Below are 53,920 nucleotides of genomic sequence, written 5' to 3' on the forward strand. Positions count from 1 at the left end.
TGACAGGAGCGCGGCATGAGCATGAGTTTTTCGGGCCAGGTAGCACTGGTCACCGGGGGCGGGGCAGGCATCGGCCGGGCAACGGCGCTGGCCTTTGCCTGCGAGGGCCTGAAGGTGGTGGTCGCCGACCTTGATGCAGTGGGTGGCGAGGCCACGGTCGGGCAGATTCGGGCCGCTGGCGGCGAGGCGTTGTTCATCGCTTGCGATGTGACCTGTGACGACCAGGTCCGCCAACTGCACGAGCACCTGATCGCCGCCTATGGCCGCCTGGACTATGCCTTCAACAATGCGGGTATCGAGATCGAGCAGGGCAAGATGGCCGATGGCAGCGAGGCGCAGTTCGACGCCATCATGGGCGTTAACGTCAAGGGTGTGTGGCTGTGCATGAAATATCAGCTGCCGCTGCTGCTGGCCCAGGGTGGCGGCGCTATCGTCAATACCGCCTCGGTGGCGGGGTTGGGCGCGGCGCCTAAGATGAGCATCTACAGCGCGTCCAAGCATGCCGTGATCGGGTTGACCAAGTCGGCCGCCATCGAATATGCCCGCAAAGGCATCAGGGTCAATGCCGTGTGCCCGGCCGTGATTGATACGGACATGTTCCGCCGGGCCTATGAAGCCGACCCCCGCAAAGCCGAATTCGCGGCCGCCATGCACCCGGTAGGACGCATCGGCACCGTGGCCGAAATCGCCAGCGCGGTGTTGTACCTGTGCAGCGATGGTGCGGCGTTTACCACTGGGCATTGTCTGACGGTGGATGGAGGGGCTACGGCGATTTGAATGGGTGAGGTTGTGGTGGATGAAGCCCAAAGGCTGTCAGGATCTGAGCACTCGTTCTGAACAGGCATTATCACGCTGACATCCTGGGGCCGCTGCGCGGCCCATCGCGGCACAAGGACCGCTCCCACAAAAGCGAAATCTACAGGCCACCGAGCCCCGTGTGCGGCCTTGCGCCGCGCTGGACGCACTCATGCAATTACCCAATCTACCAGCCCCCGCGTCCCCCCCCCGGGTGGGAGCGGCCTTGCGCCGCGATGGGCCGCGCAGCGGCCCCAAGTTCTCCGCCCCGAGCCGCAAATCTTGACCCCCTCGCGCACCTCCAGCCTGCCACTGTCATCCCCCTCCACCAACCACCGTCGTTGCCAGACAACATCCCGCCACTCATCCCTCCCTTTCACACGTAAGACGACTCCTACAAACCCATTACCGACACCCTCATAGCTATTTGACACTATTCTGACGTCAGGCCCTTGTTCAGGGGTTGGCAACGTTGCCACCCTTGGCTATCGGGATAACCTGACACCCACAAGGGGAATCGGCATGGGCGCGAGCAAGCACGGTGTGTTGGCCAACCTGGGCATGGCCCGCAAACTCGCGCTGGGTTTCACCCTGGTGTTGCTGCTGACCCTGGCGGTGGCTGCCATCGGCATCGCGGCGTTGCACAGTGTCGGGCAGCGCTTTGACAGCCTGCGCGAGCTGGCACAATTCAACACCGACCTGTTGCGCTTGCGCCAGCACGAACAGGCGTTCGCACTGCGCTCCGACATCAAACAAGCCGAAGCCTTGCGCGCCGGGTTGCAAGGGTTGCTCGAGCGCGCCCGTGCACTGCCGGCCCTGGCCGCAGCCGAACCTGAGCTGGCCGCCTATGGCCAGGCATTCGAAGCATTCGTCGGCGCGGTGCAGGCTAAGGAACTGGCGCTCGACACCGCCAGCTGGTCGGTCTCAAGCGTTGCCAACAACCTCGACGTGCTGCAGTCCGGCCTGACTGATGACGGGGTGTATACCCTCAAGCAATCGCAAGGCCAGCAGGGCGGTGAGTTCCTGGAACAGTCCGCGCAGGTGGCGCAGGTCTCGCGGTTGATGCTCCAGGCCATGGATGAAGCCCGGGTACGCCTTGAGAAAAGCCGCAAGGGCGAAGACGATGTCAGCCAGGCGCGCATCGCGCAAACGGTCGAGGCTGCCAGCCTGGTGGGCCAGTTGCAGGCGGCGGTCACCGACAGTGGCTATCAGAGCGTACTCAACGAGGTAGCGGGGCACATTGGCAGCTTCTCCGAAAAACTCAATGAATACACCGACCAACTGGCCAGCGAACAAGGGCTCAAGGCACAGTTGCAGGCCTCGGCCGAGCACGTCACCAGCCGCGTCGATCAGGCCTACCTCAGTGAAGAGCACATGCTGCAAGGTGACCTGCAGCGCAACACGGTGGCCATCGCCATCGCCACCGCGCTGGCCTTGCTGGTGGGCGTGCTGGCCGCCTGGCTGATCACCCGCGCCGTGGTTGGCCCGCTCAAGCACGTGATTGCCCGTGCACAACGCATTGCCGACGGCGAACTGGCCTTCGAACCCGTCGCCCCGCGCCGCGATGAAGTAGGGCAACTGACGCAGGCCATGCAGCAGATGGCCGCAGGCCTGTCAGGCATCGTCAGCGGTTTGCAACAAGGCATCGAGCAATTGGCCGGCAACGCCCAGGCGCTGTCGGCCGTGACCGAGCAGACCAACCGCGAAGTCGGCAGCCAGAAGGAAGAGACCGAGCAAGTGGCTACGGCGATGCAACAGATGACGGCCACCGTGCACGATGTGGCGCGCAACGCCGAGGAGGCCGCGCAAGCGGCGCAGGCTGCCGACGAGAAGGTCGACTCAGGCCAGCATGTGGTGCGCCAGAGCATGCAGCGCATCGAGCAGTTGGCCGTCGCGGCCGAAACCGCCAGCGCGAGCATTGAAAGCCTCAGCTCTGAGATCCATACCATTGGCGATGTGCTCGAAGTCATCAAGAGCGTGGCCGAGCAAACCAACCTGCTGGCCCTCAACGCGGCCATCGAAGCGGCCCGTGCCGGCGAGCAGGGACGCGGCTTTGCGGTAGTGGCCGATGAGGTGCGTGCACTGGCCAGGCGCACGCGCCAGTCCACCGAGCAGATCGAAACCCTGGTGGCCAGCCTGCGCGGCAATGCGCAGCAGTCCGTCGCGCAGATTCGCGGCAGCACCGAGCTGGTGCGCCTGGCCGTGGCCGATGCCCTGCACACCGAAAGCGCACTGGGCAGTATTGCCGCCGCAGTGTCGTTGATTCAGCAGATGAACCAGCAAATCGCTGCCGCCGCCGAACAGCAAAGCTCGGTCGCTGAAGAAATCAGCCGCAGCGTCACCCAGATTCGTGGCAGTGCCGACCAGGCCGCACTGGCCATGCAGGACAGCGCCCGGTCCAGCGTCGAGCTGGCGCAGTTGGGCACCGACCTCAAGGGCATGGTCGGCCATTTCAGGCTGTGATCGGGCCAGCCTGGCAGGGCGCCGCCAGCGCGGCGCCTGCCATCGGCGGTTGTCTTACGCTTTGCGTGGGTTGAGGATCAGCAGGGCCAGTACACCGGCCACAATGCCCCAGAAGGCCGAACCGATGGAGAACAGCGTCAGCCCCGAGGCCGTGACCATGAAAGTGATGACGGCCGCTTCCCGCTCGCGCGCTTCACTCATGGCTACCGTCAGGCCATTCATGATCGAACCAAACAGGGCCAGGGCCGCGATCGACAGCACCAGTTCCTTGGGCAAGGCCGCAAACAGCGCTGCCAGCGTCGCCCCGAACACGCCGGCAACTCCGTAGAACACGCCGCACCATACGGCCGCGGTGTAGCGCTTGCTTGGGTCTTCATGGGCATGCGGCCCGGTGCAGATGGCCGCGCTGATGGCAGCCAGGTTCACCCCGTGCGAGCCAAACGGGGCCAGCAGCAACGAAGCCAGGCCGGTGGCTGAAATCAATGGAGAGGCCGGCACCTGGTAGCCGTCAGCCCGCAGCACAGCAATGCCCGGCATGTTCTGCGAGGTCATTGCCACCACAAACAGCGGAATGCCGATGCTGATGGTGGCTGCCAGCGAAAAGTGCGGCGTGGTCCACACCGGCGTTGCCATTTCCAGTGCGAAGCCACTGAAGTCCAGCAGCCCCAGGGCGCCGGACAATGCCGTGCCCACCAGCAGCGCGGCCAGCACGCAGTAGCGCGGCGACAGGCGCTTGACCAGCAGATAGCTGAAGAACATGCCCAGCACCAGCAAGGTACGGTGCTGGGCGGCAACGAAGATCTCGCTGCCGATCTTGAACAGAATGCCGGCCAGCAGCGCCGATGCCAGCGAGGCAGGAATACGCTTGACCAGGCGCTCGAAGCTGCCGGTCAGCCCACAGACCAGCACCAGCGCTGCACAGGTGATGTAGGCGCCAATGGCCTCCCCGTAGCTCACCCCGCCCAGACTGGTGATCAGCAGCGCCGCGCCGGGCGTGGACCAGGCCACCGTCACGGGCGTGCGGTAGCGCAGGGACAGGCCGATGCTGCAGACCGCCATGCCGATCGACAGCGCCCAGATCCACGAGGATATCTGCGCAGTGGTCAGGCCAGCCGCTTGCCCGGCCTGAAACATCAGCACCAGCGAGGAGGTGTAGCCGGTGAGCATGGCGATGAAGCCTGCGACCACCGCCGAGGGCGAGGTATCTGCCAGGGGGCGAAGGCGAGCGGAGGTGGCATCGGTCATGAAAAAATCCTTGTAAGGGTATACGCCGTGGTTACCAGACTAACGCCAGGCGAGGTGACAGCAGCGATACAGCGATCATTGCTTTTAACCGTACAGTCGTTAACTATCAGGCGCTCTGATATGACGGCATTGCAGGGGTAGGGGTGATGTACAAGGTTTACGGCGATTATCAATCGGGTAACTGCTACAAGGTCAAGTTGATGCTCAGCCTGTTGGGGCGGCCTTATGAGTGGCACCCGGTGGACATCCTCAAGGGCGAGACCGAGACGCCCGAGTTCCTGGCCATGAACCCCAACGGCAAGGTGCCGGTGTTGCAGCTCGAGGACGGCAGTTACCTGTGGGAATCCAATGCCATCCTCAACTACCTGGCCGACGGCAGCGAGTTCCTGCCCGCCGAGCCGCGCCTGCGCACCCAGGTGCTGCAGTGGCAGTTCTTCGAGCAATACAGCCATGAGCCGTATATCGCCGTGGCCCGCTTCATTCAGTTCTACCTGGGGCTACCGGATGATCGCGTCGAGGAGTACCGCAAGTTGCACAAGGGCGGCTACAAGGCGCTGCGTGTGATGGAGCGGCAGTTGCTGGTGACCCCGTATCTGGTGGGTGACCAGTATTCCATTGCCGATGTGGCGTTGTATGCCTACACCCATGTGGCGCAGCAAGGCGGTTTCGACCTGACGGATTACCCGGCCGTGCGCGCCTGGCTGGAGCGGGTGAGCAGCCATCCGCGGCATGTGCCGATGGTAGCGTGAACCACGAGGTCCGGGTAGGAGCGGCCTTGCGCCGCGATGGGGCGCGTAGCGGCCCCCGGCAATATGAGTTGCGGAGCTGAAATCCTGGGGCTGCTACGCAGCCCATCGCGGCACAAGGCCGCTCCTACCCGGACCTCGCTGGCTTGCGGGTGCCAAGGCAGCACCCGCCACTGTGGCTCAATGCTTACCAAACCGCTCATCCAGGTAAGCAATGATGGCCTTGGACTCATACATCCAGGTCACCTTGCCCGCTTCCTCGATGCGCAGGCATGGCACTTTGATCCGGCCACCGCCTTGCTCCAGGGCCTGACGGTGCACAGGGTCGTTCTTGGCGTCGCGCAACGCCACCGGCACGTTCAGGCGGTGCAAGGTGCGGCGGGTCTTGACGCAGAATGGGCAGGCATGGAACTGGTAGAGCGCCAGGCCCTTGGCCGCCTCGTCCACGCCGGCCTGGGCCGCCGGGTCGCGCTTGCGCTTGGCCGGGCGGCTGACCCAGTCGCCGAATACGATAAGCTGGCCGAGGCCAACCCGCAGGGCTTTGACGATCATCTACAAACTCCTGAAATGAAAAAGGCCGACCGGCAGGGGTCGGCCTGGGTGACGCAGCCGGTTACTTGATCAGGCTGAGGAACTCGCTGCGGGTGGCCGCGTTGGCACGGAACTCACCCAGCATCACCGACGTGATCATGCTCGAATTCTGTTTCTCCACACCGCGCATCATCATGCACATGTGCTTGGCCTCGATGACCACGGCAACGCCGGCGGCACCGGTGACCTGCTGTACGGCATCGGCGATCTGGCGGCTGAGGTTTTCCTGGATCTGCAGGCGACGGGCGTACATGTCGACGATACGCGCCACTTTCGACAGGCCCAGCACCTTGCCCTTGGGCAGGTAGGCCACATGGGCCTTGCCGATGAAGGGCAGCATGTGATGCTCGCACATCGAATACAGCTCGATGTCCCGGACCAGCACCATTTCGCTGTTGTCGGAACTGAACAACGCGTTGTTGGTCACTTCTTCCAGTGTTTGCTCATAACCGCGGCAAAGATACTTCATCGCCTTTGCAGCCCGCTTGGGCGTGTCGAGCAGGCCCTCACGGGAGACGTCCTCGCCAATCTGGCTGAGGATCTCGGTGTAGTTCTGTTCCAGGGACATGGATCTACCTGTGGGAAAAATCGCAAAAACGAAGGTTACGGCGGCAAGGGCGGCGCTGCAAGCGCGGCGTTACTCGTCGCGGCCTTCGAGCATGGTTCGCTTGAGCATCACATAGACGGCGCCGGTGCCCCCGTGGCGGGCACTGCAGGAGGCAAAGCCGAGCACTTGCGGGTGCTGGCGCAGCCAGGTGTTGACGTGGCTCTTGATCATGGGGCGCTTGCCATCCAGGCGTGCCGCCTTGCCGTGGGTGACCCGCACGCAGCGTACTTCCAGGCGGGTCGCTTCGGCGATGAAATCCCAAAGTGTCTCGCGCGCCTTTTCCACGGTCATGCCGTGCAGGTCCAGGCTGCCTTCGAACGGTATCTGCCCAAGCTTGAGCTTGCGCAGCTGGGTTTCCTGAACGCCGTCCCGGCGCCACATCAATTCGTCTTCGGCGCCCACGTCGATGACGAACTGGTCGGACATGCCATCGATGACCAATGCCTTGTCGCTGGACACGGTCGCCGACTGGCGCAGGCCGGCCAGCTTCTGGCGATCGGCCTTGGGCTTGCCGACCTCGGCACGGTCGTGCGTGATCGGCTTGACGCCGCGCACTTCGGCCTTGAACAGGGAAAAATCGTCGTCTTGCATGATGCCTCCACGTGGGCGGCGTAGTTTACGCGAGTGCGCGGCGGTGTGCAGCCATGGTGGTCGGGTGGAGTGGGCAGGCTGGCGATGGGCGACCCCAGGCAATAAGGTGCAATGCTGTCCACCTGTAGGAGCGGCCTCGTGCCGCGATGGGGCGCGCAGCGGCCCCGGCGATCTAGGCTGCTACGCTGAAACCCTGGGGCCGCTGCGCGCCCCATCGCGGCACGAGGCCGCTCCTACAGGGGGCAGCTCAGTTTGCAGGAACCTCACTCATGCTTTTTCATCAAGTGAGGCGACATGTTCAGCTCCCGAGCCCGGCGCAGGCGGATGCGGCTCAGACGCCAGAAGCGTACGCCGAGCCATAGCATCAACAGCCCCACCACCGTCAAGGTGGCGGCAAGCGGCTTGTTGGCGTTGAGTTCGGCCAGGGCAGGGTAGTTGCCCAACAGCCCGGCCACGCCGGCCATGGCCAGCAACACACCGAGGGTGGCCAGCAGCGCGGAAAGCGCAGCACCCAGGCGTGCGCCCCAGCTGCGCGGTTCGCGCGGGCGCAGGCGCTTGGCGTCGATACTGCCTTTGAGCTTCATCCTGCTCTCCTGTAGGGGTATGGGCCCTTCGACCCACAATCACACCTCCGGTTCCTGCCTGCCGCCACCCACCTGATCGAGTCAGATCAGGCTGGCCGTCGGCGCCACGCACGCGAAGTTGTCGGCCATCACGGCCATTTCACACCGGTGGATCTGCGCCGCTGGAATCACCTGGTCGTTGAAAGCCAGGTCACGGGTGGCCGACGCATCTTCCACCAGGGTGCACCGGTAACCATAGTCCTTGGCACGGCGCACGGTGGTGCTGACGCTGGAGTGGCTCATGAAGCCGCAGACGATCAGGTCGAGATGGCCGAGTGCCTGCAACGTCTCGTGCAGTTTGGTGTTCTTGAAGGCATTGGGCATGCGTTTTTCGATGACGGTCTCGCCTTCCAGCGGTTCGAGCCCCGGAATGAACTGACCTGCAGGGCCCTGGGGGTCGAAGCGCCCGCCAACGGTGCCCAGATGGCGAACATGGATGATCGGACGGCCGCTCTTGCGCGCGGCATCGAGCAACCTGGCGATGTTGGCCACGGCCTCATCCATGCCCGACAGCGCCAGGGGCCCGGTCAGGTACTCCTTCTGCGCATCAATGATGATCAGGCTGGCTTGGCTCAGCTTGGCCGGCGGGTAATCGCGGCCAGTGAGGCGGAACATCGTGGTTGGAACGGACATCAAGGGCTCCTTGGTACAGGGCTTTTGTGCGCCTATTCTCCCCTGCCTTGGCGACAATGGGAATGGTTGACAACGCAAGTGGCGTGGTTGCTGGCTTGTGGCTACCGTACAGGCGATTGCAGGGAACAAATCCGGGGCCTGGGCTGTTAGACTTTCGGCCAGTCTGAATTAGGAGTTTCCCGTGATCACATCCCGTCTGCGCACGCTGCGCGACTATATCCGTTGGGCGGTCAGCCGCTTCCATGAGCACGACCTGTTCTTCGGCCATGGTGCCGACAACGCCTGGGATGAAGCCCGGTTGCTGGTGCTGGGGGCGGTCCACCTGCCGTTTGAGGTGGCCGACAGCTACCTGGACTGCATGCTCGAGGATGCCGAGCGCGTACAGCTGCAGCACTTGCTCAAGCGCCGCATCGAAGAACGGGTGCCCACCGCCTACCTGCTGGGCGAGGCCTGGTTCTGTGGCATGTCGTTCATCGTCGATGAGCGCGTGCTGGTGCCGCGCTCTCCCATTGGCGAGCTCCTGGAAAAGCGCCTTGAGCCGTGGCTGGGCGCTGAGCCAGGCCGCATTCTGGACCTGTGCACCGGCTCCGGCTGCATCGGGATCGTCGCCGCCGACGTCTTCCCGCAGGCCGAGGTGGTGCTGGCCGACCTGTCGTTCGAAGCGCTCGAAGTAGCCAACCAGAACATCGAGCGCCATGGCCTCGATGGCCGGGTGTACACCGTGCAGGGCGACGGTTTCGAAGGGCTGCCGGGCCAGCGCTTCGACCTGATCCTGTCCAACCCGCCGTACGTGGACGCCGAAGACTTCGACGACATGCCGGCCGAATACCACCACGAACCGGAGCTGGGCTTGGCTTGCGGTGCTGATGGTCTGGACCTGGTACGGCGCATGCTGGCCGATGCGGCCGACCACCTGACCGAAAAGGGCTTGCTGATCGTGGAGGTGGGCAACAGCCAGGTTCACGTCGAGGCGCTGTACCCGGAAGTCGATTTCGCCTGGCTCGAATTCGAGCGCGGCGGGCATGGGGTATTCATGCTCACCGCCGAGCAGTGCCGTCAGCATCAGGCGTTGTTCAAAGGCCGCGTCTGAGGGCGCGTGGGCGTAACGGGTGTCAGGCGCCCGTGTCGCCCAACCCGTTTTCAAAACACCTGAGGCCCATGAAACGCCAGGCCCAGGGTTTCAGCGCGTGGCGATCCAGATCAGCAGCCCGGCTTGAAACAGTGCAAAGGCCACCAGGCAGGTGATGGTGAACCGCAAGCCGCTGTCTTCGCGCTGGTACTTGGCCACACGCTCATCACGCTCGCGCAAGCGGGCCTCGCCTTCCTGCAACTGCTGGTCTGCCTGCTGCAACAACTGCGCGGCATCGAGAAGGCCCAGGCGCTGCACGCGCTCGCTGTTCCAGCCTACCTCCAGCTGGTCTACCCGGGTCTCGGCCGTTCGGCCCTTGAGCACCTGCCCGTCTTCGTACTGCACCTCAAGGCCTGCCCCGCGCAGGCACTGGTCCCGGCGCAGGCGCGAGTCCTCCTCCAGCGCATCCTTGCTCGGCAGCGCAAAGGCCTCTACCCGGTAATTCGGCCATTTGCGCTGCAGCCACTGGGCGGCCTGGGCCAGCAGGAAGCGGCCCAGGCCGCGATTGACCGGCTCCAGTTGCAGGCCATGCTCATCCCCAAGGCGCACGCACCGCGCCTGGTGATCTACGCGTATGTCCACCTGGTTATGGCCCTTGTGCACCTTCTGGCCGGGCAACGCAATCTGCATGCGCAGCAGGCTGTGGGCCGGGTCGTGGCGCTCGGCATAGCCGAACTGCACGAAACGCAGGGGGCGGGCGCCGGTTACGCGGTCGCCAGGCAGCGGCGCCAGGCGCAGCAACTGGTGATGCTCGACGGCCAGGTCCGCCCAGGGCAGGGCGGGAGTGTTTTGAGGCTCTTCAGCCGGCTCTGTGGCAGCAGGTGGTGTGGTCATCAGGGCATGTCCTTGGCTATGCACGCTGTATCGGCCGCCGCTGCCCAGACCTGAGCCCGTCGATCAGGCCGGTGGCAACTGGCGAATGAACGCGACGATCTGCTCGCCCAGCTCCCGTGCCAACGGCAACTGCGGGTTCTGGTAGCTCTCACGCTGTTCGCTCATGTCCTTGGGGCTGATGCGCAGCATGTGGTTCATGCCCTCGATCAGCACCAGGTGGGCATCGGGTTTGGCGTCCTTGAGCTTCTGCGCATCGGCCACGTCCACCTGCACGTCGTTGCGCCCCTGCACGATCAGCGCCGGCATGGGCAGCCGCGCAAACGCGGCTGCCGGGTCCTGCCGGAACAAGGTGATCAGGTAGGGCTGCACGCTGGGGCGGAACACCTGTCGCAGCGGTGCGGGTACGTCCAGGCTGGTCTGGCCGGCTTCCAGGCGGTCAAGCAGGGCACTGCCACGGGCCAGCTGCGCAGGCGGCAGGCGCTCGGCAAGCTGCTCGCGCACCACTTCGGCCATGGGCCTGCCGCTGCCGGCCAGGCTGATCACCGCACTGGCCCCGGCCTGCTCGGCGGCCAGGCTGGCGATCAGCGCACCTTCGCTGTGGCCGATCAGGATCAACGGGCCGAAGCGGGGGTCGGCCTTGAGCTTATGGCCCCAGGCCACTACGTCGGCGACATAACGCTCCACGCTCAAGTCGCGCTCATCGGGCGTAGCCGGTTGGCTGGCGGCCACGCCGCGCTTGTCGTAGCGCACGCTGGCGATATTCGCATTGGCCAGCAGCAAGGCTAGGCGCTTCAAGTTGTCCACGCGCCCGCCAGCCGGGTTGTTGCCGTCGCGGTCAGTGGGCCCGGAGCCTGCGATGATCAGCACCACCGGCGGCGGGGTGTCCTGCTGGGGTAACAACAGGCTGCCGTGCAATACGCCCTGACCGGTGTCCAGGTCGATGGGGCGGTGCAGGACGGTGGGGGTGGCGGCATGGCAAAGGCTGGTCAACAGCAGGCAAAGCAGGGCAATGAAACGCGGCATCGTGCGCAACTACACAGGGGGAGATAGCACTTTGACCTACAGTGGCCGAGGAAGGTTCTAGGCCAGGCCCAAGGCCCCGCATCGCCCGGAACGACGCGGTCGCCAACCGGCCCGCACACGCGGGCAATCCACCTGTATACTGCCGCTTTCCTTCATTTCAGGCAGATCTCGCGGAGCGTCCATGTCCGGCAATACCTACGGCAAGCTGTTCACTGTCACCACCGCTGGCGAAAGCCATGGCCCGGCGTTGGTCGCCATTGTCGATGGGTGCCCGCCAGGCCTTGAGATCTCCCTTGCCGACCTGCAGCGCGACCTGGACCGGCGCAAGCCCGGCACCAGCCGCCATACCACCCAGCGCCAGGAACCCGATGAGGTGGAAATCCTCTCAGGCGTGTTCGAAGGGCGCACCACCGGTTGCTCCATTGGCCTGCTGATCCGCAACACCGACCAGAAGTCCAAGGACTACTCGGCCATCAAGGACCTGTTCCGCCCGGCCCACGCCGACTACACCTATCACCACAAATACGGCACCCGCGACTACCGTGGCGGCGGGCGTAGTTCGGCCCGCGAAACCGCCATGCGCGTGGCTGCCGGCGCCATCGCCAAGAAGTACCTGGCCACCCAGGGCATCACCGTGCGCGGCTACATGAGCCAGCTGGGCCCGATCCAGATCCCTTTCAAGACCTGGGACTCGGTAGAGCAGAACGCTTTCTTCAGCCCCGACCCAAGCAAGGTGCCGGAGCTTGAGGCGTACATGGATCAGCTGCGCCGGGATCAGGATTCGGTAGGCGCCAAGATCACCGTGGTGGCCGAAGGTGTCATGCCGGGCCTGGGCGAGCCGATTTTCGATCGCCTGGACGCCGAGCTGGCCCACGCGCTGATGAGCATCAATGCCGTGAAAGGCGTGGAAATCGGTGCAGGCTTTGCCAGCGTCGCGCAGCGCGGCACCGAGCACCGCGACGAGATGACCCCGCAGGGTTTTCTCAGCAACAACGCAGGCGGCATTCTGGGTGGTATCTCCTCGGGCCAGCCGATCGTTGCCCACCTGGCATTGAAGCCTACCTCGAGCATCACCGTGCCGGGCCGCTCGGTGGACGTTGACGGCAACCCTGTGGACGTCATCACCAAAGGCCGGCATGACCCCTGCGTAGGCATTCGCGCCACCCCGATCGCCGAGGCGATGATGGCCATTACGCTGATGGACCACCTGTTGCGCCACCGTGCCCAGAACGCCGAGGTGAAGGTGAACACGCCGGTGCTGGGCCAGCTCTGACTCATCTGGGCCTGTTTTCTCGCGGCGGTAGCTCGCGCAGCTGAGTCACCGCCGACAGGCCCTGCTTCCCAAGGCAACCCCATGCAGCCGATACCCTACTGGCGATTGTCCAGTTTCTACCTGTTCTATTTCGCCTTGCTGGGGTCCACGGCGCCGTTCCTGGCGCTGTACTTCGACCACCTGGGCTTTGCGCCCGCGCGCATCGGCGAACTGGTGGCCATTCCCATGCTGATGCGCTGCATAGCGCCCAATCTGTGGGGCTGGCTGGGGGACCGGACCGGGCAGCGCTTACTGATCGTGCGGCTTGGGGCGTTGTGCACGCTGGCCACCTTCAGCCTGATCTTCTTCGGCAAGAGCTACGCCTGGCTGGCGATGGTCATGGCCTTGCATGCGTTCTTCTGGCACGCGGTGCTGCCGCAGTTCGAGGTGATTACGCTGGCGCACCTGCATGGCCAGACGTCGCGCTACAGCCAGGTCCGGCTGTGGGGGTCGATTGGGTTCATCCTCACCGTGGTGGGGCTTGGGCGCCTGCTCGAATGGCTGAGCCTGGACATCTATCCCGTGGCCCTGGTCCTGGTCATGGCCGGTATCGTGGCCGCCAGCCTCTGGGTACCCAATGCCCAGCCCGTCGAGCACGGTGAGCGACACGGGGCCGGAGGTTTTCTCAAGCAGCTGCGAGCCCCTGGAGTCCTGGCGTTCTACGTCTGTGTGGCGCTGATGCAATTGAGCCATGGGCCGTACTACACCTTCCTCACCCTGCACCTGGAGCACCTGGGTTACAGCCGAACGGCCATTGGCCTGCTGTGGGCGCTCGGGGTGGTGGCGGAAGTGGTGATGTTCATGCTCATGAGTCGCCTGTTCGCACGGTTCAGCGTCCGCCGGGTGCTGCTCGCAAGCTTCGTGCTGGCCGCCGTGCGCTGGCTGTTGCTGGGCAATCTGGCAGCGCAGCCGGGCGTACTGGTGGGCGCGCAGTTGCTGCATGCGGCCACTTTCGGCTGCTTTCACGCGGCCAGCATCGCCTTCGTGCAGAGCAGTTTCGGCGCCAGGCAGCAGGGGCAGGGCCAGGCCCTGTACGCTGCGCTGTCGGGTACCGGTGGTGCCCTGGGCGCGTTGTACGCCGGCTATAGCTGGAACATGCTCGGCCCCGGGCTCACCTTTGGTATGGCCAGCGTCGCAGCACTGGCGGCAGCCGTTATCATGGCCTTTCATTCGCAACCCAACAGGACCTTACGATGAGCATCCTCTGCGTATTCGACCCTTCCACCCCGCAGTTGCCCAACAAGGTGCTGACCCATGCCGAAGACATCACGGCAGCACTGGCCGAGCATGGGGTGTCGCTCATGCAGGCCGAGCACGGGCTGCGGGTGCGTCCGGGCACCTTGCACGATGAGATGATGGATGCCTGCCAGGCCCATCTCGATCACATGATGACCACCCACGGTTGCCAGGCCCATGGGGTGATCAACCGTGACGGGGTCGAGGATCAAGGCCCGGACCTGCGCGATGAGCATGTGCTTGATACCGACGAAGTGATCGTCGTGGTGAGCGGACGCGTGCAGGTTGGCCTGCGCCTAGGCGCCGAGGTGTATTCGGTGATGTGCGAGAAGGGCGACCAGTTGCGCGTGCCTGCGGGGACGCGGCGCTGGCTTGAGCTGGGGGAGGCGCCGTTTTGCCTGGCGTTCAGGCTATTTGCAACTGAAGCGGGGAGTCAGCTGGCATTTACCGGCGACGCGAGTGCGCGGGCGTTTCTGGGGATAGACGAGTTGTGACCTTGCGCCCGAGGCATGTAATGCCCCTGTAGGAGCGGCCTCGTGCCGCGATGGGCCGCGCAGCGGCCCCAAGATTTCAGCTTCACAGCTCATATCGTTGGGGCCGCTGCGCGGCCCATCGCGGCACGAGGCCGCTCCCACCTTGAATTTGGTCGCTTTCGGGGGCAGTGCAGGAATCAGCGATAAGTCGGCAATGCAAAACGCTGCTGGCTCTGCAACATCGAGATCACTGGCAACTCGCTGGCTTGTTCGGCCAAGTCGCGGCGAATGGCGCTGATGGCCCAGGACAATTGCTCGGCGCTGTGCAGTTGGGTGTAGGTCAGTACACGGCGGGTAACCTTGCCGTCGGCCGCACGCAGAGTCAGCAAGATGCCGCCGTCAGGACGTGATTGAGTCGCTACTTGGTAAGCAGGGAACACCGAGACGAATTTTTCCTGGATAAGGTTCATGACTACTCCTGACAAGGTGTGTGGCAATCGATGTCTAGATAGATTGCAGCGACCGTGCCAGAAACAGCGTGTAGGAAAAATCCAGGTAAATCAGGGGCTTGGACTGCTTTTAGAGAATGCCTTCCGTGCAAGCTGCAAGGTCATGCATTTTGCACAGTGCATTTTGCACGGCAAGCCGATCAACGCTATGGGCTCGATAGAAACGGAACCTTTGACGCGCAGGAAGAGCCTGACAAACACTTGGGCAACGATTTCTACCAGGAGGTTCCTTATGTCCACCCAGACTGCGTCCGCTCAGCCTGCTCAAATGTCTTCCGATGAAACGGCTGCCTTTGCCGCACAAGTGTTCGACAAGGCCCGTCAAGGCGATGCCCAGATGCTGGAGCGCCTGCTGCAAAGCGGTCTGCCGGTGAACCTGCGTAATCACAAGGGCGACACCCTGCTGATGCTGGCCAGCTACCACGGCCACCATGACGCCGTTCAGGTGTTGCTCAACCACGGGGCCGATCCGCTCATTGCCAACGACAACGGCCAGCTCCCCATCGCCGGTGCCGCTTTCAAAGGGGACATGGCCATGATCCGCCTGTTGCTGGAAAACGGTGTACCGGTCGATGCCGCTGCCCAGGATGGACGCACGGCCCTGATGTTGGCCGCCATGTTCAACCGTGTAGAGATCCTTGAGTACCTGCTGGCCCAGGGTGCCAACCCTGCCTTGCAGGATGTGCGCGGTGCAAACGCACTGATGGCAGCCCAGACCATGGGCGCCGTGGACGCCACCGCACGCCTGCAAGCGCTGGCAGGCTAACCGGCAGGGGGCGTTTGCGGCTATCCTTGGCGACTTTGCCATCGCCACAGGCCCCCCTTCATGAAAACTCAGTTGCTCGAATTCATCCGCCTTATCAGCGCAGGCTGCCTGCGCGAAGAAGACATCGAGCGCATTGCCGACGAGGCTGCCCAGGCCTACGCCGACCCCGCCGCTTTCCTGGCCGCCAACCCCGACATCAACTACGACGACAGCTTTCCCATCCCGCTGGGCGAGTGGGTAGTACTCGGCAGCCTGCCTGACACCGTGGTATTCCAGGCCGGCACCTATCAGGAGCTGTTCCAGCAGATCAGCGACTCGTTCGACAAGAGCGTGCCGTTGACCCTCAAGCCCAAGCAGCTGGCACGCACCGAGCCGCTCGTGGCGCTCAACCGTATCCAGGTGCAGATGGGGGCGCTCAACAAGGAAGCCGGTGGCTACGTGCTGCTCGATTTCAGCCAATTGCTCGATGATGAGCTGCAGATGGTCATGGTTGGCCAGCATGACCTGGAACGGGTCCAGGCGCTGGCCGCTGAACTTGGCATCAAGGCCGAGCCCGCCCTGGAGGCCCTGAAGGTCGCCCTGCACGTCTGAGCGCTTCGCACAGGCCGGGTAACGGCGCTGTCAGCCCAATGCGGTGTCCAGGAACATCATCACCGCAAAACCGCCCATCAAGCCGAGCGTGGCGGAGGTCTGGTGGCCGTGACGGTGGGTTTCGGGAATGACCTCGTGGCTTACCACGAAGATCATCGCCCCCGCCGCCAGCCCCATGCTGATAGGGTAGGCCACGGCAAAGCCGGTGGAAATGCCCAGCCCGATGACCGCGCCCAAGGGCTCCATTACTCCTGAACCAATGGCCACCAGTGCGGCCTTCAGGTTGGACAGCCCGGTCGCCCGCAGCGCCAGCGCCACGGCCAGGCCCTCCGGGATGTCCTGAATGGCGATGGCGGTGGTCAGCGGCAGGCCGATGTTCATGTCGCCGTTGGTGAAGCTCACCCCAATGGCCATGCCCTCGGGCAAGTTGTGCAGGGTAATGGCCAGCACGAACAGCCAGACTCGGCTGAACCGTTCGGTTTCCGGCCCTACAACGCCGACGCGTTCATGTTCGTGCGGCGTGAAACGGTCCAGGCCCAGCATCAGCAGCACGCCCAGCCCCATGCCGACGACTACGATGAAGGCCGCACCCGGCCCACTGCCGGTGATCTCCCGCGCCGCGTCCAGACCCGGCAGGATCAGCGAAAACGAACTGGCTGCCAGCATCATGCCGGCAGCGAACCCCAGCATCACGTCCTGGTTACGGCTACTGACATCACGCAACACCACAGCCAGCACAGCACCCAGCGCGGTGGCGCCAAAGCCGGACAGGCCCCCGAGCGCGGCCAGGTGCAGGTTTTCGGAGTGATCGCCGTTGACCGCATTCCACAGGCTCGCACCCAGCAGAATCACGACGGCCAGCAGGCTCAGCGCAAGGCCTGCACCGACCCAGGGGTTATTGGCTATCTGTTGCCGCCACACGCTGAACGGCGAGGGCGGGGTGGCGCTGTGGCTGTGGGCAGGTGGCATGCAGAACCTCTGATCGGAATGACGATGCATCATAGGCAGTGACCTGCAGGCGGCGCCAAGGATTCCCTTCTATTGAACCGATAGGGGGCTATGCTATGCAGCAATACACTCATCAACTGGGGTACGCGGTATGGGATCGATATTCAACAGCCTGGTAGGTCTGATCATTCTTGCCCTGGATATCTGGGCCATCATCAACGTCTACAAGAGCGACCGCGAAGTGGGAGTCAAGGTGTTGTGGATTCTCCTGATTGCCCTGCTGCCGGTCGTGGGGCTGGTGATTTGGGCCATTGCCGGGCCGCGCGGTACAGGCCGGCTATGAACCCAGCACCAAGGTGCCTCCGTGGCGCCACAGGCGCATCCAGGCCGTGACAAAATTTTCACAATGAATTAAACAGAATCCGCACCCGCACAATGCTGCGCTGGTCTTGCGCCAGCGCCTTCTTCGCAAACCGCATTTCTAGGACCTTCCTGTTCATGGCCAACCCGGACGCCTTGAAGCAATGGCGCGCGCGAGCGCCGTTCTCGCCGACCCTCAAATCCCACCTGGCCTATACGCTGCTCAGCGCGCTGGTCATCATGCTGATGCTCAGCCTCGTGCGCCTTGCACTGCTGGTCTACAACAGCGACATGGTTGGCGACACGCCAGCGGCCACGGTCGCCGAAGGGTTCGTCAACGGCCTGCGCTTCGACCTTCGGGTGGTGGTGTACATCAGCATTCCGCTGCTGCTGGCGCTGCTCAGCCCTTGGGCCATGGCCCGGCGGGGCGTATTCCGTTTCTGGCTGACGCTCACCGCCAGCGTGGTGATGTTCCTGGGCCTGATGGAGCTGGACTTCTATCGCGAGTTCCACCAGCGCTTGAACGGCCTGGTGTTCCAGTACATCAAGGAAGACCCCAAGACCGTCATGAGCATGCTCTGGTACGGCTTCCCAGTGGTGCGCTACCTGCTGGCGTGGGTGTTCGGGACCTGGCTGCTCAGCCTACTGTTCAAGGGTGTCGACCGGCTGACCAGGGGCATCGGCACCCAGCCGGTGGCCGCTTGGTATTACCGCCTGGCGGTGTTCATGGTGATCCTGTTGGTGGCCGTGATCGCCGCCCGTGGCACCCTGCGTCAAGGCCCGCCCATGCGCTGGGGTGATGCGTTCACCACCGATTCGAACTTCGTTAACCAGTTGGGCCTCAACGGCACCCTGACCCTGATCGACGCCGCCAAGAGCCGCTTCGGCGAGGACCGCGCCAACATCTGGAAACCGGTGCTGGAGCAGAACCTGGCGACCCAGACCGTGCGCCAGCAACTGCTGACCCCCCATGACACCTTGGTCGATGCCGACGAAGCGGCCGTGCGCCGCGACTTCATGCCGCCGGCCGAGGGCACCCTGCCCATCAAGAATGTGGTGGTGATCCTGATGGAGAGCTTCGCGGGCCATTCGGTCGGCGCGCTGGGCAGCCCCAACAACATCACCCCTTACTTCGACAAGCTGGCCAAGGAAGGGCTGCTGTTCGATCGCTTCTTCTCCAACGGCACCCACACCCACCAGGGCATGTTCGCCACCATGGCGTGCTTCCCCAACCTGCCCGGCTTCGAGTACCTGATGCAGACGCCGGAGGGCGGTCACAAGCTGTCCGGGCTGCCGGCCTTGCTCAGCGCCCGCGACTACGACGACGTGTACGTCTACAACGGCGACTTCGCCTGGGACAACCAGTCCGGGTTCTTCGGCAACCAGGGCATGACCACCTTCATCGGCCGGCAGGACTTCGTCGACCCGGTGTTCTCCGACCCGACCTGGGGCGTGTCCGACCAGGACATGTTCGACCGCGGCAACCAGGAACTGGCCAAGCACGATGGCAGCAAGCCGATCTATGCCTTGCTCCAGACCCTGTCCAACCACACGCCGTACGCCCTGCCCAAGGACCTGCCGGTGGAGAAGGTCACCGGGCAAGGCCGCCTGGATGAACACCTGACGGCCATGCGCTACTCGGACTGGGCCTTGGGCCAGTTCTTCGAGAAGGCGCGCAAGGAGCCCTATTTCAAGGACACCTTGTTCGTGATCGTGGGGGACCATGGTTTCGGCAACCATCAACAGGTCACCGAACTGGACCTGGGACGGTTCAACGTACCGCTGCTGCTGATTGCCCCGGGCATCCAGGAGAAATTCGGTGCGGTCAACCACACCGTGGGCACCCAGGTCGATATCGTGCCGACCATCATGGGTCGCCTGGGCGGCCAGACGCGCCATCAGTGCTGGGGGCGCGACTTGCTCAACCTGCCTGAGGGCGACCCAGGCATCGGCATGATCAAGCCTTCGGGTAGCGAGCAGATCGTGGGGCTGGTACAGGGCGACCGTATCCTGATCGAGTCCAAGGACATGACCCCGCGCCTGTACCGCTATCAGTTGGGTCGCGAGTTCAAGGCCGAGCTCATCGAAAGCCCCGACCAGCCGCAGCTGCTCAAGCAGCTCGAAGCCTACATCCAGACGGCCACCAAGAGCTTGCTGGACAACACGGCAGGGGTGGTGCACGGCACGCCGAAGTAACCCTGTTTACACCCCGGCCTGAGCCGCTACCTGGCGGCTCAGGTCGACGAGTGTTCAACTTTCTGAACATTCCCCGAGGGCCAAGGTCATTTATTCAGGCATCGCATTAAGGTGTCGTTTGATTGAGAGGGCTCGTTCGATGAAAGAGTGGGAAGTCATCTTTGCCGACCAGAAAGGCGCACCGACCTCGATTGTGCTGCAGGCCGAACATCGCCCCAGCGAGGAAGACGCCGCCCGTGCCATCCGCACGCGGTTGTTCCCGGTCATGGATGAGCTGGACCTCAACGATTTTCAGGATCGCGCGGTGTCCCCCACGGCGCGCTGGCTGAAAGAACACAGCGGCGTCACCATCACCAGCATCGAAGAGGCGCCCTGATTCACGGTTTGCGTAGCGTCCGCCTGGGCACTACGCTGCATGAAGGTGCCCGCCGGCTGCGCAGGCGGCACCGTTCCCACCCGCGTCTTGTATCAGCTCGAACTGCCCGACGATTTGGGGCAGGTGCCCGTGCACGGAAAGTCTATCCACTGCGTTATTCAGGAGGACGATTCATGAGCAGCCAACACGACGATATCAGCAGCAACGTCCTGCGCCAGATGAAGGCAGGTGGCTTCGATTTCACCCAGATCCACCCCATCGAGTTCTATGCCGTTTTTCCGGATGAAGCCGCTGCGCGCCGCGCAGCCGGGGAGTTTCGTGGCGAGTCGCTCAACGCTCAGGTGACCGAACTCGACGACGGTGCCTGGCACCTGGAACTCAGTAAAATCATGTTCGCCACCCACGGTGGCATTGGCGACTTCGAGGAGGCCTTCGAACAGGTTGTCACGCCTTATGGCGGCGAAGTAGAGGGGTGGGGGGTCAAGCACGAGCGCCTCACGGCCTAGGCCATTGGGCCGCCCTGCGGCCCGATTTTCTCAGGATTTGCGCGTGGCCATGTGCCGCAGGTAGGCCAACAGCGCATCGAGTTCCTGATCACTCAGCACGCTTGGGGCAAAGCCCGGCATTTTCGCCTGGGGCCATTGCCGCAAGCGTTGTGGGTCCCGAATCAGCATGCGCAGGTAACCCGGCTGGAAATACTCGGTCGGGTTGTGCGGCACATTCAAATCAGGCCCTACCTGCGCATCCCCTGCACCGTTCAGACGGTGGCAGGCCAGGCAGTTCTGCTGGAACAATGCAAAGCCTTGTCGCACGGGGCTGCCGCCCGGCAGGTCGGGGTCCGGCAGCAACGCCGGGAAGCGCTGCTCGACAGACGCTAGCTTACGTATCGTGGAGATCTGAAAGGGCCATTGTTCGGGGCGAATGCCGCTTGCTTGCGGCGCCGTCCACACCAAATAAAACGGCCCTGCACTCGGTTTTCCCTTACCTAGGGGCGGCCAAGGGGCGGCTGGGTCTTCGACGGCTAGCCAGGCCTGCGCCGGGCCGGGTTGAAGCAGAGGGCCAGCGGGCATTTCTGCCGCAAAGCCATCGGCTGCAATGGCCTGCAGGTGGTCCTCAGGCTGCACACCGTTGAGCAGCGCCGCGAGGGGCACTGCGCGATAGCGCATGGGGCGCTTATAGGAAACGTCCTCACTAATGTCCACCGCCTTGGCTTGGGGATGTGCGAGCAACTGTTCGCTGCTCCACTGCTTTTGGCCAGTGCCAAGTTCAAGGTGCAGTTGGGCCGCCGAAAGCGGCAGGCACGACAGCAAGGCTGCCAAGGCAATGCATGGGCGCATGGGATACTCCGGCCATCAGGGCCAGCAGGTTACCGCTATGCCGCCTGCTACCGCCACCACCCGCCTTAGCCGAACAGGCGTGTCAGGTTTGGCACTATCAGCAACAGCGTGGTTGCGAAAAGAATGAGCCCAGCTTGGCGAAGTTTCGATTGTCTGAACATGGCGGACCGCCTTCTTGTTGTTATTCCTAAATACCCGTTGGCTTCCTTGTCACACGTCGGGTCGATCGCAATGGCCCCTACTGGCGCCGGCACGGCTTGCCTCATGAATGTGGACATACTGCAACAGTAGGGCGTACATCATTCAATATTGAGAACCCTTTGTTCTAACTACCTGCGGCCTATAACATTTCGTTTTAAAGCATTAAGCCATCGCGCTGATAGGCTTCACCTAGACAGGCTGGGTGTTTTTGTGCCGTTTCAGCCCAAAGCGCACCGTTCGTCTGCGCGACCCTCTTGCTTGTACGTGCCTTTCGCGTCACGCTCTATAGCTGTTTTCCATCCATGTCGTTCAGGACTATCCCTATGTCGTTACGCATCTGCATCCTTGAAACCGATGTTCTGCGACCGGAATTGACGGCGCAGTACGAAGGCTACGGCAGGATGTTCGAGCAGCTCTTCGCCCGTCAGCCGATCACAGCACAGTTCAGTGTCTATAACGTCATGAACGGTGAATATCCCGCAGATGACCTTAAGTTCGATGCTTACCTTGTGACGGGCAGCAAGGCCGATTCGTTCGGTTCCGATCCTTGGATCCAGACGCTCAAGGCTTATCTGCTCAAGCTGTATGACCGGGGTGAGAAGCTGCTGGGTGTGTGTTTCGGTCACCAGCTGCTGGCGTTGACCTTGGGCGGCAAAGCGGAGCGAGCGGAGCAGGGCTGGGGCGTTGGCGTACACCGTTATTCACTGGCAGCGCGTGCACCATGGATGCAACCTCAAGTATCGGAGCTGACCTTGCTGATCAGTCACCAGGACCAGGTGACCGAATTGCCCAAAGGCGCCACGGTCATTGCGTCCAGTGATTTCTGCCCCAATGCCGCGTATTGCATCGGCGATCAGGTGCTGTGTTTCCAAGGCCACCCGGAGTTCGTACACGACTACTCCCGGGCCTTGCTCGACGCACGCCAGGCGCATCTAGGCGATGAGGTCTACCAGCAGGCCGTCGCCAGCCTCGCCACCGAACATCAGGGTGACGTGGTAGGCGAATGGATGTTGCGTTTCATCCAGCAACCGGCTAGCAAGCACAACGCGGCCTGACAGGGCAGGGGTCGCCCGGTGACCCCTATCCTGGTTACAACCAGCCGGATTTCTTGAAGCTGGCGAACAGGCCTGTGCACCCGGCCGCGATCACTCCCAGGACCACGTAATAGCCGTAGTGCCAGCTCAGCTCGGGCATGTTCTGGAAGTTCATCCCGTAGATGCCGGCGATGGCAGTGGGGAAGGCCAGAATGGCCGCCCAGGCGGCGAACTTGCGCTGCACGATGCTCTGGCGAGACGCTTCGAGCAGCATGCCGATCTCGATGGTCTGGCTGGCAATGTCGCGAATCCCGGCCAGGTCTTCCATCTGCCGGGTCACGTGGATCTGGACGTCACGAAAGTACGGGCGCATGTTCTTGTCGATGAAGGGAAAGCTCAGGCGCTGCAGTTCTTCGCTCACTTCCACCATGGGCGCCACATAGCGGCGCAGGCGCAGCAGATCGCGCCGCAGGCTGTGCAGGCGACGGATGTCGGCTTCAAGCAGCGAACCGCCCAGCACGCTCTGCTCCAGCGCTTCGATCTCCCCGTGAATCGCCTCGCTGACTGGCTGGTAGTTTTCGGTAACGAAGTCCAGCAGCGCATACAACACGAAGTCCTCCCCGTGTTCGAGCAGCAACGGCCGTGCTTCGCAGCGCTCGCGCACCAGGGCATAGGATTTGGAATGGCCATTGCGACAGGTAATCACGTAGCCAGTGCCGGCGAAGATGTGGGTTTCGATGAACTCCAGCCGACCCTGCTGGCGCACTGGTGAATAGGTGACGATGAACAAGGCGTCGCCGAAGGTTTCCAGCTTCGGCCGGCTGTGCTTCTCCAGGGCGTCTTCGATGGCCAGTTCGTGCAGGTTGAACTGGCGCTGCAGGTTGGCCAGCGCTTCGGCGTCGGGCTCCTCCAGCCCGATCCACACGAAGTGGCCCGGTTTGCGTGCCCACTCGCTGCCTTCATCGATACTGATGTTGGTGACCTTCCTACCGGCGCTGTATACCGCCGCTGCCACGACTCGCCCCATGACTGCCCGCTTTCTTGTGGTTGAACACGCCTTACAGCTTGGGCTGTAGCGGGCGCGAGAGCAACGGGTCAGGACAGTTCGTTTTCCATCCGGTCGATGCACTGCTGCATTTGCGTGCGGCACTGCTCGATCAGCGCAGGCAGGTCTTGTTGCGTCATGCCGGTGGTGGCAATGGGGGGCAAGGAGCGCACGATCACCGTCCGGCGGCGCCAGCTGTTGAGGTCCAGCCGGTGTGCATAGCGGCTCACGCACACCGGTACGATGGGTACCCCGGCCTCGATGGCCATGTGAAATGCGCCTTTCTTGAACGCCAGTAGCTGTTCACCGGCGTTGCGTGTGCCTTCAGGGAATATCCAGATGGAGGTGTCGTTCTGCAGGACGCGGGTGGTCTTTTGCAGCGCCTTGCGGGCCTGATAGGCGTTCTTGCGGTCGACCAGCACGTTGCCGCCCAGCCAGAACAACTGCCCGAACAGCGGAATCCAGCCCAGGCTTTTCTTGCCGATGGCCACGGTGCGTTGCGGAACCACCTGGCCCAGGACGAACAGGTCGAAGTTGGATTGGTGGTTGGCGATGATGACGCAGCCAGGCGGCTGATCCCACAAAGGCCCCACCTGAGCCTGGACCTTCAGGCGCATCAGCCAGGTGGCCGGCACGCTGTAGAGCCGGGCGAACACGCGGCTGTTATCGGGGTTGAACGGGCGGCACAGGCCGATGATCAGCCCCACGGCGCCAACGGCGAGAAAATGCAGCGCCAGCAGGAACATGCGAAGAACGTAAAGCATGGTACGACTCACACCAGACAGTCGCCCGGCAGTGTACGACTGTGCACTGGCCGGGGCAAACCTTGGTGTAGGTTGGGTGGGCGATCTGTGCAGGTGATGGGGTCACCCCATGTGTTGCTGGTCTTGCTCGATAGCCTTGTCCAAGGCTTCGAGCAGGCCCTTGCGGACCTTGAGCTTGGTGTTCTTGTGGGCCAGCATGTTCAGCTGCTTGAGCGCTTGTGCTGCAGCCAAGGCGGTATCCATCAGTTGCTCGGCGGGCACGACCTTGTCCAGAAAGCCTGCATCCACCGCCCCTTGGGGATCGAACACTTCGGCGTTGATCACCGAGCGGTGGAAGGCCGAGCGGCGCAGGCGGTCACGGGCCAGTTCGATGCCCGCGTGGTGCATGGTCATGCCGATCTGCACTTCGTTCAGGCACACCTTGTATGGGCCCTCGACGCCAATGCGGTAGTCGGCCGACAGCAGCAGGAACGCCCCTTTGGCCACGGCGTTGCCCGGGCAGGCCACCACCACTGGAAACGGATGCGACAACAGACGGCGCGCCAGGGTGGAGCCTGCGGTGACCAACTCGATGGCTTCTTTGGGGCCGCGGGTCATGACTTTCAGGTCGTAGCCGCCCGACAGAATGCCTGGTTGCCCAGTAATGATCACCACCGCCCGGGCCTCGAGGGCGCGATCAAGTGCTGCATTGAACGCGTCGATGACCTCCGGCGAGATGGCATTGACCTTGCCATTGTTCAGGGTCAGGGTGGCGATGCCGTCTTCGGCATGGTAGGTGATCAGCTCGCTCATGGCAGAGTCCTTTTGTTGGCGTGGCGCTGACGTTACCCAGCGGCGCAGGCCAGGTAAAGCAGCAAGGCTGACCGGCCAGTCAGCCGCTGACGACGGCCGGATGCAAATGCATGAAAAAACTGAAAAAAATGCTTGCCAAAGGAAACGTCTTTCACTAAATTAGCGCACCTCGACAGGCCGTACGGCTTGAAGAGAAACGGTGAAGTGTCCGAGTGGTCGAAGGAGCACGCCTGGAAAGTGTGTATACGAGAAATCGTATCAAGGGTTCAAATCCCTTCTTCACCGCCACATTCTACGAAGAGCCCCTGTGCTGAAAAGCACGGGGGCTTTTTGTTTTTGGGATAGCTGTTGGGGTTGCCGGTGGTGTGTGAGGCACGGGCTGCAGCTTTGGAGCAGGTATTGCCGGGGCCGCGCTGCGGCCCATCGCGGCACAAGGCCGCTCCTACGCTGGATTCAATAGCCTTCGGGTGTGGTGCAGGGTCGTTAATACGCAGGTACAGCGTGAACTCAGGGGGCACGCGGTATCCCTGTAGGAGCGGCCTGGTGCCGCGATGGGCCGCGCCGCGGCCCCCGGCAATGCCTGCTGCGAAGCTAGTAATCCCACTCACCCCACTACAACTCAAAAACTCACCGAAGCCGATAACCGTGCCGTACGCGGCGCCCCCTGGAACAGGTAGTTATCCCCCAGATAATCCCCCACATCCCGCCAATAACGTTTGTCGAAGACGTTGTCCACTGTCAGCCGCAGGGCCGTGTCATACCCCCCGACGCGCGTCTGGTAGCGCCCGCCCAGGTCGAACACGGTATACCCGCCCACCGCCACGTTGCCTGCATGGTCGGCGTACTTGCGGGCGCTGTAGCGGACCCCGCCCAAGAGCGCCAGCCCTGGCACCGGCAGGCTGTACTGCGCCTGCAGGGCTACCCGGAACCTTGGCACGTTGATGGCCTGATGCCCCTCACGCTCAGCGATGCCGCTGCCCACCACCCGCGCACGAATGGCGGCCGCGCTGGCCTGCAATTGTAAGTTGGCTGTCACCCAACCGCTGGCCCCGAGTTCCAGCCCCGTGTTTTTCTGCTGGCCTTGCTGCACATAGGTGAAGACGCCGTCGCCGTCAGGGCGCGCGTACTGGTACGCCTGACGAATCTGGAACAACGCAGCGCTCACGCTCAGTGCCTCCCAGTCATGCTTGAGGCCCACTTCCAGCTGTCGCGAGAGGGTAGGGGCAAGGATTTGCGCAGCGTTTTGGGTAAACCAAGGTGCAGTGCCGCCCGCCGAAAGCCCTTTGGCATAACTGGCATAAAGGGTGGTGTCTGGCGCAGGTTTGTAGACCAGCGCTGCGTTGGGCAGCAGTTGATACTGGCGAGTGTGCCTCCCGGCAGTGCCGGTTTCGTCCCAGGTGCGTTCATCCAGACGCACTTCCCGGGCGCCCAGTATGGCTTGCCAGTGTTCATTGAACGTCACCCGGTCAGTGACGAAGAGCCCGTACTGGCGGCTGTCCAGGCGCCTTTCGCTGGCGCCGACGGGTTGATCTGAGGGGGGAAGGGCAGGCGCGGCTTCGCCCAGGGTGCCGGTGCCGAGCCACACGTTGTAGTACGGGCGCAGGTCCAGTGTACGGCGCTGGGCGCTGGTGCCCAGGGTCAACGCGTGGCCTAGGCCCAGCGCATCGAAGCGCCCATCGAGCGTGGCCAGGGCTTCGTCGATACGCCGGGTGTCGTCGGGGCTGCGAAAATCATAGATGTCGTAGTCGCCGGCACTGCTGAAAAAGGCGCCTTCGCCCGACCCCCAGGCAAAGGCACTGTAGTCGTCGATCACCGCCTGGCTGCGTGAGGCGCTGACGGTGCCTGTCCAGGCCTCGCTGAAGCGGTACTCCAGGCGCCCGCCCAGGTTCAGCGAATCGGTTTGCACAGGCTTGGCCCACTGCTGGTAGGCCAGGCGGTCCTTGGGGTCCACGTCGTGAGGCAGGCGCGTACCGCCCAGCAACTGATAACCCGGTACCGAGCGTTGCTGGCGGTGCTGGTAATCGGCATCCAATTGCAAGGTGGCGTCCGGGCTGATCTGCCAGTCAAACGCCAGCGCCGCGAAATCACGCTGGCCGTCGGCATGCGCGACATAGGAGCGGATGTCCTCATGCGCCAGGTTCACCCGCAGGCCAAACTGCTGCTGGTCGCCGAACCAGCCGCCGACGTCGGTGGCCAGGTAACGTTCGCCCTGCTCGTTGGTGGACACCGTGACCCGGCGCACGGGCTCGGCCCGCTTGGTCACATAGTTGACCAGGCCGCCTGGCGACGACACGCCGCTTTGCAGCCCCGACAGACCCTTGAGCAGTTCCACCTGCTGCTTGTTCTCCAGGGCCACGTTCTGCTCGCCGACGAGGGTGTGGCCGTTGAGGCGGTAGCTGGTGGCGGCGTTGAGCTCGAAGCCGCGCACGTTGAAGTTCTCGTAGTACCCGACCGGTGCGTAGCTTTCCCCCACCGAAGCGTCGCCTTGCAGCACTTCGCTGAGCAGGCGTACCTGCCGATCCTCCAGCAAAGGCTGGCTGAAAACGCTGATCGATGCCGGGGTGTCAAGCAGCGGTGCAGCCTGGAAGCTGCCCACGGCAGCTTCACGTGCCTGATAGCCATCGTTGCCGTAGGTATCGGATACCTCAAGCGGGTCCAGTTGCACCCCTTGGGCTGCGAACGCCGTAGGGCATTGCAGAGCCAAGCCCAGGCTCAAAAGGCCAAGGGGCAAGCGAGGATGACGCGGGGGCATGCATGGAGCTCCTGAAGGCGCGGCACAGGCCGTGAAAAAGGCCGCATAGTATCAGTCGCTTCAGGTAATGGGCGCAGACAAAAGCCTTAGGGGCCGTCTTAGGGCGGGGCTGCGCGCCAAGCAGCCCCCGTAGGCACGGCTACTGGCGCACCAAGGCTTCGGGTTTGGCTTTACGCGCGGCTACCCACCAAACGATCAACGCCAACGCACCAATCACCAGGCCTGCCAGCACGATGCCTGGCCAGCCCTGGCGCTGGAACAGTTGCGTGCCCAGCAGCGACCCCAGGGCGCCACCGATGAAATAGCATGTGATATAGCCCGCGTTCAGACGGGTCCGCGCTTCGGGGCGTAGGGCGATAACCGCGTTCTGGTTGCTCACATGCACCAGCTGCACGGCCAGGTCGAGCATCAGCACGCCCAGCAGCAAGGCCAGCAAGGACTGCTCGGCAAAGCCCAGCGGTACCCAGGACAGCAGCAAGACCACCAGCCCCACCGTAGTCCCCAGCGAGCCCTTGCCATGGTCAGCCAGCCGCCCGGCCCAGTTGGCCGAAAGCGCCCCGGCCGCACCCGCCAGGCCGAACAGGCCGATCACCGCGTCGGAGTAGTGATAAGGCTCGTTGGCCAGCAGAAATGCCAGGGGCGTCCAGAACAGCGCGAACAGGCTGAACGCCAGCAGGCCCAGCAGCGAGCGCAGGCGCAGCACCGGCTCTTCGATGAACAGGCGGAACACGGAGCCGATCAGGGCCGGATACCGCAGGCCTGCATGGCTGTGATGCTCCGGCAGGCTACGGTGCAGGGCCAGGGCCGTGATCCCCATCAGCACCGCAGCCAGCACGTAGATGCTGCGCCACCCGCCCAGTTCGGCCATGAAGCCTGCGGCCGTACGCGCCAGCAAGATGCCCAGCAACAGCCCGCTCATCAGGGTGCCGATGGCACGTCCCCGTTGATTGGGCTCGCTCAGCGAGGCGGCCATGGGCACCAGGATCTGCGCCACCACGGAAAACAACCCGGTCAACGTGGTGCCCAGGATCAACCAGGGCAGGCTGGGGGCACAGGCACTGATCACCAGGCCAAGCGTGGCGATCACGGTCATCACGGTGATCAGCCGGCGTTGTTCGAACAGATCGCCCAGCGGTGCCAGCAGCAACAGGCCGGCCCCGTAGCTGAGCTGCGCGGCAATCACGATGCTGCCGGCGCTGGCAGTGCTCAGGCCGAACTGCTGGGCGATGCTGTGCAGCAGGGGTTGAGCGTAGTAATTGCTGGCCACGGCCAGGCCAGTGGCCGTGGCCATCAGCAGAATCAGGGCACGGCTGAGGGTTGGGGTGTGCATTGGGGGTCTCGTGACAGGCAGTGAAGTGGAGAAGATTATCGCCATCCGATACGCATGACACCAATGTATAGTTCTCACGCCATCGATCGTGAAAGCAGATAGATCCATGAACCTCAAACAGCTCGAATACGCCTTGGCCGTGGCCGAGACCGGCAGTTTTACCCGTGCCGCCGAGCGCTGCCATGTGGTGCAGTCGGCCCTCAGTCATCAGGTGGCCAGGCTGGAAGGCCAGCTGGGCGTGAGCCTGTTCGAGCGCACCTCGCGCCGGGTGTGCCTGACCCCGGCAGGCGAGGCGTTCGTGCTCAGCGCCCGGCCAGCCGTGGAGGCAGCGCGACGCATCGCCGACGATGTGGCCGCCGCCTGTGGCCAGGTTCGCGGTCGACTAACCATTGGCGAAATCAGCTCGCTGACGGCCCTGGACCTGGTCGATCTGCTTGCCGATTTTCACGGGCACTATCCGGATGTCGACGTGCGTTGGCTCACGGCCAAGAGCGAACTGCTGGTCGCCGATGTGCTCGAACGCCGCCTGGATGTGGGTTTCATCGGCTTGTGGGAAGGCGAGGGCGTGCAGGGTGTGCAGCATCGCCTGCTGGCTCGGGAAGCACTCGTCGCCGTGCTTCCACCCACCCACCGCCTGGCCGGACACGGGCAACTGACGCTCGCCGACCTGGTCCGGGAGGTGCTGGTGGATTTCCCGGAAGGCACGGGTGCACGCCGGCAGACCGACGAGGCTTTCCAGGCGGCAGGGCTGCACCGTCGGGTGCAGTTCGAGATCGGTCATGTGCGCCTGGTGGAGAAGTTCGTGCAGCGCGGCATGGCCATCGGCCTGGTGCCGGAGCGGGTGGCCCAGGGCTTTGACGGCGTGGCCGTGGTGCAACTGCTCGATGCGCCAGTGCGGCACCTGTACGCGATCTGGTCCGCCCATCCGACACCCGCCGCCCGGGCCTTTCTAGAGCTTATGGAGCAGCGCTTGGGGGCGATTGAGGGCAGGCGCTAGATCACCTCGACGACTGTCCAGCGTGTGGCATTGAGACAGACCTCGTCGTCAATGTGCTTGCCCATCAGTTGTTGCCCCAAAGGTGAGCGCGGCGTGATCACCATGACCACCCCATCGCCCGTGCCGATTTTCAGCCCGGCCGCCTCTGGCCCGATGATCAGCCTGCGGCATTGGCCCTGTTCATCTTCCAAGGTGACCACCTGGCTTACCTGCACCCCTTGCTGAGGGTCGTAGTCACGCAGCTTCAGTTGCCGGTAGGTGTGCAGTGCCTGGCGGATTTCGGCGCTGCGCCGGGCCTGGCCGGTGGCCAGGTAGGAGGCTTCCAGCCCCAGCGTGTCGTACTTGTTCTCGGCGATGTTTTCTTCGGCAGTCGCAGCTTCATAGGCGCTCTGCGCTGCCCGGGTTACCACATCCAGGTCGTGTTCAAGGGCCGTGATGATCTGCGCTATCAGGTGGGGCTTGTTCATGATCAGTAACAGAACTCCAGCACGTTGGCCTGGCTTTTGTCTGTGGGGGCCGTGCGATTCTGCTGCAACCAGAACTGGCACTTGGGGCTGTTGAGGTTGCGCGGATTGCCTTGGGCGGCTTCGGCAGCCTGTTCCAGTTGCTGCTTGTGCAGCATGTCTTTGTAACGCTCGAACATTTCGCCCTGGGCGTCCGGTGGCTGGGTGACGGTCGGGGGCGTAGTGACGTGGGGGGCGTCTTGCGTGGTGGCTGACGCCGGTGCTTCGGCCGGGGTGGGCATAAGCTGGTCTGCAAGCCACAGGCTGGCAGCAATGGCCAGGGCGCCCAGCCATAGCCCCAGCGCAATGCTCAGTATCAGCGGCAAGGGTTTGAGTGTGATCGTCAATTCGCGGCGACGGGGCATGGTTGCTTCCTGGCAAGGTGGGCACTGGCGCATTGTTGCATGCAAGCCGGCCTTTTTTCGCCCACGGCTGTCTTTGGTGACAATTTATGCGCAGAATCCGCAGCTTTGGCACGGGTTAGGGAGCCCAGCATGACAGCCACTTGGGACATCTTTTGCAGCGTCGTGGACAACTACGGCGATATCGGTGTGACCTGGCGCCTGGCCCGGCAACTGGTGGCCGAGCACGAGGTGGCCGTACGCTTGTGGGTTGATGACCTCAATGCCTTCGTGCCCATGTGCCCTGGCGCAGACGCCACGGCGGCGCAGCAATGGCTGCGGGGTGTGGAGGTGCGTCAGTGGTCGCCTACCTGGGTGCCGGTGGAGCCGGGTGATGTGGTGATCGGCGCATTCGCCTGCCAACTGCCCGACGCTTTTATCCAGGCCATGCGACTACGCAACAACCCGCCTGTGTGGCTGAACCTTGAATACCTGAGTGCTGAGCCTTGGGTGGAGGGTTGTCACGGGCTGCCTTCACCGCAGCCAAATGGGCTGCGCAAGGTGTTTTTCTTCCCAGGCTTCACCGAAAAGACCGGTGGACTGCTTCGCGAGCATGACCTGCTGCCCAGGCGTGATGCCTTCGAGTCGTCCAGCCGATCGCGCGCGACGTTCCTTGAGGCCTTGGGGGTGGCGCCTGCGCAGAATGCCCTGTTGATCATGCTATTTGCCTACGAGAACCCGCAGCTTGCCAACTGGCTGGAAGCGCTGGCCACCGACCCGCAGGCGTGCCATGTGCTGGTACCGCAAGGGCGGAGCATCGCCGGGCTTGCGCAGTGGCTGGGGGTAAAGCAGCTGGAGGCAGGCGATGTGCATGTGCGCGGGTCATTGACGGTGCAGGTGTTGCCTTTCGTCAGTCAGGACGACTTTGACCGGCTGTTGTGGAGCTGCGATTTCAACGCCGTACGGGGCGAAGATTCCTTCGTTCGCGCCCAGTGGGCCGCCAAGCCCATGCTTTGGCACATCTACGTGCAGGAAGAAAACGCTCACTGGGAAAAACTCGAGGCGTTCCTGGCGCTTTATCGACGTGGCTTGTCGGACGAGGCGCAAGCTGCCCTGCTCGGGCTGTGGCGCGCCTGGAACATGGACCAGGACATGGCGCAGGCCTGGCGCGCAGCCCGCCCGTATTGGGCGCAATTGCAGCAGCATGCCCGCTGTTGGGCTGCTCAGCAGGCCGCTGGGCCGGACCTTGCCAAGGCGCTAGTACACTTTTGTGGAAATTCGCTATGATATGCGGCCTCGATTTTTATAAATCCATCCAGATTCGGATACTGCGTAATGAAAACTGGTAAAGAACTGAAACCCGGTACCGTCCTGCGGATCGACAACGACCCGTGGCTGGTTCAGAAAGCTGAGTTCACCAAGTCGGGCCGTAACAGCGCGATCATGAAGACCAAGCTCAAGAACCTGCTGACCGGCTACAAGACCGAAACCGTATACGGTGCGGACGACAAGCTGGACGACGTGATCCTGGACCGCAAGGAAGCCACGCTGTCGTTCATCAACGGTGATGAATACACCTTCATGGACACCACCGACTACACCATGTACGAGCTGAACGCCGAAGACATCGAAGCCGTTCTGCCGTACATCGAAGAAGGCATGGAAGATGTCTGTGAAGCCGTCTTCTTCGAAGGCCGCCTGGTATCGGTAGAACTGCCGACCACCATCAGCCGTAAAGTTGTCTACACCGAGAACGCTGCGCGCGGCGACACCTCGGGCAAGGTCATGAAGCCTGCCAAGCTGAGCAACGGTACCGAGATCTCGGTGGCGGACTTCATTCAGATCGACGAGTGGATCGACATCGACACCCGCGACAACAGCTTCAAGGGTCGCTCCAAGAAGTAATGCTTCCTGGGTAGCCTGAAGCACCGCTACTGCCTGGTGCTTATCTGGGGCCGCGAAGCGGCCCCAACTGTTAATCCCACGCAAAACTGGGTTTTACAGCACCGCCTCTGCTCAGCGCCGCTCCAACCCAAGGTCCCCCCTTACAACGTCCTCTGCAAGTTCTCGCGCAGTGCCAGCAAATCTGCCTGCAGCTTTTGCAGCCCCTCATGGGTACGCCCACTGGCCTTGAGAATCAGCTGAGGCACTTCTTCAGCCTGCTTCTGCAACTTGCGCCCTTTGTCTGTCAGCTGCACCAGCACAACCCGCTCATCTTCACGGCTGCGGGTGCGCTTGAGCAGGCCTTCGCTTTCCAGGCGCTTGAGCAACGGTGTCAGTGAACCTGGGTCAGTGAGCAGGTGCTGGCTGATTTCGCCCACGGTCAAACCATCGTGCTCCCACAACACCAGCATCGCCAGGTATTGCGGGTAAGTCAGGTTTAGGGCCTGAAGCAAGGGCTTGTACACCTTCGTCATCAGTAACGAGGTGGAATGCAGCGCGAAGCAGACCTGGTTCTCCAGTAGCAGTTCGGCGCCAGAGGCTTTGTTATCGGCGTTCATGCAGGTCCTTGAATTCGTTGAATAAGAAACTAGCACGCTGATGGTGGGTACGCTTACTACCAGCGTAATTCACTGCGCAGTGCCAGATCCCACGGCGGGACCGGGCTAAAGCGGCTCTTGAGGAATTCGAGCAGCAATCGGCTGCGAGAGTTCGTTTCATGTTCAAGGCGAAGTGCATAAATGCCGCTCGTCTCCGGTTGCGGCAAGCCAGCGTCGCAAAAAAGCGCGATCAATTCCCCGCGCAGCAGGTATTCACTGGTCAACCACGTCGGCAAATGGGCGATTCCCAGCCCGGCCAAGGCACCGAACAGAAGGGTTTCGGCATTGTTGGCAACCATGCGCATGCGCGAGGGCCGGTACAGACGTGTCTGGCCGTCCACCTCGAATCGCCAGGCGAACGGGGGGGCCAGGCCGTCCCAGTCCAGGCCGTCATGCCCAGGCAATTGGCTGGGGCACTTGGGCAAGCCCCGTGCCGCCAGGTAGGCGGGGCTGGCGCAGGCGATGCGCACCATGTCGGCAAGGGGTGTCGCCACCAGGCGTGTATCGGCCAGCGGACCTGCCCGTAACACCAGGTCGACTTCCCCCAAATGGCTACCGTGCATGTCGACGAAGCTGTCGATCAAGCGCAACTGCACGTCAAGGCCAGGGTAGGCCACCAGAAAATCGGCGATCGCCGGTGCCAGATGACGGCGCCCGAAGGCCGCCGGTGCATCCATGCGTATCAAGCCTTCCGGGGCATTGCTCAGCGACACCGCTTCGGCCCGGGCCAGGCGCAATTCATTGATGACATGCCTGGCGCGTTCGGCAAACGCATTGCCTGCAGGCGTTGGCCGCACGGCGTGCGTGCTGCGGCTGAACAGGCGGCTGCCTAGGGCTCGCTCCAGGTTGTCGATACGCCGGGCAACTGCTGAAGGCGTCAGCGGGTGACGCCGGGCCGCGCCAGAAAAGCTCCCTGTTTCCAGTACATCCAGAAACAGGCTCAATTGATCGATCAATGCATCGGGGTTCATGGAAAAATTCGCTTATGCAGGAAACGCACAGCCATTGTGCGTGGCTGTGCGTTTCGCTGCCAGCGTGCAGCCGCTAGCATGACGATCCCTGTGCACGATAAAAGTAGAAGGCTGATGATCGAGTGGGTGCTGTACGGCGTATTGGGTGTCGCCCTGGGAACCGTGGGTGGGCTTTTCGGCATCGGTGGCGGCCTGATTGCCATCCCGGCCCTTGGCGTGTTGTTCGGGCTTGACCAGCAATTGGCGCAGGGCACGGCGTTGGTCATGGTCGTGCCCAACGTGCTATTGGCGTTATGGCGCTATCACCAACGCAACCGCATCGAGCTGCGGCATGCCTTGCCGCTGTCCTTGTGTAGCTTTGTGTTCGCGTGGTTGGGGTCGATCTGGGCGGTGGGGTTGGACGCACATGCCATGCGCTTGGGCTTCGTGGGCTTTCTGGTGGCGCTGGCGATCTGGAACCTGGCCAGGATGTTCATGAAAGTCAGCCCTGCCAGTACCGAGCTGCGTCACCCCTGGCCTTGGCTTGGCGTTCTCGGCTGCTTCGCCGGGACCATGGGCGGGTTGTTCGGCGTCGGTGGCGCGGTCGTCGCCACGCCCATATTGACCAGCGTGTTCGGTGCCACTCAGGTGGTGGCGCAAGGGTTGTCGCTGGCCCTGGCCGCGCCGAGTACGTTGGTCACCTTGGTGACCTACGCCGTGCACCACAGTGTGGACTGGGGCGTGGGTATCCCGCTTGCGGTAGGCGGGCTGTTGAGCATCAGCTGGGGCGTGAAGTTGGCCCACGCCTTACCGGAAAAGGCGCTGCGGGCGATGTTCTGCGTTTTCCTGGTGGCCTGCGCGGTCATGCTGGGTTTCGAACTGTAGCCGCAGGCGTGTCACTTGAACCCTTCGATGATGTACTGCGCCATGCAGTCGGTAATGGGAGAGGGTGACTGACCGCCACGTACCAGCATGACGTTGGCCAGCGGCAATTCAGGCAAGCCTTCGGCTTCGCCGAGTACCCGCAGATTGCCGCCGATCAGGCTCTGCAGCTGGGCGGTCACCGCAAGCCCTGCGGTGACCACGGCAAAAATCGCTGAGAGGCTGGGGCTTGTGTAGGCCACTCGGTAGTCGATGCCCTGGGTTTCCAGTGCGTTACAGGTCCAGGCGCGGCAGAAGCATTCGGTGTTGAACAATGCCAGTGGCATGGGGCGCTGCTCGTGCGGGCAGAAGCCCTCGGCCGCGGCCCATACCAGCCGCTCCTGGCGTAGCAATTGGCCGATCTCGTTACCGGGCTCGCGGGTGACGATGGTCAGGTCCAGGTCCTTGCGCAGCATCAGTTGGCGTGAAGTATCGCAGTGCACCTCCACCTGAACCAAGGGGTAGGCTTTGGCGAAGCTGGACAAGATGCTCGGCAGAAAACGCATGGCGTAGTCGTCCGGCGTACCGATACGCACCAGGCCCACCATGTGCGGCATGCGCAGCGTGTTGAAGACTTCGCCGTGCAGCTTGAGGATGCGCCGGGCATACCCCAGCAATACCTGACCTTCGGCGGTCAGGCGCACCTGCCGCCCCTCGCGCTCGAACAAGGGCCGCTGAAGGATATCTTCTTCCAGGCGCTTCATCTGCATGCTGACGGCCGATTGGGTGCGGTTGACCACTTCACCAGCCCGGGTAAAGCCACCTTGCTCGGCAATGGCAACGAAGGTGCGTAACACGTCGGCGTCAAGGCTCTGGTACTGGGACATTGCATCAATCTCCGAGATGCATGGCATCAGAAACATTCGTTGGATTGATCTTAATCGGCGCGTGAGACTGAAGCCATCGATAACGGAGGGCTTCACGATGAAAGGTACGATCAGCAGCGCAGAGGCTTCGGTGATTTCGTTCAGGCCGCTGTGGCGGGCGACCTGGGGGCGAGTGACCCGGTGGTTGGAGCTGCACCGCCAGCGTCAGCAGCTTGCCAGCCTGAGCGATGCCATGCTTCACGACCTGGGTTTGAGCAGGGCCGATACTCATCAGGAAAGCGAGCGGCACTTCTGGGACGACCCGCTGTGCAAGTGAGCCCAGCGGTGTCCTTGCCTGGCGTTTCGGGGCTGTCGTTTAGCGCCGCACCTGTTTCAATGTTTCAGCGATCAGGAACGCCAATTCCAGCGACTGGTCGGCGTTCATTCGCGGGTCGCAGTGGGTATGGTAGCGATCCGACAGGGCATCCTCGGTGATCGGGCGAGCCCCACCGATGCATTCGGTGACGTTCTGCCCGGTCATCTCGATATGAATACCGCCCGCATGGCTGCCTTCGGCCTGGTGCACCTGGAAGAACTGCTTGACCTCGTCCAGGATCTGGGCGAAGTCGCGGGTCTTGTAGCCGCTGCTGGCCTTGATGGTATTGCCGTGCATCGGGTCCGAACTCCACAGCACCTTGCGACCCTCTCGCTCGACGGTGCGGATCAGCCCCGGCAAATGGTCCCCGACCTTGCCCGCGCCCATGCGCACGATCAGGTTCAGGCGCCCTGGGTCGTTGCCGGGGTTGAGGATGTCGATCAGGCGGATGAGCGCCTCTGGGTCCATGCTCGGGCCCACCTTGACCCCAATCGGGTTGTGCACCCCACGCAAGAACTCCACGTGTGCGCCATCGAGCTGGCGGGTGCGATCGCCGATCCAGAGCATGTGCGCGGAGCAGTCGTAGTAGTCGCCGGTCAGGCTGTCCTGGCGCACGAAGGCCTGTTCGTAGTTCAGCAGCAGGGCTTCGTGGGCCGTGAAGAAGCTGGTCTCGCGCAGCTGGGGTGCGCTGTCCAGGCCACAGGCGCGCATGAACGCCAGGGTTTCGTCGATGCGGTTGGCCAACTGGTGGTATTTGTCGGCCAGCGCCGAATTGGCGATGAAGTCCAGGTTCCACTTGTGCACTTGGTGCAGGTCGGCAAAGCCGCCCTGGGCAAAGGCGCGCAGCAGGTTCAGGCTGGCCGTGGACTGGTGGTAGGCCTGCAGCAAGCGCTCTGGGTCGGGGATGCGGCTCTTGGCATCGAAGCCGATACCATTGACGATGTCGCCACGGTAGGCGGGCAGGGTAACGCTCCCCAGGGTCTCATCACCGGCCGAACGAGGCTTGGCGAATTGCCCGGCCATGCGCCCTACCTTGACCACGGGGCAACCGGCGGCAAAGGTCATGACGATGGCCATTTGCAGCAGCACCTTGAAGGTGTCGCGAATCTTGGCCGCGGAAAATTCCGCGAAGCTCTCGGCACAATCGCCACCTTGCAGGAGAAACGCCCGGCCTTCGGTCACCTCGGCGAACTGGCGTCGCAACTCGCGGGCTTCGCCCGCGAACACCAACGGCGGGTAACTGGCCAGGGTTTGCTCGACCTTGTGCAGGTGCGCAGCGTCAGGGTAGACGGGTTGTTGCTGGATCGGCAGGGCACGCCAGCTGTCAGGGCTCCACGTTTGGGTCATTTCAGGCTCGGTCATGTAGGTTGCAGGCTGGCAGCCATAGTAACAGCTGGCACCGTGCTTGTTGCAGCACGGGCGTTGACGGACAATGCAGCTTTTGCGGGGTGATTGGCACATGGTGGCGCAACGGCAGGAACGGTTGCTGGCACGCGTGGAGGATGCCTTTGGCGTTATCAGCGTGTACGAGGTGGATGATTACCGTTTCCTCGAATTCGGCGACGCCATCGAGCAGAGCTGCGTGTTCACGGCGGACCCCAGCTGGCTGGAGTACGACTATACCCGCGCCATGCTGGTAGGGGCGCTCTGCCATGAGCAGCCGGAAAGTGCGCTGTTCCTGGGGCTGGGCGCCGGAACCCTGACCCAGGCGTGCATGAAGTTTCTGCCCCTCGAAGACATCGAGGCCATCGAGCTGCGCCCGGATGTGCCACGTCTGGCCATGGAGCACCTTGGCCTGGACGATGACCCACGGCTGTACGTGCGCATTGGCGATGCTGTCGAACTGCTGCCAACCACGGAAAAGACCGACTTGCTGTTCGTCGACCTTTATACCGACCATGGCCCTGGCGTGGGGCATCTGGCTTGGAAGTTTCTGGAGGGCTGCCAGCAACGCCTCAATCCCGGCGGCTGGCTGGTGATCAATCAGTGGGCCACCGACGAGGGCAAGCCGCTTGGGGCGGCATTGCTGCGCGGGTTGTACCACCGCCATTACTGGGAGTTGCCGGTCAAGGAGGGCAACGTGATCGTGCTGGTGCCAGCCGACCTGGAGCAGACTCTGGACCTGGCGGGGCTGCGGGCTCGGGCCGAGGCATTGGCACCACGCCTGGGGTATAACCTTGAAGGGTTGATCAAGGAAATTCGCCCGGCCAGTTGAGCCGGGCAGTTGGGATGAGCTTGCAGGGCCCGCTGCGCAGTCATGCAGAGGTCCCGAGCATCAAGTCCGTAGCGTTTCAGCTGCTTGGCGATAACCCAAACCACGACCCTTGAGGTGCAAAAGATGTATCGTTTCAGCCACCTTCAGCCGACATCCTCCCCAAACCCCGCGCCCTGAAAAAATTCCTCCCGTCCCGTTCGATTTCAGGTATAGTACGCGCCGGTCTTTTAGCGGGCCTCAAAAATCAGGCGGTGCAAATCCTCCGAGTCCAGCTTCGGCTGCACGTCCGCTAGGCGGACCTTCCCAAGTATCTTTTTCAATCGTTTTCGCAAATCCCCGCCGCCAAAGCTGCCTGGGTGACCTGTCGGTCTTTCATGGCTTGTGCAGCTTTGGAGCATGGGTCTTTGCGGATGCACTCTAGAGGCAGACCCATGACCCAGGAAATCGCCGGCTTCGCCGCTCTCGATCTCAATCCGAACATTGTTGCCGCTGTCGTGGCCACCGGCTATGAAGAGCCGTCGGCCATTCAGCAGCAATCGATCCCGATCATCCTCGCCGGTCACGACATGATCGGCCAGGCGCAGACGGGCACCGGCAAGACCGCTGCCTTTGCTCTGCCGATCCTCAACAAAATCGATGTGAGCAAGCGCGAGCCGCAAGCCCTGATCCTGGCACCAACCCGTGAGTTGGCGCTGCAAGTTGCAACCGCTTTCGAAACCTACGCCAAGCAGATGCCGGGCGTGAACGTCGTGGCCGTCTACGGTGGTGCCCCGATGGGCCCGCAGTTGCGCGCCATCCGCAACGGCGCGCAAATCGTCGTCGCCACCCCAGGCCGTCTGTGCGACCACTTGCGTCGTGACGAGAAGGTCCTGTCGACCGTGCAGTACCTGGTACTGGACGAAGCCGACGAGATGCTCAAGCTGGGCTTCATGGACGACCTCGAAGTGATCTTCGATGCCATCCCGGCTACGCGTCAGACCGTACTGTTCTCCGCGACCCTGCCGTCGTCGATCCGCTCGATCGCCGAACGTCACCTGCGTGAGCCCAAGCACGTCAAGATCCAGAGCAAGACCCAGACCGTCACCGCGATCGATCAGGCTCACCTGATGGTACATGCCGACCAGAAGATCCCGGCCGTGCTGCGTCTGCTGGAAGTCGAAGAGTTCGACGCGCTGATCGCCTTCGTGCGCACCAAGCAGGCTACCCTGGACCTGGCTGCCGCATTGGAAGCCAAGGGTTACAAGGCTGCTGCGCTGAACGGCGACATCGCCCAGAACCAGCGTGAGCGTGTGATCGACTCGCTCAAGGATGGCCGCCTGGACATCGTCGTCGCCACCGACGTCGCTGCCCGTGGCCTGGACGTGCCGCGCATCACCCACGTGTTCAACGTCGACATGCCGTACGATCCAGAGTCCTACGTGCACCGTATTGGCCGTACCGGCCGTGCGGGTCGCGAAGGTCGCGCACTGCTGCTGGTGACGCCCCGTGAGCGCCGCATGCTGCAGGTGATCGAGCGCGTGACTGGTCAGAAAGTTGCCGAAGCGCGCCTGCCCAACGGCCAGGCGGTGCTCGATGCCCGTATCAAGAAGCTGACCAACAGCCTGGCGCCGCTGGTTGCCGAAGCCGAAGCCACCCACGGTGAGCTGTTCGACCGCCTGACCGCCGACCTGGGCTGCAGCGCTCGCGCGCTGGCTTCTGCCCTGCTGCGCAAGGCCACCAATGGCCAAGCCCTGGACCTGGCAGCGGTAGAACGCGAACAGCCGCTGGTGCCAAGCTTCGCACCGCGTGGCGAGCGCACCGAACGTGGCGAGCGCCCGGACCGTGGCGAGCGCGAGCGTCGTGCGCCACTGCCGCTGGCAGAAGGCCGCGTACGCTGCCGTACCGCCCTGGGCGCACGTGACGGTATCGCCGCCAAGAACCTGCTGGGCGCCATCCTCAACGAAGGTGGCCTGGCGCGTGATGCCATTGGTCGCATCCAGGTGCGTGATAGCTTCAGCCTGGTCGAGCTGCCGGAAGATGGCCTCGAGAAGCTGCTGACCAAGCTCAAGGACACTCGCGTCGCTGGCAAGCAGCTCAAGCTGCGTCGCTACCGCGAAGACTGATCCCCAAGCAGTGAAAAATCCCCGGCCTAGGTCGGGGATTTTTTTTGCAAGCAATCAGACGCTGCCTAATCGAATCGGTAGATATCCATCCCCAGCGCACCCAAGGCAAAGCCTTGGTGCACCACACCAAAAGCCCCGCCCGCGCCTAGGGCGAAGAACAGCGGCAGCAGATGCTCATCGCTTGGATGGTTGCGCACTGCAAACGGCGCCTGCGCCCTGTAGTCGAGCAGGGCCTGGGAGTCGTCGATCTGCAACTTCTCTACCATCCAGTTCCTGAAGGCCAGCGCCCACGGTGCCATCTTGTCTGGTCCAGCCTGCCAGTCCAGTTCTCCAAGATTATGCGTGATGCTGCCAGAGCCAATCAGCAGGACACCCTCTTCGCGCAGCCCGGCCAGGGCCTGGCCAATGCGTACCTGCACCGTGGGGCCCAAATGGCTGGGCAAGGACACCTGCACCAGCGGGATCTGTGCCTGCGGATACATCAGCGATAACGGTACCCAGGCGCCATGATCGAATGGCCGCTCGGCGTCTGGGTGAGCGGGTAGCCCGGCCGCCTGCAAACGCTCACAGATACGTCGCGCCAGGTCCGGATCGCCCGGTGCTGGGTACTGCACGGCGTACAGCGCTGCAGGAAAGCCAGCAAAGTCATGCCAGGTGTCCGGCCTTGCGCCGCTCGTTACCGCCAGATCGCGGCTTTCCCAGTGGGCCGATACCACGACAATCGCACGTGGCGTAGACAGCTGTTTGGCCAAGCGCGCCAGTGCAGGCCCGCTGGCGCCGGGTTGCAATGCCAACATGGGTGAGCCGTGGGAGATGAACAAGCTGGGCAGCATGGCAGGGTCCTGAGGGTTAAGATGCACGCATCTTCGGCCAAGCCTTGATCGAATCCAAATCAAGTTATGGCTATGAACCATCGAATAATCGGGAGCAAACATGGAACCTGCATTCTGGCAGCAGCGGTGGGCCGACAATCAGATTGGCTTTCATCAAGCCCAAGTTAACCCCTACCTGCAGGCCTATTGGCCTGGCTTGCATCTGGCAGCCAACAGCAAGGTACTGGTGCCCTTGTGTGGCAAGAGTTTGGACGTACTGTGGCTGGCCGGGCAGGGGCACCGCGTGATGGGTGTCGAGTTGTCTCGTCGGGCAGTGGAAGATTTCTTCCGTGAGCAGGGGCTTGAGGCACAGGTTTCACACACAGGTGCATTCGAAGTCTGGCGCCATGGGCCGATAGAGCTGTGGTGCGGCGACTTTTTTGCGTTGTCGCGCAGCGACGTGGGTGACTGTACTGCGCTCTACGACCGAGCGGCCTTGATCGCCTTGCCCTCGGCGATGCGGGAGCAGTATGTCCGAGCGCTAACGGTTTTGTTGCCTGCCGGCACCCAGGGGTTGGTGGTGACCTTGGACTATGACCAGGCGTTGGTGGCCGGGCCGCCGTTCTCGGTGAGCGACGACGCGTTGCGGCAAGGGTTCGCCGGCTGGCAAGTGGATGAGCTCGAGGCGGTGCAGGTGATCGAGCAGAGCCCGAAGTTCGTGCAGGCGGGGGCCTCGAGCTTGTGGGAGAGGGTCTATCGGGTCAGCCGTTGAAACCGTTACCCAGCCTTGCCGCGTTATCGAGCACTCACAAAAAAGGCGACCGAGGTCGCCTTTTGCAGGGTGGGGCGGATCAACCGCGGCGGCGCAGGGCGTCGATGCGGTCTTCCAGCGGCGGGTGGCTCATCAGCAGGCCGGCCAGGCCCTGCTTGAGGCCGCCATTGATGCCAAAGGCCTTGAGCGTATCGGGCATGTGGACCGGCAGGCCCTGCTCCACACGCAGGCGCTGCAGGGCGCCGATCATGGCCGATGTGCCAGCCAGGCGAGCGCCGGCTTCGTCTGCGCGATACTCGCGGCGGCGCGAGAACCACATGACGATGATGCTGGCCAGAATGCCCAGAATCAGTTCGGCCACGATGGTCGCGACGTAGTAGGCGATACCCTGGCCTTCCTCGTTCTTGAAGATGACCTTGTCGACAAAGTTGCCGATGATCCGGGCGAAGAACATCACGAAGGTGTTCACCACGCCCTGGACCAGCGCCAGGGTGACCATGTCGCCGTTGGCAACGTGGCCGATCTCGTGCGCCAGCACCGCGCGCACTTCATCGGGCGAGAAACGCTCCAGCAGGCCTTGAGAGACCGCTACCAGCGCATCGTTACGGTTCCAGCCGGTGGCGAAGGCGTTGGCTTCATAGGCCGGGAAAATACCCACTTCCGGCATCTTGATGCCTGCCTCGCGGGACAACTCCTCGACCGTTTGCAGCAGCCACTGCTCATGACGGGTACGCGGCTGGCTGATGATCTGGGTGCCGGTGCTCATCTTCGCCATCCACTTGGAGATGAACAGCGAAACCAGCGAGCCGGCGAAACCGAACACCGCACAGAACACGAGCAGGCTGCCAAGGTCGAGGTCGACCCCGTTGGCCGCCATGAACCCGTTGAAACCGAACAGGCTCAGGGTAATGCTTGCAACCAGCACCACCGCAAGGTTGGTGGCCACAAACAACAGAATGCGCATCATGGTTGTTACGTTCTCCTGACGGATGAATTGTCGCTTACTGCGGGGTATATAAGGGGCCTGCCGCCGGGATTCAATCGACGGACTATTTCAAACTGTGTAAGCCGCAGTATGGCAGAGGAGGGGAAGCCGGCTGTGGGATAGAGCATTGCAGAATGTAAGAAACATGCTACGGCGCGCGTAAGGCTGCTCTTTTTCCTATGGCGGGCTCGCCAGCGCTCACAGCTTCAACCACGATTTCAGCCAACTGTGAGCGCCCGCGACGCGTGTGCTTACTGCGAATAGGTCCTGAGGAAATTACCGATTCGTCCGATGGCCGCTTCCAGGTCATCTACGCGGGGCAGTGTCACCACACGGAAATGGTCCGGCCAAGGCCAATTGAACGCAGTGCCCTGGACGATGAGCAGCTTCTCGGACAGCAGCAGGTCCAAGGCAAATTTCTCGTCGTTGAGGATCGGGCAGACCTTCGGGTCGATCTTCGGGAACGCATACAGCGCGCCCATAGGCTTGACGCAGCTCACGCCAGGGATGTCGTTTAGCAGCTCGTAAGTGCGGTTGCGCTGCTCCAGCAGGCGCCCTGGCGGCAGCACCAGGTCGTTGATGCTCTGGTAGCCACCCAGTGCTGTCTGAATGGCGTGCTGGGCCGGTACGTTGGCGCACAAGCGCATGTTGGCCAGCATGTCGATGCCTTCGATGTAGCTCAGGGCATGGTGCTTGGGACCGGAAATGATCAGCCAGCCGGAGCGAAAGCCTGCCACGCGGTAGGACTTGGACAGGCCGTTGAAGGTCAGGCACAGCAAGTCCGGTGCCAGGGAGGCCGTGCTGATGTGCACCGCTTCGTCATAAAGAATCTTGTCGTAGATTTCGTCTGAGAACACCACCAGGTTGTGCTGGCGAGCCAGTTCCAGCATGCCCCGCAACAGCTCCGTGGAGTAGACCGCGCCCGTTGGGTTGTTGGGGTTGATGATGACCAGTGCCTTGGTGTTGGGGGTGATCTTGGCCTTGATGTCCTCCAGGTCCGGGAACCAGTCGGCTTGCTCGTCGCACAGGTAGTGCACCGGTTTACCACCGGCCAGGCTTACGGCTGCCGTCCACAGGGGGTAGTCGGGGGCGGGGATGAGCACCTCGTCACCGTTGTTCAGCAGGGCCTGCATCGACATGACGATCAACTCGGACACGCCGTTGCCCAGGTAGATGTCTTCGATGCCGACGCCTTCGATGCCCTTTTGCTGGCAGTACTGCATCACCGCCTTGCGTGCGCTGAACAGGCCTTTGGAATCGCTGTAGCCCTGCGCGGTAGGCAGGTTGCGGATCACGTCCTGCAGAATTTCATCGGGCGCCTCGAAACCGAACGGCGCCGGGTTGCCGATGTTCAGCTTGAGGATGCGGTGGCCTTCCTCTTCCAGGCGCTTGGCGTGCTTGAGCACAGGGCCGCGAATGTCGTAGCACACATTGGCGAGCTTGTTCGATTTGCTGAACTGCATGATGGAATCCCGATTGAGAAAACGCGCTATGCCCGGCCGAAAGGTTTGTAAGGGCACAAAGCGGGTGCGAGACTGAACGCCTTGCACACGAAGCCAACTAATATACGTGCCACCCGCGCCCCGGAAAAGACGGCGCAGGGTGAAATTGAGCCTGCCGAGGTAGCCCCATGCAAAAGATCGAGAAAACCCTGGAACAGTGGCGGTCGATGCTCGACCCCGAGCAGTACCAGGTGTGCCGCCTAAAAGGCACTGAGCGCCCGTTCAGCGGCAAGTACAACAGCGAGCGCCGCGACGGCATCTATCACTGCATCTGCTGCGGGCTGGCGCTGTTCGATGCCCAGACCAAGTTCGATTCGGGCTGTGGTTGGCCAAGCTTCTACGCCCCCATCGAGGACAGCGCGATGATCGAGATCCGCGACACGTCCCACGGCATGATCCGCACCGAGGTGACCTGTGCCCGCTGCGATGCTCACCTGGGCCACGTGTTTCCCGACGGGCCGCCACCGACCGGGCTGCGCTACTGCATCAACTCGGTGTGCATCGACTTGCGCCCCCGTGACTGACCGGAGCTCGAACATGGCCGCATCGCTGCTGGATATTCCCTGTGTCACCATTACAGGCGAGCACAAGAAGCTGGGCGACTTCCCAGGCAAGGCCGTGCTGGTGGTCAACACCGCCAGCCAGTGCGGTTTCACGCCGCAATACGCCGGGTTGGAACAGCTGTGGCAGAGGTACCGTGATCGGGGGCTGATGGTGCTGGGCTTTCCCTGCAACCAGTTCGGCAAGCAGGAGCCTGGTGAGGCGCGTGATATCGCGCAGTTCTGCCAGCGCAATTTCGGCGTGAGCTTTGCGCTGTTTCGCAAGGTGGAGGTCAACGGCCCAGGTACCCATCCCTTGTTCGCCGAGCTCAAACAGCGGGCGCCCGGCATTCTGGGTAGCCAGAAGATCAAGTGGAATTTCACCAAGTTCCTGCTCGACCCAGTCAGCGGCCAGGTGGTGCGTTATGCGCCGACCACCAAGCCGCAGGCATTGGAGGCGGACATCGAGCGCCTGCTCAGCCGCTGACCGGTACCCAGCGATCGACCACGGCCAGCAGATCCTCGCGCCGGAACGGCTTGGCCAGGTAATCGTCCATGCCGGCCGCCCGGCATCGCTCGCGCTCCTCGGGCATTGCATTGGCGGTGAGTGCGACAATCGGCAGCCCTGGCCAACGGCCGCGCTCACGGATCCGCCGGGTGGCCTCGTAGCCATCCATCACCGGCATGTTGCAGTCCATCAGCACCAGGTCGAAGGCCTGCTCCTCGAGCCGCGCCAGGGCTTCGACACCTTGCGTGGCCAATTCGACCTGACACCCCAGCTTTGCCAGCATGCCCTTGGCCACCAGTTGATTGACGGGGTTGTCCTCCACCAGAAGGATGCGTGCCCGGCCTTTGGCTGTAGCGGTGGGCGGGGTTGCCAATGGATGCTCGGCATCGTGCCCTTGCAATACCCGATGCAGCGTCTGGTACAGCGCCCCCCGGGTCAGCGGGCGTGCGAGCTGATGCAGAGGAGCCATGGCCAACGCCTGTTCGCTGGGCAGGAAATTGCCGTAGGCAGTGACCAGCAGAATGGGTATCTGCGAAACCCTGCGCACTTCGGCCAGCGCTTGCACATCGTCAAGGATCAGCAGGTCGGTTGTGCCAGCCACGGTCTCAATGCCGTCGTGACGTGCATACGCCAGGCCCAAGGCCGGTAGCAGGCCAAGCATCAGCTCATGCAGGCCGCTGCCCGCTGCGGTCAGTGCAGCCACGCTGGCGTGCAAAGGCTCGGGCGCATCGGCCTTGGCGTAGGGGTTGAGGGGCAGCTCTGCGGTGAAGCGGCTGCCAAAACCGGGCTGGGACCGGATATGCAGATGCCCGTGCATGGCCTTGCACAGGTTACGGGTCAGGGCCAGGCCCAGGCCGGTACCGCCGTACTGACGCGTGATGCCTGCGCCGGCCTGGGTGAAGGGCTGGAAGATACGCGCTTGCGCATCTTCAGGGATGCCGATGCCGGTATCCCGGACTTCCAGGCGCACGCCGCCGATCATTGGCTCAAGCCTTACGTCCACCCGCCCGAAGCGCGTGAATTTCAAGGCATTGGATAACAGGTTGCCGACGATCTGGCGCACCCGCGTGGGGTCGCCCAACACGCTTGCCGGGAAGTCATGGGCAATCAGGCAGGTCAGTTCGACCCCTTGGGCCACGTTCTGCGACAGCAGGCTGGCGGTATCCTCGACCAAGGTCGCCATGTCGAAAGGGATGTGTTCGAGTTCAAGCTGGCCTGCATCGAATTTCGACAGATCGAGGATATCGTTGAGCAATTCGACCAAAACTTTGCCGGAATCATGGGCAATGGTCAGCTGCTGGCGCTGCTCGCCGGGCAGTGGGTTGTCCAGCGCCAGGGCGATCATGCCGAGCATCCCGTTGAGGGGCGTGCGGATTTCGTGGCTCATGTTGGCCAGGAACGCCGCCCGTGCATGGGCCATGTCCAGCGCCCGCCGCCGGGCCTGTTCAAGCTCCTGGTTGGTCAGGCTGAGGTTGTCGTTGCTCGCCTTGAGTTCGTCGGTGCGGGCCGCAACGATATTCTCCAGCTCGTTGAGGTACTGGGTGAGCCGATTCTCGGCCGTACGGCGCTGCTCGATCTCGGTGGACATGCTGACGAACTGCTGGTTGGCCACCTTCACCAGCACACCGATTTCATCGTGCTCATGACCGGGCGGGCATTGCAGTCGTCCCTGCATGGGCTTGCGCGCATCGCCGCCGCTCAGCGCACCGATTACCGTGACCAACGGCTTGGTCAGCATCATGTAGAACAGTGCCAGCAACAGGCCTGTCAGCACCAGGCTGCGGGCAAAGCCGTTGAGCAGGGTGAGGCCGGCGCGGTCGAGAAAACGCCGGCCGAAGGGGTAGGTGTCCACGTCCAGGTACAGCGTGCCCAGGTACTCGTCGGGCATGTGGGTGAGAAACAGGGGGTCGCGCAGTTGGCGATGATCGCCGAAGAGAAAGTCGCTGATCGGCCTGTAGCGGTCTTCGAGTCGCGGTCGCTCCACGTCGGCCAGCACCGTCTCGTTGTTGTCGATCAACCGTGCACGCACGATGGCAGGCGACTCCAGAAGCCCCCGGGTCAACTCCAGTGCCAGTTCCGAGTCGATGTTGTAGGCAATGCGCGAGGCCGGGTTGTGGCTGATTTGCAGCAGCGCACGCACTTCGCGGTTGATCGAGGCGTCTTCGCTGGCATAATCGATGCCGATCTGGACAAGACTGAGCAATGTTCCCAGGATGAAGCCAACCAGGACTGTCAACCGGGCTTGCTTGTATGACAGGCGATTGGTGAACTTGATATCCATGAGTCCCGAGCCGGTTCCACATTCCTTGCGCTGCGCAAGCATAGCCGATCGATCGCGGCTGCTGGCGGGTCTGTCACATATTCAGCCCTGATCAGGCTGACCGCCTGGGCTGGCCGTTTCATCGCCCAATAGCCTTGTACGCCATGGCACGGTGCTACGTGCCGTTGCGACTGTACGGGGCGGTGCAAGGATAACGGGCCACCCGCCAACCCGAATTCGAATGTGTAGGAGTCGTCATGGACGCCCGCTTGATTGCTTTTCTGGACCGCGCCGAAACGGTGCTGGCCCGTCTCGAACCGCTGCTGCCGGCACCGCGTCCGGAGATCGACTGGTCCGCGACCCTGGCTGCCCGTTGGCAGCGCGACGGCCGCAGTGGCTACCTGATGCCGCTGGAGGTCAGCCTGGATATCCGCCTGAGCGACCTGATCGGGGTCGACCAGCAGCGTGACCAGCTTGGCCGCAATACCCATCAGTTCATCAATGGCCTGCCGGCCAACCACGCGTTGCTGTGGGGCTCGCGCGGCACGGGCAAGTCTTCGCTGGTGCGCGCGTTGCTGGCCGAGCACGCCAAGGCGGGGCTGCGCTTGATCGAAATCGAGCGCGACCATTTGGCCGACCTGCCGCGGGTGGTCGAGCAACTGCAGAAATTGCCGCAGCGCTTCATCCTGTTCTGCGACGACCTGTCGTTCGAGGCAGGCGAGGGCGACTACCGAGTGCTCAAGAGCGTACTCGATGGCTCCCTGGAGCAGGCCCCGGACAACGTCCTGTTGTACGCCACGTCCAACCGCCGCCACCTGGTGCCGGAAAAACAGAGCGACAACGAAAACTGGCAGATGGTCGATGGCGAGTTGCATCCCAACGAAGCCGTGGAAGACAAGATCGCCTTGTCCGACCGCTTCGGGTTGTGGCTGTCGTTCTACCCCTTCAGCCAGGAGCACTTCCTCAATGTGGTCGAGCACTGGATCGGCCAGCTCGCGCGCCCGGCCGGGCTGCGCTGGCAGCGTGACGAAGCCCTGGACATACTCGCCGTGCGCTGGGCTACTGGCCGCGGTAATCGTAATGGCCGATGTGCCTATCAGTTCGCCCGCTATTGGGTCGGGCTGCAATTGCTGGAGCAAACCCGATGATCGATCTTAATGCCAGTGGTGCTGGCCTGGACGGCTACGCCCTGCTGGCGGCGCAAGTCCAGGCGCTGTTCGCCGACGAGCGTGACTTCACCGCCAACGCCGCGCAGTTCTCGGCCTTCGTCTATCACCAGATCGAAGACCTGAACTGGGCGGGGTTCTACATCAATCGCGATGAACAGCTGGTGCTCGGCCCGTTCCAGGGCCAGGTGGCTTGCGTGCGCATTCCCTTTGGCAAAGGCGTATGCGGCACCGCAGCAGCCACGCGGCAAACCCAGCGGGTAGAGGACGTGCATGCCTTTGCCGGGCACATAGCCTGCGACAGCGCGTCCAACAGCGAGTTGGTGATTCCACTGATCAAGGAGGGCAGGCTGGTGGGCGTGCTGGATCTGGACAGCCCTACGGTTGGGCGTTTCAGTGAAGCCGATCAGGCGGGGCTTGAGCAGCTGGCGGCGATTTTCCTGCAACTGACTGACTGCTGATCGCCCTGAGCCTGTACCGGCGGCATGCCTGAGCCGCCGGTACAGGCAAGATGTTCAGTCGTACATCGCCTTCTTCTTCCAGGTTTCCTCGTCGTCGGTCTTCAAGCCTTCGGTCAGCTCGTTTTCTTCGTCTTCGGTCGGCGCCAGCTGATCCAGCACTTGGGCGTTCACCCGCGCCAGCAGTTTTTCAAGGTACGTCAGCTGCTCTTCATAGACCTTCGGTTCGGGCTGCTTGCGCAGGTATTGCACGCCCCGTTCGAAGGCCAGGCGGGCCTGGCCGGGCTGTTCGTTCTGCAAGGCCTGCTGGCCGAGGTTGTTGAAGAACTCGATATGCAGTAATACCAGGATGTGGCGAATTTCCTTGAGCCAGTGCTTGGCTTCCAGAGCAGGTAAAAAGCCTTCCTGCGCGGCGCGGGTGATCTGGTTGTGCAAGGCTTCGAGCAGAAACCGCACGTCCTTGGCCTTGGCTTCGGTCAGAATCGGGTTGGGTGGGTTGTTGACCGGTATCTGCTCGCCCTTGGCGATCAGCGCTTCTACTTCAGCGATGCGCGCCTTGATGTCGGCATTGTGCTTGTCCAGGGCAAGCTGGCGCTGGTTCACGTTGAGTTCCAGCCGGGTCAGCAGCAATTTCAGCCCAGGGGTCATGTACTGCCCGGGGAAGGTTTCACTGATTTCGCCACAGCGACGCAGGCGATCGGCCAGTTCGATCTTCAATCGAGCGCGCTCGAGCTTGCCGTTCTCGACCACGTTATTGAGGTAGCCAATCAGAATCAGCAGTGCGATACCCGCCACGACGAGCAGGGTGATCAGTAGTGGTGTCACCGTGAATGCCTCATGAAATGGATTGCATCATTGAGTGTAGGGGCGAGGTTGCATAATCCCTGACAGCCTGTGTTCATTATCGGCCGTTTGCCCAGTGGCTGAATGCTGGCACATTTATGCGGCGCTGACGTCAGAAATTCAGCTCGGGCTTCGTATAACGCAGGGGCGAGTTGGGACGGCAGGGCGGGAAGTCATTGATTTAAATAAATTTCTACAAAAGGGTTGACGGCTTATCCATCCCTCCCTAGAATGCGCGCCACTTGCAGCGTAAAGCACACAGCAGAACGCAGCAGGAAGTGAAAGCAGGCAGTAATGCCAGCAGCGTGTCCCCTTCGTCTAGTGGCCTAGGACACCGCCCTTTCACGGCGGTAACAGGGGTTCGAGTCCCCTAGGGGACGCCATATTGCGGGAATAGCTCAGTTGGTAGAGCACGACCTTGCCAAGGTCGGGGTCGCGAGTTCGAGTCTCGTTTCCCGCTCCAAGTTCTCCGGCAACGCTTAACGGCGGTGCGGGAAATAAAAATCCAGTCTGAATCGTGAGGTTCAGGTGCTGGTGCACTGAAAAGTGTTGTGTGTCCCCTTCGTCTAGTGGCCTAGGACACCGCCCTTTCACGGCGGTAACAGGGGTTCGAGTCCCCTAGGGGACGCCATTGCGGGAATAGCTCAGTTGGTAGAGCACGACCTTGCCAAGGTCGGGGTCGCGAGTTCGAGTCTCGTTTCCCGCTCCAGTTTGAATACTGTGGCGTTCGCACGGTGCAGTGGTGGTGAAGGCTGTAAAGGCGCTTCACGCCGATTAGCGGTAAAGCTTCAAATTGCGGGAATAGCTCAGTTGGTAGAGCACGACCTTGCCAAGGTCGGGGTCGCGAGTTCGAGTCTCGTTTCCCGCTCCAAATATAGATTTACAGAGTTCCATGGAGGTCTGTAAGTCGTTGAAATCAGACGCTTCGGCGTCTTTTTTCGTTCTAGCCAAAGCCACTCCGATTCATGGGCATTCGGACTTTTTAGTCCAGAAATTAGTCCATGAAATGCGGACTCCCACCGTGGCGCAGCCGGCGACCGCTCAATGGCGCGGTCTTGCTGGTGGACATGACCAAGCTGTTCGCGCAAACCGAAAAAGAGCGCCGTGACCTGCCCTTCGTGCTGCGCGCTCGCCTCACGGAACTGGGTGGCGAGTTAGGCACTCGCCTGCCGTTGTACGTGGTGATGAGCAAGTTCGACCTGTTGGACGGCTTTGAAGAACTGTTTGCCAAACTCCCGGCGCGCGAGCGCAAAGAGGTGCAGGGCTTCACCTTCACGCTGGCGTCAGTGAAGGATTTCGATACCTGGCTGGAGGAACTCGGCGAGGCTTACCAGCGCTTCATCGAGCAGCTTGACGTTTTTCGAATTGCTGTGTGAGAGCGTCAAGTTCATCCTGCCCAACTGCGCGCAGGTGGTTGATCTCGTACTAAACTGCTGCAACGTCCAGGCGGCCAACGTACCTGCTTCGGTGGCCTTGAACAAGAAGCGTCAGTCGAAAGGGAAGCAGCCCTTCTTTGGGTACCAGGTGTTGCAGGTTGGCGCGCCGCGAGGTAGGAATTCTAACGTTCCTTTGGTGCGTTTTTTTCTGGAAAATGGCCCGGCCATGGCAATTCACACCATGGCCTGCCCTTTAGCGGTACTCGATGGTGAAGGTCAGTGCACCTTTGGCCTCGCCAGGGGTAACCGTCGCTTCAGTCTGGTAATACCGTGCGCGAAGATCAAGGCGCACCGTGCCAGGGGCAAGGGCCACCATATCCACGAACTCTTCCAGTTGCAGTGGGGTGTTGTCGCTGCGCAGTACCTGGATGCCGAGGCCGCTGGCGGTCGAGTCTGTGGTCAGGCTGAACAATCCAATGCTGCGGTCTATCGAGACGGAACCGTCTACGCCGTCCAGGCGCATGAAGGCGCGAGCGACGCTGCCGGCCGGATCATCCTCGCAGTCGCTGAGCGCGATAAAGAAGTCCACCGGGGCGGTGGTGCTGCCCGGGCCTGTGAGGTCGGCGATGTCGTGAGTGCCAAGTTGTACCGGGTTTGCACTGACTGCGTCGGCCTTTACTGTGCACTGGGCCTGCTGGACTTGCCCGACCAGGGTAAGCCTTACGGCATCTCCGACATCGCTGACTACACCCCTGACAACCTCTTGGTTGAACGAGCTGACGCCAGCTGGAATGGGGCCGGTCTTGATCAGGGCCATGTATTTGATGGTGAGGTTGCTCATCAGCATTGAGGTGGGCTGCATGTTCTGCTGGTTTACACCCACATAGGGAACGGCACCGACGCCCCCATCGTCGGCAAGGAACGCGTTGGTGGCCGAACCATTGAGGAAACCGCCCAGTTCCAGGTACAAGCCTACGCCCGGAATGTTGGTTTGCAGCACTTTGCCCGTCACATCTTTACCGTCGACAGGGGGGAAGGTGCCGGGGGCGATAGGTAATGGCGTACCCATATTGGCCGTGAGGGTTAGCGTGCCGTTGTTGTCGCATGCCAATCCAAAGCCGGGGCCCACTACGCCGGTAGTGGTGGTTGAGTAGATCTTGCTACCCACGGGTGCCTCGCGTGCCACCCACTTTACACCAGTCAGAGTATGGGTGAACTGCATGGGGCCTGTGACCGTTGGCCATTCGCAGCCCAGCGCATGGGCCTGGTTCGACATTGCCATCATCGTCGCCGCCGCAGCGATGCCGATGAAATAACGTGATAAAGAGGGCATGGTCGGTTCCTGTTGCAAGCATGCGGCTTCGTCGCACGGACTGAATCATGGGATAGGGCAGCGCAAGGTTTGCAAGTGGTAGCCTTGCTCTTGTGGCATGGTTGACGGGTCGATCTTCAGCAGGCAGCGCTGCTCGGCACGGTCGCCCCAGCGCACCTCCAGGGTTTGGGCCTCGGCACCGGTTGCAACCAGCGCCTGACCGGCCTGGCCCACTATTGCCAGGTGCTGGCCTTGCTGGTCATTAACCTGGGCGCCGAAGGGCAGTGGGCGGCCGTCGTTATGCTGTAGGGTGAGGATCAGGCGGGTAACCTGG

55 protein-coding genes, 6 tRNA genes and 2 pseudogenes (1 of these 63 running past the window's edge) are annotated in these 53,920 nt (G+C 62.5%); 34 read left to right on the forward strand and 29 right to left on the reverse strand.

What is annotated here, in order from left to right; all coding sequences use genetic code 11:
* Nucleotides 1-15: 15 nt before the first annotated feature.
* The 3 genes and pseudogenes from CWR53_RS06455 (at nt 16) to CWR53_RS23455 (ending at nt 3,258) form a co-directional block, all read left to right on the forward strand.
* Complete coding sequence (locus CWR53_RS06455) at nt 16-777, forward strand: SDR family oxidoreductase (protein ID WP_100851082.1); 762 nt, start codon at nt 16-18, stop codon at nt 775-777.
* A gap of 1,392 nt (nt 778-2,169) precedes the next feature.
* Nucleotides 2,170-2,349: pseudogene (locus CWR53_RS23450) on the forward strand (hypothetical protein); the annotation flags it as partial.
* A 204-nt stretch (nt 2,350-2,553) separates the two neighbouring features.
* A complete protein-coding gene (locus CWR53_RS23455; RefSeq protein WP_375335486.1) occupies nt 2,554-3,258 on the forward strand; it encodes a methyl-accepting chemotaxis protein in 705 nt (234 codons plus the stop codon).
* Between the two features lie 54 nt (nt 3,259-3,312).
* Here the strand turns inward: CWR53_RS23455 and CWR53_RS06465 are convergent, their stop codons facing one another.
* Entirely contained in the window at nt 3,313-4,503 is a 1,191-nt protein-coding gene (locus CWR53_RS06465) for a benzoate/H(+) symporter BenE family transporter (RefSeq protein WP_100851084.1), read from the reverse strand.
* A 146-nt stretch (nt 4,504-4,649) separates the two neighbouring features.
* On the opposite strand from CWR53_RS06465, the gene CWR53_RS06470 reads away from it, so the two are divergent.
* Nucleotides 4,650-5,252 (forward strand): glutathione S-transferase family protein, encoded by a 603-nt coding sequence (locus CWR53_RS06470; protein WP_058606113.1) that lies wholly within the window; start codon nt 4,650-4,652, stop codon nt 5,250-5,252.
* Between the two features lie 177 nt (nt 5,253-5,429).
* On the opposite strand, the gene CWR53_RS06475 is transcribed toward CWR53_RS06470, so the two are convergent.
* The 5 genes from CWR53_RS06475 to CWR53_RS06495 all read right to left on the reverse strand — a co-directional run bounded on the left by CWR53_RS06475 (nt 5,430) and on the right by CWR53_RS06495 (nt 8,294).
* Nucleotides 5,430-5,801: a glutaredoxin gene (locus CWR53_RS06475; RefSeq protein ID WP_058639716.1), complete on the reverse strand. Its 372-nt coding sequence runs from the start codon at nt 5,799-5,801 to the stop codon at nt 5,430-5,432.
* 61 nt (nt 5,802-5,862) lie between these two features.
* Nucleotides 5,863-6,408: a GTP cyclohydrolase I FolE gene (gene folE, locus CWR53_RS06480; RefSeq protein WP_023535356.1), complete on the reverse strand. Its 546-nt coding sequence runs from the start codon at nt 6,406-6,408 to the stop codon at nt 5,863-5,865.
* 69 nt (nt 6,409-6,477) lie between these two features.
* Nucleotides 6,478-7,038, reverse strand: coding sequence for a Smr/MutS family protein (locus CWR53_RS06485; RefSeq protein ID WP_023535332.1), 561 nt, complete (start codon nt 7,036-7,038; stop codon nt 6,478-6,480).
* Between the two features lie 263 nt (nt 7,039-7,301).
* The gene (locus tag CWR53_RS06490) at nt 7,302-7,622 is read right to left on the reverse strand and encodes a hypothetical protein (RefSeq protein ID WP_100851085.1); all 321 of its coding nucleotides are present in this window, start codon (nt 7,620-7,622) and stop codon (nt 7,302-7,304) included.
* Nucleotides 7,623-7,703: 81 nt separating this feature from the next.
* Nucleotides 7,704-8,294 carry a cysteine hydrolase family protein gene (locus tag CWR53_RS06495; RefSeq protein ID WP_058639718.1) on the reverse strand — a complete coding sequence of 197 codons (591 nt, stop codon included), beginning with the start codon at nt 8,292-8,294 and terminating at the stop codon, nt 7,704-7,706.
* Between the two features lie 181 nt (nt 8,295-8,475).
* Here CWR53_RS06495 and prmB point away from each other — a divergent pair, with 181 nt between their 5' ends.
* On the forward strand, nt 8,476-9,384 hold the full coding sequence (prmB, locus tag CWR53_RS06500; protein WP_058606109.1) for a 50S ribosomal protein L3 N(5)-glutamine methyltransferase: 909 nt from the start codon (nt 8,476-8,478) through the stop codon (nt 9,382-9,384).
* A 90-nt stretch (nt 9,385-9,474) separates the two neighbouring features.
* On the opposite strand, the gene CWR53_RS06505 is transcribed toward prmB, so the two are convergent.
* On the reverse strand, nt 9,475-10,257 hold the full coding sequence (locus CWR53_RS06505; protein WP_058606108.1) for a hypothetical protein: 783 nt from the start codon (nt 10,255-10,257) through the stop codon (nt 9,475-9,477).
* 63 nt (nt 10,258-10,320) lie between these two features.
* Entirely contained in the window at nt 10,321-11,280 is a 960-nt protein-coding gene (locus tag CWR53_RS06510; protein WP_100851086.1) for an alpha/beta hydrolase, read from the reverse strand.
* Nucleotides 11,281-11,461: 181 nt separating this feature from the next.
* On the opposite strand from CWR53_RS06510, the gene aroC reads away from it, so the two are divergent.
* The 3 genes from aroC to CWR53_RS06525 all read left to right on the forward strand — a co-directional run bounded on the left by aroC (nt 11,462) and on the right by CWR53_RS06525 (nt 14,322).
* Nucleotides 11,462-12,553: a chorismate synthase gene (gene aroC / locus CWR53_RS06515; RefSeq protein ID WP_058606106.1), complete on the forward strand. Its 1,092-nt coding sequence runs from the start codon at nt 11,462-11,464 to the stop codon at nt 12,551-12,553.
* A gap of 81 nt (nt 12,554-12,634) precedes the next feature.
* A complete protein-coding gene (locus CWR53_RS06520) occupies nt 12,635-13,789 on the forward strand; it encodes an MFS transporter (RefSeq protein ID WP_058606105.1) in 1,155 nt (384 codons plus the stop codon).
* Nucleotides 13,786-14,322, forward strand: coding sequence for an oxidase (locus tag CWR53_RS06525; protein WP_058606104.1), 537 nt, complete (start codon nt 13,786-13,788; stop codon nt 14,320-14,322). Before CWR53_RS06520 ends, CWR53_RS06525 begins: the two co-directional genes overlap by 4 nt.
* Before the next feature lie 176 nt (nt 14,323-14,498).
* Here CWR53_RS06525 and CWR53_RS06530 read toward each other — a convergent pair whose 3' ends face one another.
* Nucleotides 14,499-14,771 (reverse strand): DUF3509 domain-containing protein, encoded by a 273-nt coding sequence (locus tag CWR53_RS06530; protein WP_058605801.1) that lies wholly within the window; start codon nt 14,769-14,771, stop codon nt 14,499-14,501.
* Nucleotides 14,772-15,042: 271 nt separating this feature from the next.
* Between CWR53_RS06530 and CWR53_RS06535 the strand changes: the two genes are divergently transcribed.
* Together CWR53_RS06535 and CWR53_RS06540 are read left to right on the forward strand one after the other, a co-directional pair.
* Entirely contained in the window at nt 15,043-15,576 is a 534-nt protein-coding gene (locus tag CWR53_RS06535) for an ankyrin repeat domain-containing protein (RefSeq protein WP_058605800.1), read from the forward strand.
* A 60-nt stretch (nt 15,577-15,636) separates the two neighbouring features.
* Nucleotides 15,637-16,167, forward strand: a complete 531-nt coding sequence (locus tag CWR53_RS06540) for a hypothetical protein (protein ID WP_100851087.1) — start codon at nt 15,637-15,639, stop codon at nt 16,165-16,167.
* 30 nt (nt 16,168-16,197) lie between these two features.
* Here the strand turns inward: CWR53_RS06540 and CWR53_RS06545 are convergent, their stop codons facing one another.
* A complete protein-coding gene (locus CWR53_RS06545) occupies nt 16,198-17,136 on the reverse strand; it encodes a ZIP family metal transporter (RefSeq protein ID WP_058605806.1) in 939 nt (312 codons plus the stop codon).
* Between the two features lie 130 nt (nt 17,137-17,266).
* On the opposite strand from CWR53_RS06545, the gene CWR53_RS06550 reads away from it, so the two are divergent.
* From CWR53_RS06550 to CWR53_RS06565, 4 genes are all read left to right on the forward strand, one after another.
* Nucleotides 17,267-17,458 (forward strand): PLDc N-terminal domain-containing protein, encoded by a 192-nt coding sequence (locus CWR53_RS06550; RefSeq protein ID WP_100851088.1) that lies wholly within the window; start codon nt 17,267-17,269, stop codon nt 17,456-17,458.
* Between the two features lie 155 nt (nt 17,459-17,613).
* Nucleotides 17,614-19,671 carry an LTA synthase family protein gene (locus CWR53_RS06555; RefSeq protein WP_058605798.1) on the forward strand — a complete coding sequence of 686 codons (2,058 nt, stop codon included), beginning with the start codon at nt 17,614-17,616 and terminating at the stop codon, nt 19,669-19,671.
* A 139-nt stretch (nt 19,672-19,810) separates the two neighbouring features.
* Nucleotides 19,811-20,047: a hypothetical protein gene (locus CWR53_RS06560; protein ID WP_023535304.1), complete on the forward strand. Its 237-nt coding sequence runs from the start codon at nt 19,811-19,813 to the stop codon at nt 20,045-20,047.
* A gap of 173 nt (nt 20,048-20,220) precedes the next feature.
* Nucleotides 20,221-20,553, forward strand: coding sequence for a ribonuclease E inhibitor RraB (locus CWR53_RS06565; protein WP_023535326.1), 333 nt, complete (start codon nt 20,221-20,223; stop codon nt 20,551-20,553).
* Nucleotides 20,554-20,583: 30 nt separating this feature from the next.
* Here the strand turns inward: CWR53_RS06565 and CWR53_RS06570 are convergent, their stop codons facing one another.
* A complete protein-coding gene (locus tag CWR53_RS06570; RefSeq protein WP_058605797.1) occupies nt 20,584-21,384 on the reverse strand; it encodes a cytochrome c in 801 nt (266 codons plus the stop codon).
* Between the two features lie 524 nt (nt 21,385-21,908).
* On the opposite strand from CWR53_RS06570, the gene CWR53_RS06575 reads away from it, so the two are divergent.
* Complete coding sequence (locus tag CWR53_RS06575) at nt 21,909-22,640, forward strand: amidotransferase (RefSeq protein ID WP_058605796.1); 732 nt, start codon at nt 21,909-21,911, stop codon at nt 22,638-22,640.
* Between the two features lie 34 nt (nt 22,641-22,674).
* Here the strand turns inward: CWR53_RS06575 and CWR53_RS06580 are convergent, their stop codons facing one another.
* From CWR53_RS06580 to CWR53_RS06590, 3 genes are all read right to left on the reverse strand, one after another.
* The gene (locus CWR53_RS06580; RefSeq protein WP_058639729.1) at nt 22,675-23,646 is read right to left on the reverse strand and encodes a magnesium and cobalt transport protein CorA; all 972 of its coding nucleotides are present in this window, start codon (nt 23,644-23,646) and stop codon (nt 22,675-22,677) included.
* 68 nt (nt 23,647-23,714) lie between these two features.
* Nucleotides 23,715-24,428, reverse strand: coding sequence for a 1-acyl-sn-glycerol-3-phosphate acyltransferase (locus CWR53_RS06585; protein ID WP_100851089.1), 714 nt, complete (start codon nt 24,426-24,428; stop codon nt 23,715-23,717).
* A 102-nt stretch (nt 24,429-24,530) separates the two neighbouring features.
* Nucleotides 24,531-25,220, reverse strand: a complete 690-nt coding sequence (locus CWR53_RS06590; protein ID WP_100851090.1) for a crotonase/enoyl-CoA hydratase family protein — start codon at nt 25,218-25,220, stop codon at nt 24,531-24,533.
* Nucleotides 25,221-25,418: 198 nt separating this feature from the next.
* Between CWR53_RS06590 and CWR53_RS06595 the strand changes: the two genes are divergently transcribed.
* Nucleotides 25,419-25,508 (forward strand) — tRNA-Ser (locus tag CWR53_RS06595).
* A gap of 331 nt (nt 25,509-25,839) precedes the next feature.
* Here the strand turns inward: CWR53_RS06595 and CWR53_RS06600 are convergent.
* Complete coding sequence (locus CWR53_RS06600) at nt 25,840-27,972, reverse strand: TonB-dependent siderophore receptor (RefSeq protein ID WP_100851091.1); 2,133 nt, start codon at nt 27,970-27,972, stop codon at nt 25,840-25,842.
* A gap of 139 nt (nt 27,973-28,111) precedes the next feature.
* The gene (locus CWR53_RS06605; protein ID WP_058605791.1) at nt 28,112-29,302 is read right to left on the reverse strand and encodes an MFS transporter; all 1,191 of its coding nucleotides are present in this window, start codon (nt 29,300-29,302) and stop codon (nt 28,112-28,114) included.
* A gap of 106 nt (nt 29,303-29,408) precedes the next feature.
* Between CWR53_RS06605 and CWR53_RS06610 the strand changes: the two genes are divergently transcribed.
* Nucleotides 29,409-30,299 (forward strand): LysR family transcriptional regulator, encoded by an 891-nt coding sequence (locus CWR53_RS06610; protein ID WP_100851092.1) that lies wholly within the window; start codon nt 29,409-29,411, stop codon nt 30,297-30,299.
* On the opposite strand, the gene CWR53_RS06615 is transcribed toward CWR53_RS06610, so the two are convergent.
* Nucleotides 30,296-30,766 (reverse strand): GreA/GreB family elongation factor, encoded by a 471-nt coding sequence (locus CWR53_RS06615; protein WP_100851093.1) that lies wholly within the window; start codon nt 30,764-30,766, stop codon nt 30,296-30,298. The two genes, CWR53_RS06610 and CWR53_RS06615, sit on opposite strands and share 4 nt — an antisense overlap.
* Before the next feature lie 2 nt (nt 30,767-30,768).
* Nucleotides 30,769-31,167 (reverse strand): hypothetical protein, encoded by a 399-nt coding sequence (locus CWR53_RS06620; RefSeq protein WP_100851094.1) that lies wholly within the window; start codon nt 31,165-31,167, stop codon nt 30,769-30,771.
* A gap of 129 nt (nt 31,168-31,296) precedes the next feature.
* Here CWR53_RS06620 and earP point away from each other — a divergent pair, with 129 nt between their 5' ends.
* Both earP and efp read left to right on the forward strand, forming a co-directional pair.
* Nucleotides 31,297-32,430, forward strand: coding sequence for an elongation factor P maturation arginine rhamnosyltransferase EarP (gene earP, locus CWR53_RS06625; protein WP_100851095.1), 1,134 nt, complete (start codon nt 31,297-31,299; stop codon nt 32,428-32,430).
* A 48-nt stretch (nt 32,431-32,478) separates the two neighbouring features.
* Nucleotides 32,479-33,048 carry an elongation factor P gene (gene efp, locus CWR53_RS06630; RefSeq protein WP_058605786.1) on the forward strand — a complete coding sequence of 190 codons (570 nt, stop codon included), beginning with the start codon at nt 32,479-32,481 and terminating at the stop codon, nt 33,046-33,048.
* 140 nt (nt 33,049-33,188) lie between these two features.
* Here the strand turns inward: efp and CWR53_RS06635 are convergent, their stop codons facing one another.
* Both CWR53_RS06635 and CWR53_RS06640 read right to left on the reverse strand, forming a co-directional pair.
* Nucleotides 33,189-33,644: a MarR family winged helix-turn-helix transcriptional regulator gene (locus CWR53_RS06635; protein WP_058605785.1), complete on the reverse strand. Its 456-nt coding sequence runs from the start codon at nt 33,642-33,644 to the stop codon at nt 33,189-33,191.
* Between the two features lie 56 nt (nt 33,645-33,700).
* Complete coding sequence (locus CWR53_RS06640) at nt 33,701-34,654, reverse strand: LysR family transcriptional regulator (protein WP_100851096.1); 954 nt, start codon at nt 34,652-34,654, stop codon at nt 33,701-33,703.
* A gap of 114 nt (nt 34,655-34,768) precedes the next feature.
* Between CWR53_RS06640 and CWR53_RS06645 the strand changes: the two genes are divergently transcribed.
* A complete protein-coding gene (locus tag CWR53_RS06645) occupies nt 34,769-35,518 on the forward strand; it encodes a sulfite exporter TauE/SafE family protein (protein WP_100851097.1) in 750 nt (249 codons plus the stop codon).
* A gap of 11 nt (nt 35,519-35,529) precedes the next feature.
* On the opposite strand, the gene CWR53_RS06650 is transcribed toward CWR53_RS06645, so the two are convergent.
* The gene (locus tag CWR53_RS06650) at nt 35,530-36,381 is read right to left on the reverse strand and encodes a LysR substrate-binding domain-containing protein (RefSeq protein ID WP_023535366.1); all 852 of its coding nucleotides are present in this window, start codon (nt 36,379-36,381) and stop codon (nt 35,530-35,532) included.
* A gap of 97 nt (nt 36,382-36,478) precedes the next feature.
* Here CWR53_RS06650 and CWR53_RS06655 point away from each other — a divergent pair, with 97 nt between their 5' ends.
* Complete coding sequence (locus tag CWR53_RS06655; protein ID WP_100851098.1) at nt 36,479-36,697, forward strand: DUF1127 domain-containing protein; 219 nt, start codon at nt 36,479-36,481, stop codon at nt 36,695-36,697.
* 39 nt (nt 36,698-36,736) lie between these two features.
* Here the strand turns inward: CWR53_RS06655 and CWR53_RS06660 are convergent, their stop codons facing one another.
* Nucleotides 36,737-38,083: a class II 3-deoxy-7-phosphoheptulonate synthase gene (locus CWR53_RS06660; RefSeq protein WP_058605805.1), complete on the reverse strand. Its 1,347-nt coding sequence runs from the start codon at nt 38,081-38,083 to the stop codon at nt 36,737-36,739.
* A gap of 112 nt (nt 38,084-38,195) precedes the next feature.
* On the opposite strand from CWR53_RS06660, the gene CWR53_RS06665 reads away from it, so the two are divergent.
* Both CWR53_RS06665 and CWR53_RS06675 read left to right on the forward strand, forming a co-directional pair.
* On the forward strand, nt 38,196-38,951 hold the full coding sequence (locus CWR53_RS06665; RefSeq protein WP_058605804.1) for a spermidine synthase: 756 nt from the start codon (nt 38,196-38,198) through the stop codon (nt 38,949-38,951).
* A 396-nt stretch (nt 38,952-39,347) separates the two neighbouring features.
* Nucleotides 39,348-41,053, forward strand: a pseudogene (locus CWR53_RS06675) (DEAD/DEAH box helicase).
* Between the two features lie 65 nt (nt 41,054-41,118).
* On the opposite strand, the gene CWR53_RS06680 reads toward CWR53_RS06675, so the two are convergent.
* Nucleotides 41,119-41,886, reverse strand: a complete 768-nt coding sequence (locus CWR53_RS06680; RefSeq protein WP_100851099.1) for a class III extradiol ring-cleavage dioxygenase — start codon at nt 41,884-41,886, stop codon at nt 41,119-41,121.
* A 100-nt stretch (nt 41,887-41,986) separates the two neighbouring features.
* Here CWR53_RS06680 and CWR53_RS06685 point away from each other — a divergent pair, with 100 nt between their 5' ends.
* Nucleotides 41,987-42,637: a thiopurine S-methyltransferase gene (locus CWR53_RS06685; protein ID WP_058605779.1), complete on the forward strand. Its 651-nt coding sequence runs from the start codon at nt 41,987-41,989 to the stop codon at nt 42,635-42,637.
* 79 nt (nt 42,638-42,716) lie between these two features.
* Here CWR53_RS06685 and htpX read toward each other — a convergent pair whose 3' ends face one another.
* Nucleotides 42,717-43,604 carry a protease HtpX gene (htpX, locus tag CWR53_RS06690; protein WP_023535364.1) on the reverse strand — a complete coding sequence of 296 codons (888 nt, stop codon included), beginning with the start codon at nt 43,602-43,604 and terminating at the stop codon, nt 42,717-42,719.
* A gap of 269 nt (nt 43,605-43,873) precedes the next feature.
* Complete coding sequence (locus tag CWR53_RS06695; RefSeq protein WP_058605778.1) at nt 43,874-45,085, reverse strand: pyridoxal phosphate-dependent aminotransferase; 1,212 nt, start codon at nt 45,083-45,085, stop codon at nt 43,874-43,876.
* A 167-nt stretch (nt 45,086-45,252) separates the two neighbouring features.
* On the opposite strand from CWR53_RS06695, the gene msrB reads away from it, so the two are divergent.
* Both msrB and CWR53_RS06705 read left to right on the forward strand, forming a co-directional pair.
* Complete coding sequence (gene msrB, locus CWR53_RS06700; protein ID WP_025338187.1) at nt 45,253-45,648, forward strand: peptide-methionine (R)-S-oxide reductase MsrB; 396 nt, start codon at nt 45,253-45,255, stop codon at nt 45,646-45,648.
* Between the two features lie 13 nt (nt 45,649-45,661).
* On the forward strand, nt 45,662-46,150 hold the full coding sequence (locus CWR53_RS06705; RefSeq protein ID WP_058605777.1) for a glutathione peroxidase: 489 nt from the start codon (nt 45,662-45,664) through the stop codon (nt 46,148-46,150).
* Here the strand turns inward: CWR53_RS06705 and CWR53_RS06710 are convergent.
* Complete coding sequence (locus CWR53_RS06710; RefSeq protein ID WP_100851100.1) at nt 46,140-48,494, reverse strand: response regulator; 2,355 nt, start codon at nt 48,492-48,494, stop codon at nt 46,140-46,142. The genes CWR53_RS06705 and CWR53_RS06710 overlap by 11 nt on opposite strands.
* Before the next feature lie 194 nt (nt 48,495-48,688).
* Between CWR53_RS06710 and CWR53_RS06715 the strand changes: the two genes are divergently transcribed.
* Nucleotides 48,689-49,579 carry an ATP-binding protein gene (locus tag CWR53_RS06715; protein ID WP_058605775.1) on the forward strand — a complete coding sequence of 297 codons (891 nt, stop codon included), beginning with the start codon at nt 48,689-48,691 and terminating at the stop codon, nt 49,577-49,579.
* A complete protein-coding gene (locus tag CWR53_RS06720) occupies nt 49,576-50,058 on the forward strand; it encodes a GAF domain-containing protein (protein ID WP_058605774.1) in 483 nt (160 codons plus the stop codon). Before CWR53_RS06715 ends, CWR53_RS06720 begins: the two co-directional genes overlap by 4 nt.
* A gap of 54 nt (nt 50,059-50,112) precedes the next feature.
* Here CWR53_RS06720 and CWR53_RS06725 read toward each other — a convergent pair whose 3' ends face one another.
* Nucleotides 50,113-50,880 (reverse strand): hypothetical protein, encoded by a 768-nt coding sequence (locus CWR53_RS06725; protein WP_023535381.1) that lies wholly within the window; start codon nt 50,878-50,880, stop codon nt 50,113-50,115.
* Nucleotides 50,881-51,205: 325 nt separating this feature from the next.
* Between CWR53_RS06725 and CWR53_RS06730 the strand changes: the two genes are divergently transcribed.
* From CWR53_RS06730 to CWR53_RS06755, 6 genes are all read left to right on the forward strand, one after another.
* Nucleotides 51,206-51,281 (forward strand) — tRNA-Glu (locus CWR53_RS06730).
* 4 nt (nt 51,282-51,285) lie between these two features.
* Nucleotides 51,286-51,361: transfer RNA gene (locus CWR53_RS06735), tRNA-Gly, on the forward strand.
* 92 nt (nt 51,362-51,453) lie between these two features.
* Nucleotides 51,454-51,529 (forward strand) — tRNA-Glu (locus CWR53_RS06740).
* Between the two features lie 2 nt (nt 51,530-51,531).
* A tRNA-Gly gene (locus CWR53_RS06745) sits at nt 51,532-51,607 on the forward strand.
* A gap of 86 nt (nt 51,608-51,693) precedes the next feature.
* Nucleotides 51,694-51,769 (forward strand) — tRNA-Gly (locus tag CWR53_RS06750).
* Nucleotides 51,770-51,899: 130 nt separating this feature from the next.
* On the forward strand, nt 51,900-52,274 hold the full coding sequence (locus tag CWR53_RS06755) for a type VI secretion system protein (protein ID WP_241493125.1): 375 nt from the start codon (nt 51,900-51,902) through the stop codon (nt 52,272-52,274).
* A 253-nt stretch (nt 52,275-52,527) separates the two neighbouring features.
* Here CWR53_RS06755 and CWR53_RS06760 read toward each other — a convergent pair whose 3' ends face one another.
* Both CWR53_RS06760 and CWR53_RS06765 read right to left on the reverse strand, forming a co-directional pair.
* Nucleotides 52,528-53,607, reverse strand: coding sequence for a fimbrial protein (locus tag CWR53_RS06760; RefSeq protein WP_058605772.1), 1,080 nt, complete (start codon nt 53,605-53,607; stop codon nt 52,528-52,530).
* Between the two features lie 45 nt (nt 53,608-53,652).
* On the reverse strand, nt 53,653-53,920 hold the end of the coding sequence (locus CWR53_RS06765; protein WP_375335487.1) for a fimbria/pilus outer membrane usher protein. 2,105 nt of this gene lie beyond the right edge of the window; 268 of the gene's 2,373 nt are visible here — the last part of the coding sequence; its start codon lies beyond the right edge, outside the window; it ends in the stop codon at nt 53,653-53,655.

It is taken from the genome of Pseudomonas sp. SGAir0191 (assembly GCF_002812565.2).
GTDB lineage: Bacteria > Pseudomonadota > Gammaproteobacteria > Pseudomonadales > Pseudomonadaceae > Aquipseudomonas > Aquipseudomonas parafulva_B.

Excerpts from the sequence above, each read along its gene's own strand:
- CWR53_RS06495 (WP_058639718.1), bottom strand. The coding sequence starts at position 8,294 with ATGTCCGTTCCAACCACGATGTTCCGCCTCACTGGCCGCGATTACCCG.
- CWR53_RS06720 (WP_058605774.1), top strand. The coding sequence starts at position 49,576 with ATGATCGATCTTAATGCCAGTGGTGCTGGCCTGGACGGCTACGCCCTG.
- CWR53_RS06615 (WP_100851093.1), bottom strand. The coding sequence starts at position 30,766 with ATGAACAAGCCCCACCTGATAGCGCAGATCATCACGGCCCTTGAACAC.
- CWR53_RS06550 (WP_100851088.1), top strand. The coding sequence starts at position 17,267 with ATGGGATCGATATTCAACAGCCTGGTAGGTCTGATCATTCTTGCCCTG.
- CWR53_RS06620 (WP_100851094.1), bottom strand. The coding sequence starts at position 31,167 with ATGCCCCGTCGCCGCGAATTGACGATCACACTCAAACCCTTGCCGCTG.
- CWR53_RS06635 (WP_058605785.1), bottom strand. The coding sequence starts at position 33,644 with ATGAACGCCGATAACAAAGCCTCTGGCGCCGAACTGCTACTGGAGAAC.
- CWR53_RS06640 (WP_100851096.1), bottom strand. The coding sequence starts at position 34,654 with ATGAACCCCGATGCATTGATCGATCAATTGAGCCTGTTTCTGGATGTA.
- CWR53_RS06575 (WP_058605796.1), top strand. The coding sequence starts at position 21,909 with ATGTCGTTACGCATCTGCATCCTTGAAACCGATGTTCTGCGACCGGAA.
- aroC (WP_058606106.1), top strand. The coding sequence starts at position 11,462 with ATGTCCGGCAATACCTACGGCAAGCTGTTCACTGTCACCACCGCTGGC.
- CWR53_RS06695 (WP_058605778.1), bottom strand. The coding sequence starts at position 45,085 with ATGCAGTTCAGCAAATCGAACAAGCTCGCCAATGTGTGCTACGACATT.
- CWR53_RS06475 (WP_058639716.1), bottom strand. The coding sequence starts at position 5,801 with ATGATCGTCAAAGCCCTGCGGGTTGGCCTCGGCCAGCTTATCGTATTC.
- CWR53_RS06655 (WP_100851098.1), top strand. The coding sequence starts at position 36,479 with ATGAAAGGTACGATCAGCAGCGCAGAGGCTTCGGTGATTTCGTTCAGG.
- CWR53_RS06685 (WP_058605779.1), top strand. The coding sequence starts at position 41,987 with ATGGAACCTGCATTCTGGCAGCAGCGGTGGGCCGACAATCAGATTGGC.
- CWR53_RS06485 (WP_023535332.1), bottom strand. The coding sequence starts at position 7,038 with ATGCAAGACGACGATTTTTCCCTGTTCAAGGCCGAAGTGCGCGGCGTC.
- CWR53_RS06535 (WP_058605800.1), top strand. The coding sequence starts at position 15,043 with ATGTCCACCCAGACTGCGTCCGCTCAGCCTGCTCAAATGTCTTCCGAT.
- CWR53_RS23455 (WP_375335486.1), top strand. The coding sequence starts at position 2,554 with ATGACGGCCACCGTGCACGATGTGGCGCGCAACGCCGAGGAGGCCGCG.
- CWR53_RS06505 (WP_058606108.1), bottom strand. The coding sequence starts at position 10,257 with ATGACCACACCACCTGCTGCCACAGAGCCGGCTGAAGAGCCTCAAAAC.
- CWR53_RS06610 (WP_100851092.1), top strand. The coding sequence starts at position 29,409 with ATGAACCTCAAACAGCTCGAATACGCCTTGGCCGTGGCCGAGACCGGC.
- CWR53_RS06510 (WP_100851086.1), bottom strand. The coding sequence starts at position 11,280 with ATGCCGCGTTTCATTGCCCTGCTTTGCCTGCTGTTGACCAGCCTTTGC.
- CWR53_RS06705 (WP_058605777.1), top strand. The coding sequence starts at position 45,662 with ATGGCCGCATCGCTGCTGGATATTCCCTGTGTCACCATTACAGGCGAG.
- CWR53_RS06545 (WP_058605806.1), bottom strand. The coding sequence starts at position 17,136 with ATGCCACCTGCCCACAGCCACAGCGCCACCCCGCCCTCGCCGTTCAGC.
- CWR53_RS06660 (WP_058605805.1), bottom strand. The coding sequence starts at position 38,083 with ATGACCCAAACGTGGAGCCCTGACAGCTGGCGTGCCCTGCCGATCCAG.
- CWR53_RS06580 (WP_058639729.1), bottom strand. The coding sequence starts at position 23,646 with ATGGGGCGAGTCGTGGCAGCGGCGGTATACAGCGCCGGTAGGAAGGTC.
- CWR53_RS06560 (WP_023535304.1), top strand. The coding sequence starts at position 19,811 with ATGAAAGAGTGGGAAGTCATCTTTGCCGACCAGAAAGGCGCACCGACC.
- CWR53_RS06470 (WP_058606113.1), top strand. The coding sequence starts at position 4,650 with ATGTACAAGGTTTACGGCGATTATCAATCGGGTAACTGCTACAAGGTC.
- CWR53_RS06530 (WP_058605801.1), bottom strand. The coding sequence starts at position 14,771 with ATGAACCTTATCCAGGAAAAATTCGTCTCGGTGTTCCCTGCTTACCAA.
- CWR53_RS06755 (WP_241493125.1), top strand. The coding sequence starts at position 51,900 with ATGAAATGCGGACTCCCACCGTGGCGCAGCCGGCGACCGCTCAATGGC.
- CWR53_RS06605 (WP_058605791.1), bottom strand. The coding sequence starts at position 29,302 with ATGCACACCCCAACCCTCAGCCGTGCCCTGATTCTGCTGATGGCCACG.
- CWR53_RS06680 (WP_100851099.1), bottom strand. The coding sequence starts at position 41,886 with ATGCTGCCCAGCTTGTTCATCTCCCACGGCTCACCCATGTTGGCATTG.
- CWR53_RS06585 (WP_100851089.1), bottom strand. The coding sequence starts at position 24,428 with ATGCTTTACGTTCTTCGCATGTTCCTGCTGGCGCTGCATTTTCTCGCC.
- CWR53_RS06715 (WP_058605775.1), top strand. The coding sequence starts at position 48,689 with ATGGACGCCCGCTTGATTGCTTTTCTGGACCGCGCCGAAACGGTGCTG.
- CWR53_RS06540 (WP_100851087.1), top strand. The coding sequence starts at position 15,637 with ATGAAAACTCAGTTGCTCGAATTCATCCGCCTTATCAGCGCAGGCTGC.
- CWR53_RS06600 (WP_100851091.1), bottom strand. The coding sequence starts at position 27,972 with ATGCCCCCGCGTCATCCTCGCTTGCCCCTTGGCCTTTTGAGCCTGGGC.
- folE (WP_023535356.1), bottom strand. The coding sequence starts at position 6,408 with ATGTCCCTGGAACAGAACTACACCGAGATCCTCAGCCAGATTGGCGAG.
- CWR53_RS06645 (WP_100851097.1), top strand. The coding sequence starts at position 34,769 with ATGATCGAGTGGGTGCTGTACGGCGTATTGGGTGTCGCCCTGGGAACC.
- htpX (WP_023535364.1), bottom strand. The coding sequence starts at position 43,604 with ATGATGCGCATTCTGTTGTTTGTGGCCACCAACCTTGCGGTGGTGCTG.
- CWR53_RS06490 (WP_100851085.1), bottom strand. The coding sequence starts at position 7,622 with ATGAAGCTCAAAGGCAGTATCGACGCCAAGCGCCTGCGCCCGCGCGAA.
- efp (WP_058605786.1), top strand. The coding sequence starts at position 32,479 with ATGAAAACTGGTAAAGAACTGAAACCCGGTACCGTCCTGCGGATCGAC.
- CWR53_RS06570 (WP_058605797.1), bottom strand. The coding sequence starts at position 21,384 with ATGCGCCCATGCATTGCCTTGGCAGCCTTGCTGTCGTGCCTGCCGCTT.
- CWR53_RS06565 (WP_023535326.1), top strand. The coding sequence starts at position 20,221 with ATGAGCAGCCAACACGACGATATCAGCAGCAACGTCCTGCGCCAGATG.
- earP (WP_100851095.1), top strand. The coding sequence starts at position 31,297 with ATGACAGCCACTTGGGACATCTTTTGCAGCGTCGTGGACAACTACGGC.
- CWR53_RS06455 (WP_100851082.1), top strand. The coding sequence starts at position 16 with ATGAGCATGAGTTTTTCGGGCCAGGTAGCACTGGTCACCGGGGGCGGG.
- CWR53_RS06760 (WP_058605772.1), bottom strand. The coding sequence starts at position 53,607 with ATGCCCTCTTTATCACGTTATTTCATCGGCATCGCTGCGGCGGCGACG.
- CWR53_RS06525 (WP_058606104.1), top strand. The coding sequence starts at position 13,786 with ATGAGCATCCTCTGCGTATTCGACCCTTCCACCCCGCAGTTGCCCAAC.
- CWR53_RS06590 (WP_100851090.1), bottom strand. The coding sequence starts at position 25,220 with ATGAGCGAGCTGATCACCTACCATGCCGAAGACGGCATCGCCACCCTG.
- CWR53_RS06555 (WP_058605798.1), top strand. The coding sequence starts at position 17,614 with ATGGCCAACCCGGACGCCTTGAAGCAATGGCGCGCGCGAGCGCCGTTC.
- CWR53_RS06650 (WP_023535366.1), bottom strand. The coding sequence starts at position 36,381 with ATGTCCCAGTACCAGAGCCTTGACGCCGACGTGTTACGCACCTTCGTT.
- CWR53_RS06665 (WP_058605804.1), top strand. The coding sequence starts at position 38,196 with ATGGTGGCGCAACGGCAGGAACGGTTGCTGGCACGCGTGGAGGATGCC.
- CWR53_RS06520 (WP_058606105.1), top strand. The coding sequence starts at position 12,635 with ATGCAGCCGATACCCTACTGGCGATTGTCCAGTTTCTACCTGTTCTAT.
- CWR53_RS06465 (WP_100851084.1), bottom strand. The coding sequence starts at position 4,503 with ATGACCGATGCCACCTCCGCTCGCCTTCGCCCCCTGGCAGATACCTCG.
- CWR53_RS06710 (WP_100851100.1), bottom strand. The coding sequence starts at position 48,494 with ATGCTTGCGCAGCGCAAGGAATGTGGAACCGGCTCGGGACTCATGGAT.
- msrB (WP_025338187.1), top strand. The coding sequence starts at position 45,253 with ATGCAAAAGATCGAGAAAACCCTGGAACAGTGGCGGTCGATGCTCGAC.